This is a genomic window from Pseudarthrobacter naphthalenicus (genome assembly GCF_029076445.1).
Lineage (GTDB): Bacteria > Actinomycetota > Actinomycetes > Actinomycetales > Micrococcaceae > Arthrobacter > Arthrobacter naphthalenicus.
In genome coordinates this window covers 55069-108934 of the sequence record NZ_JARESG010000015.1, presented here as the reverse complement: position 1 = coordinate 108934, position 53866 = coordinate 55069, and the positions used below count along the sequence as shown (strand labels likewise).

Annotated in this window: 56 protein-coding genes and 1 pseudogene (1 of these 57 cut by a window edge); 32 read left to right on the top strand and 25 right to left on the bottom strand. The window is 66.4% G+C overall.

Features of this window, described 5'->3' with window-relative positions; all coding sequences use genetic code 11:
• Both PY310_RS21660 and PY310_RS15255 read right to left on the bottom strand, forming a co-directional pair.
• Positions 1-125, bottom strand: a 125-nt coding sequence (locus PY310_RS21660; RefSeq protein WP_419095499.1) for a transposase, incomplete at its 3' end; no start/stop codon positions are given.
• Between the two features lie 156 nt (positions 126-281).
• Positions 282-995 carry a GntR family transcriptional regulator gene (locus PY310_RS15255; protein WP_275215317.1) on the bottom strand — a complete coding sequence of 238 codons (714 nt, stop codon included), beginning with the start codon at positions 993-995 and terminating at the stop codon, positions 282-284.
• Between the two features lie 130 nt (positions 996-1125).
• Between PY310_RS15255 and PY310_RS15250 the strand changes: the two genes are divergently transcribed.
• Entirely contained in the window at positions 1126-3117 is a 1992-nt protein-coding gene (locus tag PY310_RS15250; protein ID WP_275215316.1) for a flavin-containing monooxygenase, read from the top strand.
• The gene (locus PY310_RS15245) at positions 3114-4598 is read left to right on the top strand and encodes a carboxylesterase family protein (RefSeq protein WP_275215315.1); all 1485 of its coding nucleotides are present in this window, start codon (positions 3114-3116) and stop codon (positions 4596-4598) included. Before PY310_RS15250 ends, PY310_RS15245 begins: the two co-directional genes overlap by 4 nt.
• A 98-nt stretch (positions 4599-4696) precedes the next feature.
• Here the strand turns inward: PY310_RS15245 and PY310_RS15240 are convergent, their stop codons facing one another.
• Positions 4697-5788 (bottom strand): Zn-dependent alcohol dehydrogenase, encoded by a 1092-nt coding sequence (locus tag PY310_RS15240; RefSeq protein ID WP_275215314.1) that lies wholly within the window; start codon positions 5786-5788, stop codon positions 4697-4699.
• 161 nt (positions 5789-5949) lie between these two features.
• Between PY310_RS15240 and PY310_RS15235 the strand changes: the two genes are divergently transcribed.
• From PY310_RS15235 to PY310_RS15220, 4 genes are all read left to right on the top strand, one after another.
• Positions 5950-7035, top strand: coding sequence for a Zn-dependent alcohol dehydrogenase (locus PY310_RS15235; RefSeq protein ID WP_275215313.1), 1086 nt, complete (start codon positions 5950-5952; stop codon positions 7033-7035).
• 147 nt (positions 7036-7182) lie between these two features.
• Positions 7183-8724 (top strand): 4-hydroxyphenylacetate 3-hydroxylase N-terminal domain-containing protein, encoded by a 1542-nt coding sequence (locus tag PY310_RS15230; protein ID WP_275215312.1) that lies wholly within the window; start codon positions 7183-7185, stop codon positions 8722-8724.
• Positions 8725-8731: 7 nt separating this feature from the next.
• Positions 8732-10165, top strand: a complete 1434-nt coding sequence (locus tag PY310_RS15225) for an MmgE/PrpD family protein (RefSeq protein WP_275215311.1) — start codon at positions 8732-8734, stop codon at positions 10163-10165.
• 16 nt (positions 10166-10181) lie between these two features.
• Positions 10182-11333 carry a flavin reductase gene (locus PY310_RS15220; RefSeq protein ID WP_275215310.1) on the top strand — a complete coding sequence of 384 codons (1152 nt, stop codon included), beginning with the start codon at positions 10182-10184 and terminating at the stop codon, positions 11331-11333.
• Positions 11334-11510: 177 nt separating this feature from the next.
• Here PY310_RS15220 and PY310_RS15215 read toward each other — a convergent pair whose 3' ends face one another.
• The 3 genes from PY310_RS15215 to PY310_RS15205 form a co-directional block, all read right to left on the bottom strand.
• Positions 11511-13082, bottom strand: a complete 1572-nt coding sequence (locus PY310_RS15215; RefSeq protein WP_275215309.1) for an FAD-dependent monooxygenase — start codon at positions 13080-13082, stop codon at positions 11511-11513.
• Between the two features lie 13 nt (positions 13083-13095).
• On the bottom strand, positions 13096-13947 hold the full coding sequence (locus PY310_RS15210) for a fumarylacetoacetate hydrolase family protein (RefSeq protein WP_275215308.1): 852 nt from the start codon (positions 13945-13947) through the stop codon (positions 13096-13098).
• 105 nt (positions 13948-14052) lie between these two features.
• The gene (locus tag PY310_RS15205; RefSeq protein ID WP_275215307.1) at positions 14053-15753 is read right to left on the bottom strand and encodes a RecQ family ATP-dependent DNA helicase; all 1701 of its coding nucleotides are present in this window, start codon (positions 15751-15753) and stop codon (positions 14053-14055) included.
• A gap of 221 nt (positions 15754-15974) precedes the next feature.
• Here PY310_RS15205 and PY310_RS15200 point away from each other — a divergent pair, with 221 nt between their 5' ends.
• A complete protein-coding gene (locus PY310_RS15200; protein WP_275215306.1) occupies positions 15975-18302 on the top strand; it encodes an FdhF/YdeP family oxidoreductase in 2328 nt (775 codons plus the stop codon).
• Between the two features lie 98 nt (positions 18303-18400).
• Here PY310_RS15200 and PY310_RS15195 read toward each other — a convergent pair whose 3' ends face one another.
• Entirely contained in the window at positions 18401-18748 is a 348-nt protein-coding gene (locus tag PY310_RS15195) for a DUF6457 domain-containing protein (protein WP_275215305.1), read from the bottom strand.
• A gap of 54 nt (positions 18749-18802) precedes the next feature.
• Positions 18803-19777, bottom strand: coding sequence for an aldo/keto reductase (locus tag PY310_RS15190; protein WP_275215304.1), 975 nt, complete (start codon positions 19775-19777; stop codon positions 18803-18805).
• Positions 19778-19935: 158 nt separating this feature from the next.
• Here PY310_RS15190 and PY310_RS15185 point away from each other — a divergent pair, with 158 nt between their 5' ends.
• The 3 genes from PY310_RS15185 to PY310_RS15175 all read left to right on the top strand — a co-directional run bounded on the left by PY310_RS15185 (position 19936) and on the right by PY310_RS15175 (position 22252).
• A complete protein-coding gene (locus tag PY310_RS15185; RefSeq protein WP_275215303.1) occupies positions 19936-20283 on the top strand; it encodes a GNAT family N-acetyltransferase in 348 nt (115 codons plus the stop codon).
• Positions 20284-20362: 79 nt separating this feature from the next.
• Positions 20363-21742: an MFS transporter gene (locus tag PY310_RS15180; RefSeq protein WP_275215302.1), complete on the top strand. Its 1380-nt coding sequence runs from the start codon at positions 20363-20365 to the stop codon at positions 21740-21742.
• A 42-nt stretch (positions 21743-21784) separates the two neighbouring features.
• Positions 21785-22252, top strand: a complete 468-nt coding sequence (locus PY310_RS15175) for an SRPBCC family protein (protein WP_275215301.1) — start codon at positions 21785-21787, stop codon at positions 22250-22252.
• Between the two features lie 94 nt (positions 22253-22346).
• Here PY310_RS15175 and PY310_RS15170 read toward each other — a convergent pair whose 3' ends face one another.
• Positions 22347-22844 carry a DinB family protein gene (locus PY310_RS15170; RefSeq protein ID WP_275215300.1) on the bottom strand — a complete coding sequence of 166 codons (498 nt, stop codon included), beginning with the start codon at positions 22842-22844 and terminating at the stop codon, positions 22347-22349.
• Positions 22845-22939: 95 nt separating this feature from the next.
• Here PY310_RS15170 and PY310_RS15165 point away from each other — a divergent pair, with 95 nt between their 5' ends.
• Complete coding sequence (locus tag PY310_RS15165) at positions 22940-23263, top strand: hypothetical protein (RefSeq protein ID WP_275215299.1); 324 nt, start codon at positions 22940-22942, stop codon at positions 23261-23263.
• Between the two features lie 19 nt (positions 23264-23282).
• Here PY310_RS15165 and PY310_RS15160 read toward each other — a convergent pair whose 3' ends face one another.
• Positions 23283-23594 carry a hypothetical protein gene (locus tag PY310_RS15160; protein ID WP_275215298.1) on the bottom strand — a complete coding sequence of 104 codons (312 nt, stop codon included), beginning with the start codon at positions 23592-23594 and terminating at the stop codon, positions 23283-23285.
• A gap of 152 nt (positions 23595-23746) precedes the next feature.
• A complete protein-coding gene (locus PY310_RS15155; RefSeq protein ID WP_275215322.1) occupies positions 23747-23899 on the bottom strand; it encodes a hypothetical protein in 153 nt (50 codons plus the stop codon).
• Between PY310_RS15155 and PY310_RS15150 the strand changes: the two genes are divergently transcribed.
• Positions 23877-24257, top strand: a complete 381-nt coding sequence (locus PY310_RS15150) for a VOC family protein (RefSeq protein WP_275215297.1) — start codon at positions 23877-23879, stop codon at positions 24255-24257. The genes PY310_RS15155 and PY310_RS15150 overlap by 23 nt on opposite strands.
• Before the next feature lie 111 nt (positions 24258-24368).
• Entirely contained in the window at positions 24369-24881 is a 513-nt protein-coding gene (locus tag PY310_RS15145; RefSeq protein ID WP_275215296.1) for a mycothiol transferase, read from the top strand.
• Here PY310_RS15145 and PY310_RS15140 read toward each other — a convergent pair.
• Together PY310_RS15140 and PY310_RS15135 are read right to left on the bottom strand one after the other, a co-directional pair.
• Positions 24878-26554 (bottom strand): FAD-binding dehydrogenase, encoded by a 1677-nt coding sequence (locus tag PY310_RS15140; RefSeq protein ID WP_275215295.1) that lies wholly within the window; start codon positions 26552-26554, stop codon positions 24878-24880. The two genes, PY310_RS15145 and PY310_RS15140, sit on opposite strands and share 4 nt — an antisense overlap.
• Before the next feature lie 62 nt (positions 26555-26616).
• The gene (locus tag PY310_RS15135; RefSeq protein WP_275215294.1) at positions 26617-28047 is read right to left on the bottom strand and encodes an alkaline phosphatase PhoX; all 1431 of its coding nucleotides are present in this window, start codon (positions 28045-28047) and stop codon (positions 26617-26619) included.
• A gap of 169 nt (positions 28048-28216) precedes the next feature.
• Between PY310_RS15135 and PY310_RS15130 the strand changes: the two genes are divergently transcribed.
• Entirely contained in the window at positions 28217-29164 is a 948-nt protein-coding gene (locus PY310_RS15130; RefSeq protein ID WP_275215293.1) for a 2-hydroxyacid dehydrogenase, read from the top strand.
• Here PY310_RS15130 and PY310_RS15125 read toward each other — a convergent pair.
• A complete protein-coding gene (locus PY310_RS15125; protein WP_275215292.1) occupies positions 29161-29859 on the bottom strand; it encodes a M15 family metallopeptidase in 699 nt (232 codons plus the stop codon). The two genes, PY310_RS15130 and PY310_RS15125, sit on opposite strands and share 4 nt — an antisense overlap.
• A gap of 277 nt (positions 29860-30136) precedes the next feature.
• Between PY310_RS15125 and fdhA the strand changes: the two genes are divergently transcribed.
• Positions 30137-31348, top strand: coding sequence for a formaldehyde dehydrogenase, glutathione-independent (gene fdhA / locus PY310_RS15120; protein ID WP_275215291.1), 1212 nt, complete (start codon positions 30137-30139; stop codon positions 31346-31348).
• 110 nt (positions 31349-31458) lie between these two features.
• Here fdhA and PY310_RS15115 read toward each other — a convergent pair whose 3' ends face one another.
• Entirely contained in the window at positions 31459-31857 is a 399-nt protein-coding gene (locus tag PY310_RS15115) for a DUF1304 family protein (RefSeq protein WP_275215290.1), read from the bottom strand.
• A gap of 120 nt (positions 31858-31977) precedes the next feature.
• On the opposite strand from PY310_RS15115, the gene PY310_RS15110 reads away from it, so the two are divergent.
• From PY310_RS15110 to PY310_RS15085, 6 genes are all read left to right on the top strand, one after another.
• Positions 31978-33015, top strand: a complete 1038-nt coding sequence (locus PY310_RS15110; RefSeq protein ID WP_275215289.1) for a helix-turn-helix transcriptional regulator — start codon at positions 31978-31980, stop codon at positions 33013-33015.
• A 114-nt stretch (positions 33016-33129) separates the two neighbouring features.
• Entirely contained in the window at positions 33130-33468 is a 339-nt protein-coding gene (locus PY310_RS15105; RefSeq protein WP_275215288.1) for a cupin domain-containing protein, read from the top strand.
• A 262-nt stretch (positions 33469-33730) separates the two neighbouring features.
• Positions 33731-34123: a GntR family transcriptional regulator gene (locus tag PY310_RS15100; protein WP_275215287.1), complete on the top strand. Its 393-nt coding sequence runs from the start codon at positions 33731-33733 to the stop codon at positions 34121-34123.
• Positions 34120-35202, top strand: coding sequence for a DUF1648 domain-containing protein (locus tag PY310_RS15095; protein ID WP_275215286.1), 1083 nt, complete (start codon positions 34120-34122; stop codon positions 35200-35202). The genes PY310_RS15100 and PY310_RS15095 overlap by 4 nt, the downstream gene beginning before the upstream one ends.
• Positions 35203-35262: 60 nt before the next feature.
• Positions 35263-35934, top strand: a complete 672-nt coding sequence (locus PY310_RS15090) for a DUF1345 domain-containing protein (RefSeq protein WP_275215285.1) — start codon at positions 35263-35265, stop codon at positions 35932-35934.
• Between the two features lie 100 nt (positions 35935-36034).
• Entirely contained in the window at positions 36035-36793 is a 759-nt protein-coding gene (locus tag PY310_RS15085) for an SGNH/GDSL hydrolase family protein (RefSeq protein WP_275215284.1), read from the top strand.
• A 45-nt stretch (positions 36794-36838) separates the two neighbouring features.
• Here PY310_RS15085 and PY310_RS15080 read toward each other — a convergent pair whose 3' ends face one another.
• Genes PY310_RS15080 through PY310_RS15070 form a run of 3 tightly spaced genes read right to left on the bottom strand, consistent with a single transcriptional unit; the run spans position 36839 to position 38642 of the window.
• A complete protein-coding gene (locus PY310_RS15080) occupies positions 36839-37297 on the bottom strand; it encodes a YkvA family protein (protein ID WP_275215283.1) in 459 nt (152 codons plus the stop codon).
• Positions 37294-38079: an SDR family NAD(P)-dependent oxidoreductase gene (locus PY310_RS15075; protein ID WP_275215321.1), complete on the bottom strand. Its 786-nt coding sequence runs from the start codon at positions 38077-38079 to the stop codon at positions 37294-37296. The genes PY310_RS15080 and PY310_RS15075 overlap by 4 nt, the downstream gene beginning before the upstream one ends.
• Positions 38079-38642, bottom strand: coding sequence for a GNAT family N-acetyltransferase (locus tag PY310_RS15070; protein ID WP_275215282.1), 564 nt, complete (start codon positions 38640-38642; stop codon positions 38079-38081). Before PY310_RS15070 ends, PY310_RS15075 begins: the two co-directional genes overlap by 1 nt.
• Positions 38643-38908: 266 nt before the next feature.
• Here PY310_RS15070 and PY310_RS15065 point away from each other — a divergent pair, with 266 nt between their 5' ends.
• Together PY310_RS15065 and PY310_RS15060 are read left to right on the top strand one after the other, a co-directional pair.
• A complete protein-coding gene (locus tag PY310_RS15065) occupies positions 38909-39733 on the top strand; it encodes a hypothetical protein (protein WP_275215281.1) in 825 nt (274 codons plus the stop codon).
• A gap of 65 nt (positions 39734-39798) precedes the next feature.
• Positions 39799-39942: a hypothetical protein gene (locus tag PY310_RS15060; RefSeq protein WP_275215280.1), complete on the top strand. Its 144-nt coding sequence runs from the start codon at positions 39799-39801 to the stop codon at positions 39940-39942.
• A 62-nt stretch (positions 39943-40004) separates the two neighbouring features.
• On the opposite strand, the gene PY310_RS15055 is transcribed toward PY310_RS15060, so the two are convergent.
• Positions 40005-40904, bottom strand: a complete 900-nt coding sequence (locus tag PY310_RS15055) for an SAM-dependent methyltransferase (RefSeq protein WP_275215279.1) — start codon at positions 40902-40904, stop codon at positions 40005-40007.
• 41 nt (positions 40905-40945) lie between these two features.
• A complete protein-coding gene (locus PY310_RS15050) occupies positions 40946-42181 on the bottom strand; it encodes an MFS transporter (RefSeq protein WP_275215278.1) in 1236 nt (411 codons plus the stop codon).
• A gap of 392 nt (positions 42182-42573) precedes the next feature.
• Between PY310_RS15050 and PY310_RS15045 the strand changes: the two genes are divergently transcribed.
• A complete protein-coding gene (locus PY310_RS15045) occupies positions 42574-42894 on the top strand; it encodes a GYD domain-containing protein (protein WP_275215277.1) in 321 nt (106 codons plus the stop codon).
• 57 nt (positions 42895-42951) lie between these two features.
• On the opposite strand, the gene PY310_RS15040 is transcribed toward PY310_RS15045, so the two are convergent.
• On the bottom strand, positions 42952-43845 hold the full coding sequence (locus PY310_RS15040; RefSeq protein WP_275215276.1) for a helix-turn-helix transcriptional regulator: 894 nt from the start codon (positions 43843-43845) through the stop codon (positions 42952-42954).
• 228 nt (positions 43846-44073) lie between these two features.
• On the opposite strand from PY310_RS15040, the gene PY310_RS15035 reads away from it, so the two are divergent.
• Genes PY310_RS15035 through PY310_RS15015 form a run of 5 tightly spaced genes read left to right on the top strand, consistent with a single transcriptional unit; the run spans position 44074 to position 47659 of the window.
• Positions 44074-45105 (top strand): zinc-dependent alcohol dehydrogenase family protein, encoded by a 1032-nt coding sequence (locus PY310_RS15035; protein ID WP_275215275.1) that lies wholly within the window; start codon positions 44074-44076, stop codon positions 45103-45105.
• Positions 45106-45140: 35 nt separating this feature from the next.
• Positions 45141-46022 (top strand): aldo/keto reductase, encoded by an 882-nt coding sequence (locus PY310_RS15030; protein WP_275215274.1) that lies wholly within the window; start codon positions 45141-45143, stop codon positions 46020-46022.
• 39 nt (positions 46023-46061) lie between these two features.
• On the top strand, positions 46062-47087 hold the full coding sequence (locus PY310_RS15025; protein WP_275215273.1) for an aldo/keto reductase: 1026 nt from the start codon (positions 46062-46064) through the stop codon (positions 47085-47087).
• A 48-nt stretch (positions 47088-47135) separates the two neighbouring features.
• A complete protein-coding gene (locus PY310_RS15020) occupies positions 47136-47249 on the top strand; it encodes a carboxymuconolactone decarboxylase family protein (RefSeq protein ID WP_275215272.1) in 114 nt (37 codons plus the stop codon).
• Between the two features lie 8 nt (positions 47250-47257).
• Positions 47258-47659, top strand: coding sequence for a (R)-mandelonitrile lyase (locus PY310_RS15015; RefSeq protein ID WP_275215271.1), 402 nt, complete (start codon positions 47258-47260; stop codon positions 47657-47659).
• 25 nt (positions 47660-47684) lie between these two features.
• Here the strand turns inward: PY310_RS15015 and PY310_RS15010 are convergent, their stop codons facing one another.
• Together PY310_RS15010 and PY310_RS15005 are read right to left on the bottom strand one after the other, a co-directional pair.
• Entirely contained in the window at positions 47685-48383 is a 699-nt protein-coding gene (locus PY310_RS15010) for a DUF6308 family protein (protein ID WP_275215270.1), read from the bottom strand.
• 121 nt (positions 48384-48504) lie between these two features.
• Positions 48505-49194 (bottom strand): DUF998 domain-containing protein, encoded by a 690-nt coding sequence (locus tag PY310_RS15005; protein WP_275215269.1) that lies wholly within the window; start codon positions 49192-49194, stop codon positions 48505-48507.
• 179 nt (positions 49195-49373) lie between these two features.
• On the opposite strand from PY310_RS15005, the gene PY310_RS15000 reads away from it, so the two are divergent.
• Entirely contained in the window at positions 49374-50258 is an 885-nt protein-coding gene (locus PY310_RS15000) for a pentapeptide repeat-containing protein (RefSeq protein WP_275215268.1), read from the top strand.
• A 90-nt stretch (positions 50259-50348) separates the two neighbouring features.
• Entirely contained in the window at positions 50349-52322 is a 1974-nt protein-coding gene (locus tag PY310_RS14995) for a serine hydrolase domain-containing protein (protein ID WP_275215267.1), read from the top strand.
• Here PY310_RS14995 and PY310_RS14990 read toward each other — a convergent pair.
• A complete protein-coding gene (locus PY310_RS14990; protein ID WP_275215266.1) occupies positions 52316-52771 on the bottom strand; it encodes an SRPBCC family protein in 456 nt (151 codons plus the stop codon). The genes PY310_RS14995 and PY310_RS14990 overlap by 7 nt on opposite strands.
• A 121-nt stretch (positions 52772-52892) precedes the next feature.
• Positions 52893-53471, bottom strand: a complete 579-nt coding sequence (locus PY310_RS14985) for a TetR/AcrR family transcriptional regulator (RefSeq protein WP_275215265.1) — start codon at positions 53469-53471, stop codon at positions 52893-52895.
• 168 nt (positions 53472-53639) lie between these two features.
• Here PY310_RS14985 and PY310_RS14980 point away from each other — a divergent pair.
• Positions 53640-53866 (top strand): annotated as a pseudogene (locus PY310_RS14980) (NADPH-dependent F420 reductase) (its annotated part continues 418 nt past the right edge of the window); the annotation flags it as partial.

The following is a 53866-nucleotide window of genomic DNA, read 5'->3' as shown; positions in this document are numbered from 1 at the left end:
TAAGCGATGCCCTCCACGACTTGGCGGTGGTTCCGGAACGGGCGACCGCGCTGGCCGTCGGAACTGGGCAGCAACGGCTCAACGCGGGCCCACTGATCATCGGTAAAGACTTGGAAACGAGACACGCACCCAAGTTTTCCAGCCGGCGGTCAGCCTATTTGGGAGACACGCCCTAGTCCTGGTGCGTCCCAGCGGATAAGGCAAAACCAAGAAAGCCCTCCGGGTTCCCCTGCTGGGATCCCGGAGGGCATTCCTCGTATTCAGGTGAAGGAGGCAGGTGCCTAGGCCTTGGCCTTCTCGCGGCCGCTTTCGGTTGCTTCCTTCTCGATCCCGGACTTCAGGATGGCGTGGAGCGTGGTCTCATAATGGGTCCGTAGCAGCCGCGAGGCGACTTCGGGGTTGCGGTCCAATGCGGCGGCCAGGATGTCCCGGTGTTCCTGGGCAATGTCGCGGTCCATGAAGCGTGTGGCACGGCCTGCCCAGCGGCCGTACAGCTGGGACAAGTCGGACAGGGTGGACGCGAGGTCGATCAGCACCGGGACCCCGCAGGCCTCGAGTAACTTGGCATGGAACGCCTGGTGGGCGCGGTCCCACGCCTCTGTCAACTCGCCCTCATCGCTCGCCTCGCGGTAGGGGGTCCGCTCCAGCGTGTGGTGGGCCGCGATGAGCTCGGATTCCCAGGCCAGGTCCCCGCGCTGGATTGCCAGTCCCACGCCAAACTCCTCCGAGACGCAGCGCAGCTCCGTGATGTCTTTGATCTCGGCCAGCGAAAGCGTTGGCACGAAGAACCCGCGGTTCGGTTTGAGCACCACCAGGCGGTCCCCGACCAGCCGCGTCAGTGCCTCGCGGATCACCGTACTGCTGGTCTTGTAGTGCTTGGTGAGCGACACCAGTTGCAGCTTGTCTCCGGCGGCCCAGCGGCCGGCCAGAATGTCATCCCGGAGCGAGTCCCGGATCTGCGTGCTGAGGGTCTCAGACTCGATACTTTTCGACATGTGCATTATTGTACCGGCTAGCCAATAATGTTTTCTTTATTGACTTATGCAAATTCTTTCCTAAGCTTGTATCAGCCGTACGGAGCGACCTGAATCACACCAGATCCCGTCATTACCTAGGAGAACCGCCGTGACCAACTCCACCACCGAAGCAGTCCAGACCCGCGAGGAGCGCATCGTCGATGACCTCTACTGGCGGGACCGGTACGAGCCCATCACGGAAGACGACGAGTTCCTGCGCAGGATTGTGGATACCTCGGACCTTCCGGCGCTGATGGTGGCCCTGGCTGCAGTAACCGGAGACTTTTCCATCCTGCGTGAGGACTTGCGTCCGCCGCAGCCGCCCGCAGAAATCGTGGGTATGCCGCATGGTGGCATGACGCCGGAGCAGCAGGGCAGGGCACGCGCGCTTGCCTTCGACGCACTCAAGCGGGTGCGCGAGGATCACCTGACCAGTGTCGGAACGCTGACCGAGGCCCAGGCCGATGACATCCTCACCTGGATCACCAACGCGGCCAACCCCGAATACCACCCCATGCTGATGCACGACATGGCACTGGTTGAAGGCAAGAGCGGCAAGCCGACGTGGGACTTCAAGGACATCGCCCTGGGCCGGGAGTTCAGCGTGGCCGTCATCGGGTCCGGGGTTTCCGGCATGGCGGCCGCCTTCCGGCTGAAACAGGCCGGCATTCCCTACACCGTGTTCGAAAAAGGCCACACCGTCGGCGGCACCTGGTGGAAGAACACTTACCCCGGCGTGCGCCTCGACACCCCCAACTACGCCTACAGCTTCTCCTTCGCCCAGCGTGACGACTGGCCCCAGCAGTTCTCGCAGGGGTCGGAGATTTTTGAATACACCCGGCAGGTGGCCGAGCGCGGCGGCATCCTGGGCGAGATCGAATTCAACACCGAGGTGACCTCGGCCAGCTACGACGAGGCGTCGGGGCTGTGGAACGTGGACATCATCGATGCCTCCGGACGGCCGGTCAGCCGCCGGTTCAACGCCGTCCTCTCCGCCGTAGGCCAGCTGGACCGGCCCAAGTACCCGGACGTTCCGGGACGCCTGGACTTCGCCGGGATCCAGATGCACTCCGCCGAATGGGACAACAGCGTTGATGTGACCGGAAAGCGCGTGGCCGTCATCGGCACCGGCGCCAGCGCCTACCAGATCGTCCCCGCGATCGTCGATCAGGTCTCTTCACTGACCGTCTTCCAGCGCAGCTCTCCTTGGATGCTGCCCACACAGGGCTACTATGCGGACATGCCGGACTCAGTCCAGTGGCTGGTCCGCAAGCTCCCGCACTACGGGCAGTGGCTGCGGTTCTGGCAGCACTGGCTCGGCGTCGAGGGCCGGCAGCACACCACCGTGGCGGAACCGGGCTGGGACCAGCCCGGGAGTGTGTCCGCCGTCAACGCGCAGTGGCGCCAGGGGCTCACCGACATCCTGGCCAAGCAGTACCAGGACCGCCCGGACCTGCTCGCCAAGGTCACCCCGGACTACATCGTGGGCGGCAAGCGCATGCTCAGGGACAACGGCGTCTGGGCCGAGTCGCTGAAGAAGCCCCAGTCCATGCTGGTCACTGAGGGCATCGAACGCATGACCGCCGAGGGTATCGTCACGAAGGACGGCGTGCTCCATGAGGTGGACATCATCGTCTACGCCACTGGCTTCCAGGCCTCGGAGTTCCTCGAACCCTTGAAAATCACCGGCCTCCACGGCACCGACCTGCACGAGTACTGGGGCGGAGATGCCAAGGCCTTCGCCGGACTCACCGTTCCGAACTTTCCCAACCTGTTCATCATCACCGGCCCCAACACTGGCCATGTGGTCAATGGAAGCCTCTACTCGATGATCGAATACGGCGTCGAGTACATCCTTGAGTCGCTCCGCATCATCATCGAAAACGACCTGAAGGCCCTGGACCTGAAGCAGGAAGTCCTCGACGTATTCGTCGCCGGACTGGACGCCGCCAATGCCACCAAAGCATGGGGGCACCCCACTGTGCACACCTGGTACAAAAACAAATTCGGCCGAGTGTCGCAGATCTGGCCGCACCCGGTGTTGGACTTCTGGAAGATTACCCGCACCGTGAACCTCGACGACTACAACCAACTGGCATGAGAACCGCCGCAACAGAACCGCGGGCGGGCATCCGGTCCGGGGAGGCTATATATCTCAGGGAAACGCACGACGGCGTCGTCAGCGTCCGCGGCGTCCGTTACGGTGAGTGGTTGGATCCTACGGACCCTTTCTCAGCACTCGGTGATCCTTCACCGGAGCGTCCGCAGGCCGCCGCGACCGTCTTCCCGCAAAGTCCCGGATCATTGGATTGGCTGCTCGGCCCCGGCCTGTCCCGGATGCCCCAGGACGAGGATTCCTTCCTGCTCGACATTTGGGCGCCGGAGGACGCTCGGGATCTCCCGGTGCTGGTCTTCCTGCCCGGGGGAGCCTTCATCAGCGGCGCCGGGAACGTGCGCTGGTACGACGGCGCCCGGCTCGCCCGGGAGGGTGGCGTTGTGGTGGTCACCGTGAACTACCGCCTGGGCGCGTTTGGACTGCTCGACGGCGTTGGTCGGAGCAACGGCACTGTGGAACCCCGTGCGTGCAACCTGGCCGCCGGGGACATCTTGCAGGCATTGTCCTGGATTCACCGGAACATCACCGCGTTCGGCGGCAATCCAGGGGCAACCACCCTGGCGGGCCACTCTGCCGGCGCGTGGTACGCGTACGTGCTGAGCTTTGCCGAGCAGGCTCGCGGGCTATTCAACCGGACCGCCTTATTCAGCCTGCCCTGGCAGCCTCCCTTGAACGCGACGGAGTTCGACGAACGGTCCAGGCTGTTTGGCGCTGCCCTGGCCGATGGCAGCGATGACCGGCACAGCACCCCGGAGATCCTGGCTGCCCAGGCCGAGGTGTCCAGGGCCTTTGCCGGCAGGGGACTGGGCTTGATGCCAGCAGCGGATGGGGAGCTGGTACCTTCATGGGCCATGGACTTTGAAGCTGCTGTGGATGCCATGCATGTGGACGCACTGCTGTTGAGCAGCACGGACGATGAAGCTGCCGCGTTCCTGCACACCCTTCCGGTCCAGGCGGTCGGACCGGATCAGCTAGCCGGCTTTGTCGGAGCACACTTCGGAGCCGCCGATGAGGCCTTGTCCTTCATTGGGGAACGGCATCCCGGAGCGACAGACCACGCGAAGCTGGTGGAGGCCATCAGCCTGCATCAGTTCAGGCTGGCCGCCACGGAACTTGCAGGGCGGGCGGACCAGGCCGGCATCCCGGCCACGCTGCTGCGGTTCTCCGTGCGCAGCAGGCTGGGGGGCGCCGGCAGCGCGCACTGCTTCGAACTGCCCTTCCTGTTCGGGAACCGCCCGGACTGGGATGATGCACCGATGATGCAGGGGTTCCCTGCCGAGGTCTTCGACGACGTGTCGGACCGGCTCCGGCCGCTTCTGCTCGGCTTTGTTGCGGACGGGGTGCCGCGGACGACCGAAGGCCGGCCCGTGCCCCGCTTCGATCCGCAGAGCCCGGCACTGTATGTGGTGGGCGAATCCGGAAGTGGCACCGCCGTCGTCGAGCCTGAACTGCGTCCGCGACGCTAGGTCCGCCGCTGCCACCGCGGGACACGATTTGAACGAAAGAAACCAGTGGAGCCGTCCAAGGGCCGGCTCCACTGGCGTTTAACGGACTTTGACCGACCTTAGAAGCTGGTGATCACCGAGCGGGCCACCGATCCGCCGCGCAGCAGGTCATAGCCTTCATTGATCTGGTCCAACGAGATGTGCCGGGAGACCAGCTCATCCAGCTTGAAGCGGCCCTGCAGGTACAGCTCCGCGTACATCGGGATGTCGATCTTCAGGTTGGTGGAACCCATGGCCACGCCCCGGATCCCCTTCTGCTTACCCATCAGGTCGCCGAACGGGGTCACCTCCAGACGGGTCTGCGGTTTTTGGACACCGATCAGGAACGCTGTGCCGCCAATCTCCAGCATGGCGACGGCGTCCATTGCGGTCTGCTTCAGGCCGATCACCTCGAAGGAACAGGTGACGCCACCGCCGGTGAGGTCCTTGACTGCCTGCACGGAATTCCCGTCCGCGGCGTTGACGATGTCTGTTGCGCCGAACACTTTGGCGAGGTCAAGCTTGTCCGGCTGAAGATCGATGGCGACGATTCTGCGCGCCCCGGCCAGGGCGGCGCCCTGGATGACGTTGAGTCCCACTCCACCGCAACCGATGACGGCAATAGTGTCTCCCGGGCGGATGCGTGCCGAGTTGATGGCTGCCCCGGCTCCTGTCACTACACCGCAGCCCAGGAGTGCGGCGCGGTCAAAGGGGATGTCCTTGCTGACGGAGACCACCGTGTTCTCGTGGACGAGTACCTGCTCGGCGAAACCACCGACACCGATGAACTGAGTCAGTGCCTCGCCGTTGCGGCTCAGCCGCGGGCGCTGGCCCGCTATCCGCTGGGTTTCCTGCGGGTGGCGGCACTGGTAGGGGCGGCCGGTCAGGCATCCGCGGCAGTGGCCGCAGCTGTGGATCGGCGATGACACCACATGATCGCCCACGCGGAACTCCGTCACGTCCGGGCCCACTTCGGCCACCACACCGGCGACCTCGTGGCCCAGCACGGCGGGCATGGGGAAGCCCACGTTGGTTTCAGCCACGTGCATGTCGCTGTGGCACAGGCCGCTGGCGCGGACGTCGATGAGCACCTCACGGTCGGTCGGATCGGCGATGCCGATGTCCTGGACCTGGAACGGCTGACCCACACCGTCGAGTACTGCTGCTTTCATTCCTGGTGGTTCCCCTCGCTGGGTGAGCCGGACTTGCCGGCATGGACGTGACGCGGCCCACAAATGTAAATATAGTGTTACGGGAAGTGCAAAATCTATAAATTATCGATTATTTTCGGCGCGGCCACTCACGCTCACCCGCCAGACAAGGGAGTCCCAGGATGAAAGCTGCAGTCATCAACGAAATCAATGGCCGTTTCAATGTGGAAGAGATCAGTATTGGTGAACCGGTGGGCCGCGAGGTCTTGGTGGAAGTCAAGGCTGCCGGGCTGTGCCACTCGGATCTGCTGGTTGCCTCGATAGACCGCGGGCGCCCGCTGCCCATGGTTGTCGGGCATGAAATGGCCGGTGTCGTGGCCGCCGTCGGACCTGATGTCCGGGACCTTGCTGTCGGGGACCATGTGGTCGGCTCCGAAGTGAAGTTCTGCGGGCACTGCGAGGAATGCCTGGCCGGCCACAGCTACCGTTGCGTCAGCCCTGGCGAAGTGTCCCGGCCGCGCGCCGCCGGGTCCAAGCTGAGCCGAAGCAGCGGTGATGTGCACGCCTTCGGGGTCGCGGCCTTTGCCGAGTACACCATCTGCCACGCCAATTCTCTGGTGCGGATCCCGAAGGAGCTCCCCTTCCCGCAGGCGGCCGTGCTCAGCTGCGCGGCCATCACTGGCGTGGGGGCGGCGCTCAACACGGCCAAGGTCCAGCCCGGCGACACTGTTGCCGTGATCGGGTTGGGCGGCATAGGCCTTAATATTCTGTCCGGGGCCCGGATTGCCGGGGCCACCACGATCATCGGCATCGACGTGCATCCAGCCAAGCTGGAACTGGCGGCCCGCTTCGGCGCCACCCATGTGGTGAACTCCGCCGAGGATGACGCGGTGATCAGGGTTCGGGAGATCAGCGGGCGCGGTGTGCATCACTCCTTCGAGGCCATCGGGCTCGGGATGACCCAAACCCAGGCCATCGAGATGACCAGGGTTGGCGGCGGCGCCTACCTCATCGGCATACCCCAGGGCGCGCCCCTGGAGGTGGATGTACTGCGCTCCCTCATTGCGTCGCAGCGCCGCATCCAAGGTGTCTATATGGGGTCGAGCAACATCCGCCGGGACATCCCTATGTACGCCGAGCTCTACCTGCAGGGCAGGCTGAACCTGGACGACCTGGTGGCGCAGGAAATCCCGCTCGAGGGCATCAACGACGCCTACCGGCTGCAGGAGTCGGGCGCGATCGCCCGCAGCGTCATTACGTCGTTCTGATGGTAGGGGCGGACGGTGGGTCATCATGGCCATTGCCAACCTCTGCATTTTTATATAAAATCTTTCAAAGAATGCATTTTCATCTCACAATGTTGTGAGAGTTTCCCGGGGGCACCAGGACCGGTGCCCGCCAAGAAGGAGTTCAAAGTGACTGCACGCACCGGAGCAGAGTACAAGCAGGGCCTCGATGATGGCCGCGAAGTCTGGCTGGGCTCGGAAAGGATCTCCGTTCTCGAGCACCCTGCCTTCAAGGGGTCGGTCGAAGGTATGGCGGGCTACTTCGACTACCAGCACAAGTACGCGGCGGACTGCCTGACCACCCACCCGGAGACGGGCGAGTCCATGAACGTCAGCCTCTCGCTGCCGCGCAATGCCGAGGACATTGCCCGGCGTCACCGCGCCTTCGACCGGCTGGCCCGCTACTCCAACGGCATGCTGGGCCGCACGCCGGACTACGTCAACGTGGTCCTGGCCGGCCATGTCTCCCGTCAGGACATTTTCGACCGCTCCGGAGATCCCGTGTACCACCAGCGACTGGCGGCTTACCACCGGGAAGTGGTCGAAAAGGACCTCGCGTTGACCCACACCATCGTGCACGCCGCAATCGACAAGAGCGTCGGCGAGTTGCAGGGCATGAACGAGGAACTCACCCTCCGGGTGGTCGAGCGGACGGAGCAGGGCCTGATCGTCAAGGGCGCCAAGATGCTGGCCACCCTCGGCCCCATCGCGGACGAGCTCTACGTCTACCCCGCGGTGCCCATCCAGAAGGGCTTCGAAGAATACGCCATATCCTTCGCCATTCCGGTGTCCACTCCCGGCGTCGTGGCCGTCTGCCGGGACCACTACGGTGTGGACGCCGACGTTGCGGACAAACCGTTTTCAGCGCGCTTTGACGAGCAGGACGCGGTCATTATTTTCGACGACGTGCTGGTGCCGTGGGACCGAGTGTTCATCGACGGCAACCTGGACGTCTACAACGCCATCAACGCCGGCACTGCCTCCGGCAACACCCAGCAGCAGACTGCCATCCGCGCGGCCGTGAAGCTGGAGTTCGCCTACGATCTCTGCACGCAGATCGCCAAGGTGACCGGCACTGAGAACAAGCCCGACGTCGGTGCGATGCTCGGCGAGATCTACACCTACCTGCGCCTCACCCGGGCTGCCATCCACTCCGCGGAAATGCGGGCCTCGGACTGGGGTGACGGGGCGTTTTTCTGCCACGACGACATCAGCGCACTGCGCGCCATCATGCCCGGCTGGATGATCCGCATCAACGAAATCATCAAGTCCATGGGCTCGCACAACCTGTTGGCCACCCCCACGGGCGGCGCCTTCAACGATCCGCGACTGGGCCCGTTGCTGAAGAAGTACCTGCCCGGCGCCAACGGCATCAGCGCCCAGGAACGCGCCCGCATTATGCGCACCGCCTGGGACTTTGCGGGCTCGGCATTGGGCAGCCGGATCGAGCTTTACGAACGCTTCTACCTCGGCAGCATCGGCCGCGCCCGCGCCCTGGACCACCGCAAAGCCCAGGCCGCCGGGGAGACCGGCGCCTACAAAGCGATGTTCGAGGAAATCGACGGGCCGCGCGTCGCGGCGCGGGCCGCTGCGTCCAACGGTGCAGCACAGCCGGACGGCGGATCTGCCACCTCCGCCAAAGACCGTGTCGCTGTTGAGGCAAGGGTTTAGTTCTGCCATGACGGCGCAGACAGCGGAGGCCGCCGCCCTCGAAGCCAGTGTGGAAAATATGACAGGCACCGTCTCCCGGCATGTCGCGGATACCGGCTTCGAGGCCTTCGACGCCGGCACGGTAGACCGCGCCAAAACCCGGATCATCGACTCGCTGGGCAACATCGCCGCAGGCCACCGCGCCCAGGGCAACCGCTCCGTCCTGGACCTTGCCCGCCGGTGGGGTGGTGCCCAGGAAGCGAGCGTGCTGGTCCACGGTGTCCGCCTGCCGGCCCACAACGCAGCCATGGTCAATGCGGTGATGATGCGGTCCTACGACTTCGAGCCGATCGGCGCGGAATATGAGGACCACACGCAGTCCGCCGCCCATATCAGCGGGACCACCGTTCCGGTGGCGCTCGCCGTCGCGGAGCAGCAGCGGTCTTCTGGCCGGGACCTGCTGACGGCACTGATTGTGGGGGACGACCTCACCTCGCGCCTGGCCGCGGCGTCGGGCTTCGACGTCTATAGCGGCCAGGACAATACGGGCACCGTCAACGGCCTCGGCGGCACCGCCGTGGCCGCCAAACTGATGGGGCTGGACGCTGGCCAGGTCCGGAATGCGCTGGGAATCGCAGTGAACCAGTTGTCCGGAACCGTGGCTAACATCTTCGATCAAACCCTCGCGTTTAAGCTGCCCATCGCCTTCGCCGCCCGCAACTCCGTTGTATCGGCGGAGCTGGCGTCCGCCGGGTTCACGGGTCCGGAGGATGCCATCTCGGGCCGCCACGGATTCCTGGACATGTACTGCTCCTCACCGGCGCCGGAGAAAGTGACCCGCCGGCTCGGCCAGGCCTTCTATGCAGACTGTGTCATCAAGCCGTGGGCTTCCTGCCGGGCCAGCCACCCCTCACTGGATGCTTGCGTGCGGCTGGCCACGGAGAACAGGCTGAACGAGGACGAGATCGAGGAGATCCTCATCCACGTGACACCGCGGACTCTGAAAGGTTTCGTGGGCCAGCCGTTCGTCATCGGGGAATGTCCGGAGGTGTCGGGCGCGTTCAGCATCCGGTTCACGGCCGCCACCGCCCTGATGTATAGGACGGTGCGGCCGGAACACCTTACGTTGGAGCACATGCAGGATCCGCGGCTGCAGCGGCTGCTGGACAAGATCCGGCTCGTTGATTCGCTACCGCCGACGGAATCGCTCACCGCGGAAGTGGAGCTGCGGCTCCGGGACGGTTCCGTGCTCAGGACCCGGACGGATGTGCCCAGGGGGGACATCTACGCCAGCCCCATGAGCGAGGCGGAGATCCTGGACAAGTACTTCGCCAACGCCGAGTTCGGCGGCAGGACCTCACGCAGGAACGCCGAGGAAGCGGTCCGGCTCATCCAGCGCTTAGAGGAGCTGGACAGCCTGACGCCCCTCATCAAACTCTTCACACCCAACCTTCAGCACTAAATCCCAGGAGGATGAAATGAACACAGAACAGGTTGTATCCACCGCGGAGATCACCGTCGATCCCGCTGCTTTCCGCCACGTCGTGGGCCACTTCGCCAGCGGCGTCACCGTGATCACTACGGTTGTTGACGGCGAACTCTACGGCACCACCGCATCTGCCGTGTCCTCGCTGTCCATGGAGCCGCCCATGATGCTCGCCTGCCTCAACCGCTCCAGCTCCACGCACGACGCCGTGCTGAAGGCCGGAGTGTTCGGCATCAACATCCTGGCCGAGGACCAGAGCGATCTTGCCATGAAGTTCGGCCGCAAGGGCGGAGACAAGTTCGACGGCGTCTCGGTCACCCTGTCCGCGGAGGGTGTTCCCATGCTGGACGGCGCGCTCGCCACCATCGTCTGCCGGGTCGCGGAAACGCCCACCGGCGGCACGCACACCGTGTTCCTCGGCGAGGTCACGGACGCCAAGGCCACTGCGGGGGAGCCATTGGCGTACTTCCGCGGCGCCTTCGGCCGGCTGGAACGGGTCAAGGAGCTCGCGGCCTACGACGCCGTGCGCGACTGGGTCCTGGGCCGCCGCACCCCGCTGAACCAGGCGCTGGATCCGGTGGAGATCGCGGCCCAGGCCAAGTCCGATCCCCAAAACGTCCACAATGCCCTCGTGAAGTTGACGGCCGAGTCACTGGTCACCCGGGGGGACCGGGGCGAATTCCTGCCGGCGCCCATCACCCGCCAGCTCACGGACAGTGTCTACGACGGCCGCCTCACCATTGAACTGGGCGTCCTGGCCAGCCATTTCGACAAGTTCTCGGACGAGGACATCGCGGAACTCAGTCACCTCACCGATGAGCTGGCACTGCTGCGCCAGGGCGGCAAGGAGGCGCTTGACACGTTCCTCAAAACCAACGCGAAGTACCACAACCGCCTGGTGAGCGTGGCGGGCTCGGCCCAGCTCACGGACGCTTTCCGACGCCTGGGAATCGGTACGGTGTGGCGCGAGGCCCTCAACAGCGAAGAGTGGGCCCGGAAGATGGACCACAGCCACATCGTGGAGCTCACGGCGGCGCTGAAGGACCATGACTACGCACGGGCAGCGGAAGCCCTGCGCCTGCACACAGAATTTGGCAAGGAACTCGCCAGCGACGTCATCGCCCGTCATGGAGGAATGGTGTAACCGGTTCGCGCCTGACATGAAGGCCCCAGTCCGGAGACATCCGGACTGGGGCCTTCTTCTGTCGCCGGAAAAAATCGGTTTGAGTCTCCAGTGAACGTACGGCCTTCAGGGAGATAAGCAAAAGGAGCATGGCAGCCGGTGTGGCCGCCATGCTCCTCCCTCTTCGGGAATTTTGGTTTAGTGCCGGGGAACCTGGACACCTGCACGGGCAGAAAGATCCGGTACATAGCGTTCCAGCGACTTCAGCACGGCCTCCACGCGGCCCGGCATTGCTGCTGCGGCCACGTAACGGTCCGGCCTTACCGCCAGGGTGATGCCCGAGCCCATCAGGGCGGTGAATGCCCCTGTGGCATCGTTGACCCGCACGGGCGCGTCCGAACCGGCTCCCAGCTGCTGTATCTCCATTCTGGAATTCCCCGCTTCGGCCGGGAAACTCAGCAGCGCCCAACCGGTGCCCAACACAGTGTCCAACGGCACGTTGCCGGTGGGCCCGGCATCGCCGGGGTTCACCTGCGGCTGGGACAGAGACCGGCCAATGAGGGCTGCTGCGGCTTTGGGTACGTCCGGTCCGGCAAGTACTACGCAGCCATCGGTAAAGTGCGGCTGTTTGAGGAACTTCATCCCCGCAAGCCACCCCTTGGCTGCCGGCACTACGCCCAGGGCGTTGATGGCGGCATCGCGGAGTGCGGTGAGCGCCGGATTGGTATTCATCACCACTTTGCCGATCCGGTGGGAGAGGCGGACCATGTCCACGGCGTGCGGGCGGCGTTCTGTCTGGTACGTGTCCACCAGGGATTTGGTTCCCGCGCCCTTTACGTGCGCCGCCACTTTCCACGCCAGGTTGGCGGCGTCGCGGATTCCGGCGTTCAAGGCCTGGCCTGCAAACGGCGGCATCATGTGCGCTGCATCGCCAGCAAGGAGCACATGACCCACACGGTAGCTCAGGGCAACCCGCTGGTGAGCCACATAGACTGCGGCCCGGCGGATGTCTTGGGGGACAATGCGCTGGAACGGCTGGATGAGCCTGATGATGCTCTCCGGTGCTGTGACCTGCGCGGCATCCTCGCCGGGCAAGAGCATGAACTCGTACCGGCGCCGGCCTTTAACGCCGGGGACCACCACAACGGGACGCTTCCCGTTGCAGTGGAATTCGGAGAAGTGCTCCGGTTCTCCCGGGCTGTTGACGATGTCCACCACGATCCACTTCTGCACCTGGGTTGAGCCTTCCATGGGCAGGCCCAGCTGGGAGCGGACAGGACTCCGGCCACCGTCGCAGGCCACCACCCATTTCGAGCGGACGGTGCGCCTGCCTCCGTCGTCGATCAATACGGTGTCCACATGTCCGGGAGCATCGGTGATCCGGAAGGCCTCTGTGTTGAAGCGGACATCGATGAGCGGACGGCTTTGTGCAGCGTCCAGCAGGAGTTTTTCCATGACCGGCTGGTCAAACTGGGATTTCCCCGGCTGGCCCAGACGGGGACTGGCGGGGTGGACCTCGGCGAGGAGCTGTTCCCTGCGGCCGAAATAGCGAGCCCCCGTGTCCATGAGCATTTCCGGCGCCAAATCGTCCATGACGCCGATCTGCTGCATGACACGCAGGGTTTCGTCGGTGACGCTGATGGCCCGGGGCTCGTCGCTGGTGCCGCCGTGGCGTTCCACCAGCATGACTTCCACGTCCTGGTCCGCCAGCAGGTTTGCCATAGCAAGGCCGATCGGCCCGGCGCCAATGACCAGCACATCTGTGTGCATGATGGCGTCCATGTCAGGCGACGAGCTCAACGGTGTTCCGCAGCGTGCCCAGGCCAGTGATCTCAACCTCCACCACGTCACCTTCGGACAGCAGGCCGGACGGCTGCATGAACAGGCCGACGCCGCCGGGCGTCCCGGTGACGATGACATCGCCGGGGGAGAGCCGGGTGAAGCCGGTGACGTACGCGATCAGCTGCGGGATCGTGAAGTAGAGGTCTGACACCGATGCCTTCTGGCGGGTCTCTCCGTTGACGCGGGTCTCGAGCGTGAGTTCGTTGACATCGCCCAGGTCCGCAGCCGGGACAAGGTACGGGCCGAAGCCGCCGGTGCCAGGGAAGTTCTTGCCGGGGATCCATTGGGACGCGGCGAGCTGCCAGTCCCTAACGCTGAGGTCGTTGTAGGCCGCGTACCCGGCGACGCAGCCAAATGCCTCGTCCTCGGAGACATGGAAGGCTTCCTTGCCGATGACGAGGGCCATTTCGCCCTCGTAGTCGAACTTAGTGGTGGTGGCCGGCATCTGTGCGGCCTGGAGGTGGCCCATCTGCGAGTCGGCGAAGCGGGTGAAGACCGTGGGCGCCTTTTGCTCCGTTTTGCCGGATTCTTCCTGGTGGCTGCGGTAGTTCACGCCGATGCAGATGATCTTGCCCGGGTCCGTGATCGCCGGAAGGAATTCAATGTCGGATTCCGCGTAGGTGGGGGCAGTGCGGAAGGATGCGGGCAGCTCGCCGAAAATGCCCTGCTCGACGGCGGAACGCAGTGTCCGTGCAAGGTTCAGGCCGGTGGGGCCGAGATCGAAGGCCTGGCCGTCGATGCTGACGCCCCAGGTGCTGGAACCGGTGGGTGTGAGAAAACTTGCGTATTTCATGAGGGTCCTTTCAGGGGCAACGCTGCCGTGCAGATCGCCTCCAGCCTAGGTCCCAAATCATGCATCCGTCAATCTAAAATGCATTATCCGCCTATTTGCGCATTATTATCCGGATGCCTTCAAAAGACCATGTTCCAAGACCGCTGTGCGCGACAACGTCTTGTAGCCTTCCCGCTCAAACAGCACCGTGATCACATCATCCTCAGAGCGCATCACCAGCCCGGGTCCCCACTTCTTGTGCGTCACCGGCGATTGGACCGGGAACGGAACATCCGCTGCCTTCGCTGCTGCGCCGCCGTCGTCCTTTCCAGCATGAGTCCGCGGCGTGCCAAGCTGCCGGGCTTCCTCGCAGGAATCACAGTTGCCGCACGGCTCCGGGAGGTCCTCGCCGAAATACCCCAGCAGGAACTGCCGCCGGCAACCGTCCGTTTCGGCATAGCCGCGCATCATCTGAAGGCGGGATTCGTCCACTCGTTGCCGCGCTTCGGCCAGCTCCACCGCGCGCTGGACCAGTGCGGACGGCTTGGCCCTGGAGCTGAGCCGGACGCCGCGCTTGCCTGAGCTCACCGCCCCGGCTTCCTGCAACTGGTTCAGCAGTCCAGTCAGGTGGCGCGGCTTGAAGCCGGTCAGCTCCGCCAGGGACGACGTATAGACGGGCCCGTCCGCTGAACGCAGGACCTTGAGCACGGCCAGCAGGGCCTCCGGGTCCGGGCGGTGGGTGCCGAAGAACTTCCGCAATCCCAGATCCTCGGCCCGGTAGTGGAGCACCGCCGACGCCGGCTGACCGTCCCGTCCGGCCCGGCCGACCTCCTGGTAATAGGCGTCCAGCGATGCGGGAATATCGGCGTGGATCACGAACCGGATGTTGGGCTTGTCGATGCCCATCCCGAATGCCGTGGTTGCCACCACCACATCCAGCTGGTCGTCCATGAAGAGTTCCAGGACGCGTTCGCGGTCGGCGGCCGAGCGGCCGGCGTGATAGGCCTCAGCGCGAAGCCGCCGGCCGGCGAGTTTGGCGGCGTACTTCTCCGTGTCCTTGCGGGTGGCCGCATAAAGGAGGCCGTGCTGGCGCGGGCCGGAGCCGTTTCCGTGAACGAAGCCAGCCACCTGCTCCACCACCGCCCGGCGCTTCTCCTTCGCCTCATGATGCCGGATCACGTCGAGCGTGATGTTGGGCCGGTCGAACCCGTGAACGATCACCAGCGGCTCCTTCATGCCCAGCCGGTCCGCAATCTCCTCCCGGACCGGAGGGGACGCCGTGGCGGTCAGCGCTGCCACGGGCGGGTTGCCCAGGCGCTCCCTGACGGTGCCCAGGGTGAGGTAATCGGGCCGGAAATCGTGTCCCCAGGAGGAGACGCAGTGAGCTTCATCCACCACAAAGAGAGCCGGGCGGACGGCGGCAATGCGCTCCACGGTTTTCTTCCTGGCCAGCTGCTCCGGCGCCAGGAACACAAACGACGCCGCTCCGGACTCCACCTTCTGCCAGGCGGCCTCCACTTCCGCGTCGCTGTGGGCCGAGTTGATGGCGACGGCGGCCCCCTCGCCCAGTGCCTCGTTAAGCCCGGCGATCTGGTCCTCCTGGAGGGCGATCAGGGGTGAAACCACGACGGCGGGGTGCCCCGTCTCCCGGTGCAGGTGAACGGCCGCGACCTGGTAGATCGCGGACTTGCCGTAGCCGGTGGGCATCACGGCGAGGACGTCACGCCCTTCCGCCAGGGCTGACATGCCGGCGAGCTGGCCGTCGCGCAGCGCCGGGAGGGCGAAAACGGAGGAGGCGAGGGCGCTCAGCGCAGGTTTCTCGGGCATTAAGGCAGCTCCGGGGGTGGTGGGTCCTGCGGCCGCCTGCTTCAGCCGTGGTGACCAGCCTACGCGAGGTGGCCTCCCGCCGTCGTCCGCTTATTGGCAGAACACGCCTGCACCGCGGGCGGTTTTCCTTGACTTCCTGGGCCCCCTGAACAAGTGTGGAAGAACCCGTACCATTCCGAATATTTCCGTGGTAACGGTGTCTGTGAGAAGGAGAGTGCAGCGTGGCGCGCAAAAATCCGAAGGTCGAAGAGGTCAACGAAGCTGATATCGAGGTCACCGGTCACCCCAAGACCTGGGCCGCCGGCGTGCCCGGCGTCTACCACTCCATGGAGCCGGCCATCACGCACATGGGCGCGGGCCGGGCCGGGAAAACCCTGCTGGCGATGAACCAAAAGGACGGCTTCGACTGCATGAGCTGCGCGTGGCCTGACCCGGACCACCGCAAGACCTTTGAGTTCTGCGAAAACGGTGCCAAGGCAGTGACGTGGGAGGCCACGCCCGTGCTGGTCGGCCCTGAATTCTGGACCGAACACCCGGTAAGCGAACTCCGGGAACGCTCCGAATATTGGCTCGGAATGCAGGGGCGCCTCACCACCCCCGTCCACAAGCCGGCGGGCGAGGACCACTACCGGCCGGTCAGCTGGGACCGGGCATTCACCATTCTCGCGGACAAGCTGAAGTCCCTGCCCAGCCCGGACCAGGCCACCTTCTACACCAGCGGCAGGACCTCCAACGAGGCCGCGTTCCTGTACCAGCTGTTCGTCCGCGCCTACGGCACCAACAACCTGCCGGACTGCTCCAACATGTGCCACGAGTCCTCGGGCTGGGCCATGGGCCAGACCATCGGCATCGGTAAAGCCACGGTCTCCTATGACGATTACGCCAAGGCGGACCTGATCATCATCATGGGCCAGAACCCGGGCACCAACCACCCGCGGATGCTGACCGCCCTGGAAGAGGCCAAGGAGGCCGGCGGCCAGATCGTGGCCATCAACCCGCTGCCGGAGGCCGGGCTGCGGCGCTACAAGAATCCGCAGAAGGTCAAGGGCATCGTCGGCCACGGAACCGAGATTGCGGACCAGTTCCTGCAGATCCGGCTCGGCGGGGACATGGCCCTCCTCCAGGCCGTCTCCAAACGCGTGCTCGACGCCGAAGCCAGGAATCCCGGCACGGTGCTGGACCACGCCTTCCTCGCCGAACACTGCCACGGGCTGGAGGAGCTGAAGGCGCACCTCGCCGAACTGGACGAGGCAGCCGTCCTGGAGGCCACCGGGCTGCGGACCGAGGAAATCGACGAACTGGCCGACCGCTACCTGAAGGCCGAGAAAGTGATCGTCACCTGGGCCATGGGGATTACCCAGCACAAAAAGGGCGTGGCCACCATCAAGGAGATCATCAATCTCCTGCTGCTGCGGGGCAACATCGGCAAGCCGGGCGCCGGCGCCTCACCCATCCGCGGGCACAGCAACGTGCAGGGAGACCGGACCATGGGCATCTGGGAGCAGATGCCGCCGTCGTTCCTGGAGGCCCTGGGCAAGGAATTCAGCTTTGACCCGCCGCGTGAACACGGCGCGGATTCCGTGGAAACCATCCGGCGGATGCGCGACGGCGGGATCAAGGTTTTCGTGGGAATGGGCGGCAACTTCGTGGGAGCCATTTCGGACACCCAGGCGGCCATCTCGGCAATGGAAAACACGGAAATGTCAGTCCAGATTTCCACCAAGCTCAACCGCTCGCACACCGTGACCGGGGCTGAAGCGCTGATCCTGCCCACCATGGGCCGCACCGAGATTGACCTGCAGGAATCCGGGCCGCAGTTTGTCTCCGTGGAGGACACGGTTTCCGCAGTCCACGCCTCGCACGGCGTGGTCCCGCCGGTGGCGCCCGGGCTGCTGTCCGAGATTGCCATCCTGAGCAGGCTCGCGCAGAAAGTGGTGGGTGACAGGGTCAACGCTGACTGGGCCGGGTTCGAGAAGAACTATGACCTTATCCGCGACCACATCTCCCGGGTGGTTCCGGGCTGTGAGGACTACAACGGAAAGATCCGGCACAAGGGCGGCTTTGTGCTGCCGAACGGCCCCCGGGACTCGCGCAAGTTCGACACCCCCACGGGGAAGGCGATGCTCACCGTCAACCAGCTCGAACACGTCGAACGGCCGGCGGGCACGCTGATCCTGCAAAGCATGCGTTCGCACGATCAGTTCAACACCACCATCTACGGAAACAACGACCGCTACCGAGGCATCAAGAAGGGCCGTGAAGTGGTGTTTGTCAGCCCCGAGGACCTGGCAGCCCTTGGCCTCAGCGACGGGCAGCACGTGGACATTCACGGCGTGTACCAGGACAACCTGGAACGTGTCCTGCGCAACTACCGGGTGGTTTCGTACCCCACCGCCGCGGGCTGTGCGGCCGCGTATTATCCGGAGGCCAACGTCCTGGTTCCGCTGGACAGTGTGGCTGAAGGCAGCCAGACACCGGTCTCCAAGGCCGTGATCGTCCGGCTGGAGCCGGCTAAGGCGCATGCTCCGGCGAACGTGGCCGCCGGCTGACAAAAGGGCGCTGCCTGAACGGCGCTGCCTAAACGGCACCCGCCGGCGCGCGGTGCCTGCTGCGCGCAGGCGGGAACCGCTGGCGGGTGCCGCGCGGGCTATTGGGCGCTGTGCGTCCAGCCTTTCGCGCCGGGCTCGGGGTGGGGATGCTCCTGCTGGAGGGCGTCCTCGCAGAGCCGGAACGCGACGTCGGCGGCTTTGGTGATGGACGCCGTCGAGGCTGCCTTGGAACCCGCGCTGCCGGTGCCGGCCTCGAGCGCTGCGGCGTAGCCCACCAGGAAGGCGGTAATCGGGGCTGCCGCGTGCGTCACGGAATCCGCGGATTTACGGGCAAGTTCCAGGACCAGTTCCTGGTCCAGCTTCAGGTCGAGTATTTGCAGTGCCTGGGTCAGTTTGTGGGTCCACTGATCCAGGATTTTGGCTTCGTCGGCGTCGTTCGGGGCCATGGTGTCTCCTTCGGGGCGGGGCGGATTAGTGGAACAGGCAGGACTTGGGGGCCCTCACGTGTCGATGGTGGACATGTTGGGATAGCGTTCACCTGCGGCAACCCCGGCGGGAGCCAGTTCGTCCAGGTGCTGCAGGTCGTCCGCGGTAAGCTCGACGTCCACTGCGCCCAGGTTCTCGGTGAGGCGTTCGCGCTTCTTGGTGCCGGGGATCGGCACAATGTGCGGGCCCTGAGCCAGGAGCCAGGCGAGGGCGAGCTGGGCGGGGGTGCATTTCTTCTGTTCGGCCATTTCCTTCACCCGGTCCACGATTTCCAGGTTGCGGGCAAGGTTCTCGCCTTGGAACCGGGGCGAGTGCTGCCGGAAGTCATCGGGGGCAAAGTCGTCAGCCGAGCGGATCTGGCCCGTCAGGAAGCCGCGGCCCAGCGGACTGTAGGGCACAAAACCGATCCCCAGTTCTTCAAGCACCGGAAAAACTTTTGTTTCGGGTTCGCGTTCCCACAGGGAGTACTCGGTCTGCAGTGCGGTGATCGGATGCACGGCGTGGGCCCGGCGGATGGTTTCCGCGGACGCCTCGGACAGGCCCAGATGGCGGACCTTCCCTGCCTCCACCAGCCCGGCCATGGCCCCCACGGTGTCCTCGATGGGCACGGTTTTATCCACCCGGTGCTGGTAGTACAGATCGATGTGGTCAACCCCGAGCCGTCGGAGGCTGGCGTCGCAGGCGGCGCGGACATAGTCGGGATGGCCGTTAATGCCCACCCAGGATCCGTCCTCGCGGCGTTCGTTGCCGAACTTGGTGGCCAGGACAACGTCGGTGCGCCGCCCGGCGATGGCACGGCCCACCAGTTCTTCATTCGTGAAGGGGCCGTACATGTCCGCGGTGTCCAGCAAGCTGCCCCCGGCGTCGAGGAACGCGTGGATGGTTGCGATCGATTCCTGCTCATCACCGGTCCCGTAGAACTCGCTCATGCCCATGCAGCCCAGGCCCAGGGCCGAAACGGTGAGTGGTCCAAGCGTGCGGTTTTCCATGCGGTTCTCCTTTGTGGCGGAACTGGCTCGACGGCCTGCCTTTTTCCGCAGGCCGGATGGTGCACCGTACGTCACTATAGGCACGTTGTGTCAGGTGTCACAACAGGTTTGTGCAGGCGCGTTAGGGTGGGGGAAACCCTTAACGAAGGAGGATTCCCTTGGGCGCCATCACCATCGGCAACAATCCGGACCGCGAGCGGTTCGAGGTTTTGGATGCTGGAAAAGTGGTCGGGAAAGCTTGGTATAAGGCGTACGACGCCGATGGCACGGCGGAGCGGATTTTCTATCACACGGTGATCAATGAAGGACATGCGGGGCAGGGATTGGCAGGCAGGCTGGCCAAAGTAGCACTCGACGAGACGGTTGCCGCTGGCCTGCGGATTGTCCCGGTCTGCCCGTTTATCAAGAGCTACGTCAGCAAACACCCGGAATATGAGGCAAGCACCGTGGCCGTTACGCCCGCGCACCTGCAGTTCCTGGACAAAGCGCTGGCGGCGCGGGCCTGACCTTCGTCCCGGCTCCGGCGCGGCTGAAGATCGTGTCATCAAATCGCGCTTGCAACGGCCGGTAGAGCAGACTGTTTCCGTGAGCAACCAACCCCGGAGCAGGCTGGCCGTCGCCGGCCTTAGCCTGGGCACGGCGCTGAACCCGCTGAATTCGTCCATGATCGCCGTGGCGCTGGTTGTGCTGCGCGCGGATTTTGGCCTCGACGTGGCCACGGTCACCTGGGTCATCACCTCGTTCTACCTCAGCTCCGCCGCCGGCCAGCCGCTGATGGGCAGGCTTGCGGACAGGTTCGGTCCACGCCGGATGTTTACGCTCGGCATGGCCCTGGTGGCCGTGACGTGCGCCCTGGCGCCCTTGTCGCCGAACTTCGCGCTGCTCTGTGTGGCCCGGGCGGTGATGGCATTGGGTACCGCCGCCGCCTACCCCAGTGCGGTGGTGATGGTGGGCGTCATGGTCCATCAAACCGGCGGTCCCCAGCAGGCCGGCCAAAGATCGTCCAGGCCCCTGGGGTACATCCAGATGGCCAATACGTCCGCAGCGGCTGTAGGCCCGGTCATTGGAGGCCTGCTGGTGGGCTTTGTCGGCTGGGAGGCGCTGTTCCTCATCAACGTTCCGCTGGCGTTGGCGGCCATGCTGATCGTCAGGCGGGCGGCCCCCGCTGATGCGGCGAGGGAGCGGGGAAGCTTTGCCGAGCTGGTGCGGGATTCGGATATCCCGGGCATTCTGGGGTTTGTCAGTTCCCTGCTGCTGGTGATGATGGCGCTGCTTGATGTAGCCCCGGGGTACAGGTGGCTGCTGCTGGGCGCCGGCACCGTGACGGCGGCGCTGTTTGCCTGGCGCGAACTGCGTTTCAGGCCGCCGTTCCTGGACCTGCGGCTCCTGGGCAGGAACCGGCCGCTGATGCTGGTGTACGTGGGCTTCGCCTTATTCAACAGCGTCTATTACTTCGCGTTTTTCGGGCTGCCCCAGCTGCTGCAGGAGTCCGGCGGCTACGAACCCGGCCTGGTGGGGCTGCTGATGCTGCCGCTCGCCGCCGCCTCCGTGGTGGCCACGCCGTGGGCAGTCCGGGCGATGGGAAAGTTCGGTGTGCGGCGGGTGCTGATTTCCGGCGTCGTGCTGCTCGCTGCGGTGGCCGCGCTGATGTGGCTCCTTACCCAGTCCCTGGCCATACCGCTGGTGCTGGCACTGACAGCCCTCATGGGCGTTCCCTTCGGAGCGGTGAGCATCGCCTCGAACCAGGGCATGTTCGTCTCCACCCGGCCGCAGGAACGCGGCGTCGCCGCCGGGATCTTCCAAACGTGCCGCTACCTGGGGGCCATCACCGCCACTGTCCTGATTGGCGTGTTTGCGGCGGACGGTGTGGACCAGGAGAGCTGGGGGCTGATGACACTGACCATGCTGATCGTCACGGCGGCGGCGTTCGGCGTGACGTTGCTGTGGCGGGAACGCAGAGACTGACTGGTCCGGGAATTCACCGCCTTTGCCGCTTATGATGGCCGCATGTCATCCTACGAAGTCAGCCGCAGCGCCTTCATTCCTGCCCCGCCGGAAGAAATCTTTCCCCTGGTCAACAGCTTTCTTGAGTGGACGAAATGGTCCCCATGGGAGGCCGTCGATCCGGAAATGGACCGTTCGTACTCCGGCAACGATGCCGGGGTCGGGGCCCGCTACGCCTGGAGCGGCAACCGGAAGGCCGGCAGCGGAAACATGGAGATCGTCGAGTCCGACTTTCCCGGAAGCATCAAGGTTCGGCTCGAATTCACCAAGCCGTTCAAGGCCGTGAACCCCACCTCGTTTACGTTCACACCTGCCGACGGCGGCACCCGGGTCACGTGGCGGATGACCGGCGAGAACAAGGGGCTGGCCAAGGTTTTCGCGCTGGTGGTGAACATGGACAAGATGGTGGGCGGCGACTTCGAGCGCGGGCTGGCCGCTCTGTCGGCTGCCGCCACCGCCAAGAAGGCCTGACCCCGGGACCCTGACCCCGGGACCCTGACACGGAGACCCTGACCCCGGGACCCTGACCCCGGGACCCTGACCCCGGGACGCGCGGTTCGCGGTCCTAGCCGGCGAGGATCTGCTCCCGCAGGATATCGGCATGCCCGCAGTGCTGGGCGAGTTCGCGCAGCACGTGCAGGTAGACCCAGTGCAGGGGGAGCGGGCCGCGGCGGTTCCCGTGGAGCATATCGTCGAGAGCCAACGAGGCCGTCGCGTCCCGTGCGGCCGCACACGCGTCGTGGTGTGCCTGCTGGACACTGGCAATGGTGTCCTGCTCTGTGAGGATGAACGACTCATCCGGGCCCGCCGGGATGCCGATCTCGGCGCGGGACCGGCAGGTGACGGCCTCGTCGAACCACACCTTTTCCACGAAGGCCGCGTGCTTGACCAGGCCGAGGAGCGTCGTGCGGGACGCCACCAGGGACCGGCGTGCCTGCTCCTCGGTCAGCCCGTTCAGGCAGTTCGTGAGCATATTGCGGTGGTCATCGAGGAATGCCTCAAACTGGGCACGCGGGGACTGGCGGATGGCGTTCTCGGCGAAAGCGGTGTGGGGCGCAGGCATCCACGCAGTATCGCAAGGCCAGGGCGCAGAGGCAACGGCCGACGTCGGGCGCTCGCCCCATGGCGGTCAGGGTGCCGCGCACCTATGGTGGAGCCATGTCTAATTCCTTTGCGTCCTTTGTGGACACCTTCAAGAATGTTGGCGTGACCAAGGCATACGGCGAGCCGGTCACCGTGGGCGGGGAAGAAATCGTCCCCGTGGCGCTGGTGTCCTTCGGATTCGGCGGCGGAGGCGAGGCGGGGGATGGCGCCTCCGGCGGAGGCGGCGGCGGGATGGTGCTGCCTCTGGGCGTCTACGGGAACGCCGGCGGCCGGGCAGAATTCCGGCCCAACACGGTTGTCACGTTGGTCTGCCTGGTTCCGCTGATCGCCGTTCTGGGCGCCGCGGTCCGCGGGGCGATCCGCGCCGCAAGGTCCTAGCCGCCTCGGTGACCGGCCGCTAGGAGCGCCGGTTGCGCGCCTGGCGGGCCAGCCGGACGAATCCGTAGACGAACACGGCCTCGATGAGCACCATCAGCGCCAGCAGCAGCCACTGGTGCTGGGCGATGAAGACGACGGCTCCGGTGATCACCAGCGTGGTTCCAAGCGCCAGGGCATAGACCGCGAAGCCGAGGGCGACCTTCGCACTGCGCACACCGGTGCTGAACCCAAAGCCCACAGGTTCACCACCCGGGCGGCCGGCCACGCGGTCCGGGCGGGCGGCCTTGACCTTGTCGAATTCCTCCCAGAGGTCCGGGTCCTGGTTGCTCATGGATCCATTATCCCGTGGCGCCCCCGCTCCGCTCCACATCTTCAAGCCAACGGGGGCTGGGTTCAAATAGGGTATGTCGGTCTGTCCCGGTTCGTCCGATAATGGCCACATAAGCTTCGGGGACCCTCGCGCCGAAGATGGCTGGCGGGGCGTCAGAGTCCCAGGTGGCCGTCCCGGAACCCGGCGCAACGGATGGCCACGCGGCCCCAGGCGAAGACGCTGCGGGACCCGCTACCGGGGGAGAGCACCGCCACCAACGCGAAGAGGCACAAAGGAATCATCATGCTCAAGGATTCGACGATCATGGCTGTCCTTCCGGCGAAGGACATCAGCAGAGCGAAGGAATTTTATCGCGACAAGCTGGGGCTCGAATCAACTGAGGCCGTCGAGGAGGACAGCGCGTTGTACAGGTGCGGCAACGGCACCAGCTTCCTCGTTTACCAGACGGATAACGCAGGGTCGGCCAAGAACACCCAGATGGGCTGGGAAACAGACAATCTGGAACGGGAGATGGAAGACCTGCGGGGCCGCGGGGTCGTCTTCGAGGACTACGACATGCCCGGGTTGAAGACGGAGAACGGCGTCGCCACCAACGACTGGGGCAAGTCCGCCTGGTTCCTGGACAGTGAAGGAAACATCCTCGTCCTCACCCAGCGCGGTTAGTCAACGCTAAGGACGAACGGGCCGCCCCTGCTGCGAAGGCAGGGCGCGGCCCGTTCGACGAACCCTTCGCTGCGCGGCGATCCTGAAGTAGGTTTACTCCGGGAGGACCTGATGAAATCCAGTGAACTGTTGCTTGATGCCTTTGGCCGGATCCGGGAGACCGTGGAGGCCACACTTGCGGGGCTCGACCGCGCGGCCCTGGCCCGCCGTCCTTCCGGGACCGGGAACTCGATCGCATGGCTGGTCTGGCACCTGAGCCGGGTGGAGGACGCCCAGGTCGCCTCGGCCGCAGGGCTGGACCAGGTGTGGACGTCACAGGGCTTTGCCGGCCGTTTCGGCCTCCCGCTGGCGGAGCGCGATACCGGTTACGGCCACTCCAGCAGTCAGGTGGACAGCGTGCAGGCCCCACCCGAACTGCTGCTGGAGTACTACGACGCCGTTCACCGGCAGACGGTGGCATTCGTGCAGACCCTCACAGACGATGCCCTCGACCGCGTGGTTGACAAGCGCTGGGACCCGCCCGTCACCATGGGGGTGCGGCTGGTCAGCACCATCGCCGACTGCCTCCAGCACGTGGGGCAGGCAGCCTATGCGAAGGGGCTCGGACCGCAGGGCAGCGACTAGAGCCGGGCCGCAAGGGCGCGACCCGCGGTCCGGCCGGTGAAGAGGCACCCGCCCAGGAACGTTCCTTCCAGCGCGTTGTAGCCGTGGGCGCCGCCGCCGCCGAACCCTGCCGCCTCGCCGGCCGCGTAGAGGCCCGGGATCCGGGGCCCGTTCTGCGCGAAGGCCTGCCCGGTGAGGTCTGTCTGGATGCCGCCCAGGGTTTTCCGGGTCACAACGTGAAGCCTGACAGCGATCAGCGGGCCCGCCGCCGGGTCAAGGATCCGGTGCGGCTTCACCGTCCGGAACACCCTGTCGCCCAGGAAACGGCGGCTGTTGTGGATGCCGCTCACCTGGACGTCCTTGGAGTAGGGGTTGCGGATCTCGGCGTCGCGTTCCTCAATCTGGCGCAGAAGGTGCTGGTGGTCCAACAGGGGCTCGTCCGTCAGCCGGTTCATCCCGGCCACCAGGTCGGCCAGGTTCTCCGCGACCACAAAGTCTTCTCCGTGCTCCTTGAACGCCTCGATCGGCGCCCCCGCGCCGCGCCCCAGCCGGGACCGGAGCAGCAGCTTGAGGTCCCTGTTGGTGATGTCCGGGTTCTGCTCAGAGCCGGAGAGGGCGAACTCCTTCTCGATGATCTTCTGGTTGAGGATGAACCACGAGTGGCTGTGCTGCCGGATGTCCGGGGTGGTGCGCAGCAGTTTCAGGGTGCCAAGGGTGTCGTAACCCGGCAGCCCGGGAGCGGGAAGCCGGCGCCCCAGGGCGTCGAACCACAGGGATGAGGGCCCGGGCAGGATCCGGATGGCGTGGTCCGGCCAGACGGGGTTCCAGTTTTGGATTCCTTCGGTGTAGTGCCACATCCGGTCGCGGTTGACCAGCCGGACGCCGGCGTGGTCTGCGATGTCCAGCATCCGCCCGTCGACATGCTGCGGAACTCCGGTGATCATCTTCTCCGGAGGGGTACCGAGCCGCTGCGGCCACCACGTGCGCACCTGGCCGTGGTTGCCGCCGATCCCTCCGCTGGCGATGATCACGGCCTGCGCGCGCAGTTCGAACTCGCCCACCTTGTTCCGGTTTGAGGCCACCCCGCGGGCTGAGGAATCCGGTGCCAAAAGGGTGCCGCGCACCCCGGTGACCGCACCGCCGTCGAACATCAACGCATCCACCTGATGGCGGAAATGGAACCGGACCTTGCCCGCCGCGGCCGCCGCCCGGGCCTTGTCCGCAAACGGTTCGGAGATTCCGGTGCCGGTTCCCCACGGGACGTGGAAGCGGGGTACAGAGTTGCCGTGGCCGCCGGCCCGGCCGTCGCCGCGTTCGGCCCAGCCCACCAGCGGGGTGAACCTGATGCCTTGCTCCCTCAGCCAGGCACGTTTCTCGCCGGCCGCGAACTCAACGTAGGCGCGTCCCCATTGCCGGGCCCATTCGTCTTCGGGGTGCTGGCCGTCGAACCTGTCCCATTGCGCGGAGCCCTGCCAGTCCTGCCACGCCAGGTCGAAGGAATCCTTCACCCGAAGCCGGCGCTGCATGGGCGTGTCCACCAGGAAGAGGCCGCCGAGGGACCAGAAGGCCTGTCCGCCCAGGTTCGCCGCATTCTCCTGGTCGAGGATGGCCACGCGCTTACCGGCCCTGACCAGTTCATTGCTGGCCGCCAGCCCGGCCAGGCCGCCGCCGATGGTGATGACGTCTGCGTCCATACCGCCCTGCCCGTGTAGTTGGGGTCTGACAAGTGGTTGTCAGACCCCAACTTACGGCCTATTTACCCGGCTGCAGTGGTGGAGGCGTTGGACGGGCGGGTCCACGGCCCGGTGATGGCCAGCGTGAAACCCGGGGACTGGATGTTGGCGAAGAGCCACTTGCCGTCCTTGCTGAACGCCGGGCCGCAGAATTCGGAGTCGTTGTACTCGTTCCGGGCCAGCGGGTAGGACATGCCTTGGTCGGTGACGCCCACAAGGTGGGAGACCCCGTTGCCGTCCTCAGCCAGGATCAGGCCGCCCTGGGGAGCCACCGTGATGTTGTCGGGGCCGTCGAAGGCGCCGTCGCGGTCCGGGTCCGTGTTGACGCCGAAAATGGTGCTCAGGGTGATGGTCTCCGTGGCGGGGTCGTAGTGCCACACCTGGCCGTCGTGTTCATTGACGGAACCGTCGGTGGTGCGGGCGAAGCTGGAGACGAAGTACGCCCCGCCGTCGCCCCACCACTGGCCCTCAAGCTTGCGGGAACGGGTGATCTCATCATTGGGGAACTGTTTGCGCACTGAGGTGGTGCGGGCGTCTCGGTCCGGGACATCCACCCATTCGACCTTGTAACGCGTGCCCACCGTGGTGGCCTCGGTCAGGTCCTTGACATGGGTGGATCCGCGGAAGGCCTTCATGGCCTGCAGCCGCCCGGCGACGTCGCCCCCGGCGGACTGTGCCAGGGCCACGAACTTGCCCTTGCCGGGGGTGAAACCGGCCGGCGGGGTCCAGCGGAGGTAGAGGCCGTTGGGGTTGCCCGCGTCCTCGGTGAGGTAGATCTGGGTGGTGGCGGGGTCCACGGCGACGGCCTCGTGCGAGTAGCGTCCCAGGAACTTCAGGGGGACGGCGGAGAAGCCGACGTTGGCCTCGCGGCTGGCGGGGTCGACCTCAAAGACGTAGCCGTGGTCCTTGGTGTTGGTGCCGGACCCTGCCCGGGCTTCGGTCTCCTCGCACGTCAGCCACGTGCCCCAGGGCGAGATACCGCCGGCGCAGTTGTTGTTGGTGCCCGCCACGGACGTGTACTGGCTTACCCGGTTACCGGCGGCGTCCACCACGATGGTGGAGGTGCCGCCCTTTGCACCCGGATCGTAGGTGATGCCCTCCACGACGGGAACCGGGAAGGGCTCCGAGCCGCTGTTCTCGTGGTTGACGATCAACACGGAGCCGCCGTTGGAGCCGTCGAAGACGCCGATGCCGTCCGGGTCCGACGGGTGGGCGCCGTCCGCGGTGGGAGTCTGCCCGGAGCGAGCCAGCAGCTTGTAGGAGAAGCCTTCGGGCAGCGCGAGGATTCCCTTCGGGTCCGGAACCAGCGTCCCGTAGCCGAGGGCGTTGCGGGTGGCCGCGTTGGCGGGGCGGGTGAAGGGGGCAAGGCTGCCGGCGCCGGCGAAGGCGAAGCCCAGGGCAGTGGCGCTTGCACCGGCGCCGAGGAAGCTGCGGCGGGATACGGGATTGGGCATGGCGTTCTCCTGGGGGTGAAGGGGCGTTGGGACTACGCCTAGACTGCCCCCCGCGTGTGAACAGAGGGAAACAGGAGAATGAAGGGGAGACCATCTTGTTTGGCGCCGGCGTCACTCACGGATAGGCAAAGCTGGTTAACTGTCAGGGACGTCGAGAGAGGGAGCACGGATGTCCGGTGTGGCCGCGGAACAGAATTTACGGGTGAGCCTGCCCAGCCAGGAGTTGGCTGATGCGGTGGAGCTGCCCGCCGGCGTTGAAGTTGTCCTGTGGGACCTGACTGGCGAGCCGCCGGCGCCGCACTTGGATCTGGTGGTGCCGCCATACATGGGCAAACCGGATGCCCTCGCGGCGCTCGCCGCCGTCAGCGTGGGGCTGGTGCAGAGCCAGTCGATCGGGTACGACGGCGTGGCCAAGGCGTTGCCCGCGGGGTGTCGTTTTGCCAACGCTGCCGGAGTTCATGAAACCTCGACGGCGGAACTTGCCGTGGGCATGATGATTGCCAGCCAGCGGGGGCTCGGGGACTTTGCCCGGAACCAGTCGACGGGCACCTGGGACAACGGGCTGCGCCCCAGCCTGGCCGACCGGCGCGTGCTGCTGGTGGGCTACGGGGGAGTTGGCAAGGCGATTGAGGCCAGGCTGCTGCCGTTCGAAACCGAAGTGACCCGGCTGGCCAGCCGCGCCCGGGACGATGCCACGGGCCGGATCTACGGGATTGAGTCCCTGCAAGAGCAGCTGCCGCTGCACGACATCGTGGTGGTCAGTGTTCCCTTGGGCGAGCAGACCCGTCACCTGGTTAACGGCGAATTCCTTGCCGCGATGCCGGACGGGGCGCTGCTGGTGAACGTGGCGCGGGGTCCGGTGGCCGACACCGACGCCCTGCTCCGCGAGACCTCCACCGGGCGGCTGCGGGCGGCCTTGGATGTAACGGACCCCGAACCGCTGCCCCAGGACCATCCGTTGTGGACCGTTCCCGGTGTGCTGATCACTCCGCACGTCGGCGGCGCGAGCACAGCCATGCTGCCCCGGATGGCCCGGCTGATCCGGAAGCAGATCGGGTTGCTGCAGGCCGGTGAAGAACCGGTGAACGTGGTGTTGGGCGGCGGCGACGGCCGCTAGCCCGCGAGCGCCGCGGCGGTCAGGTAATCCGGGGCCGGTTCCAGCTTGAAGTAGTCCTCAAGGGTCGGCGCGCCCCCCTGCGCGTGCATCTCGGATGCGATGGTCTTGCCCACATACCGCAGGTGCCAGGGCTCGTACGTGTAGCCGGTGGTGCCTTCGTACCCGGCCGGGTACCGGATGATGAACCCGAACCGCCAGGCGTCCGTGGCCGCGAACTTGCCTGCGGGAGTGCTTTCGAAGCAGGCCTGCAGGGCACAGGCCCCGCTGGCGTTGCCGATGTCCATCGCCAGGCCGGTCTGATGTTCGCTGTAGCCGGGCCGGGCCGAGAGGGTGTCTGCCGTGGCCTGTCCGTACTGGGCCACATAGCTGTCGTAGAGGCTGGCCTGCTGGCTGTAGGAACGGTAGCCGCTGACCGGCACAACATTGATGCCCTGGGACTTCCCGGCCTGGGCGAACTGCTTGTACGCGTCCGCCGCCTCGGCCCGGAGCCGCTCTCCCTGGACCCTGACCAGCTTCGACGGCACATATGTCACGGGGTCCAACTGCCGGTGCTTGTTCACCACCACCTGCAGGCTGCCGGCGGAATCGGTGTCGTAGCCAGTTGTCGCTAGTGCCTGCGCCGATGGTGCGATCATGCCGAGCGAGAGCAGCAGTCCCGCCACGGCCCCGGTCAACTTGCTGATTTTTTTGAGCACAGCCGCCTCCAAAAGTTCTCCGAACGGATGCGGGAACTTTACCTGTCTGCCGCGTCCCGAGTCGAGTGGAATCCGGCCCAGTGAGAGGGGAGCAGAAAGGGGGTGCAGGCTATGGCCCTTTCCGGTGAGGCATGCCTACACTGGCCAGACCTTCGACCGCAGGATGACATCCAGCTGCTCAAGCCACGGGCGGCCCCTGCACCTGGAGGTCCATCGCAACACTTTATGATCCGCCGCGCCCCTACCGGGGCAGCTGCGCTGACAAGAGGAGAGCATGATGACAGGGAACAAAGCCGTTGCCTACAAGGAACCCGGCAAGGTCGAGCTGATCGACATTGACTATCCAACTTTCGAGCTGAAAGACGGTCCGGGCGTCAACCCGGCGAACGTGGGGCGGAGCGTCAACCACGGAGTCATCCTGAAGACCGTGGCCACCAACATCTGCGGATCGGACCAGCACATGGTCCGCGGCCGCACCACGGCGCCGGCCAACCTGGTGCTGGGGCATGAGATCACGGGCGAGGTCGTGGAGGTGGGCCGCGACGTCGAGTTCATCAAAGTCGGTGACCTCTGTTCGGTCCCGTTCAACATCGCCTGCGGCCGGTGCCGGAACTGCAAGGAACGCAAGACCGGCATTTGCTTGAACGTGAACCCGGACCGCCCGGGCAGCGCCTACGGCTACGTTGACATGGGCGGCTGGGTGGGCGGCCAGGCCAACTACGTGCTGGTGCCCTACGCCGACTGGAACCTGCTGAAGTTCCCGGACAAGGACCGGGCCATGGAGAAAATCCTGGACCTGGCCATGCTGTCGGACATTTTCCCCACGGGGTTCCACGGCGCGGTGAGCGCAGGGGTGGGCGTCGGGTCCACGGTCTACATTGCCGGCGCAGGTCCTGTTGGCCTCGCAGCGGCGACCAGCGCGCACCTGCTCGGTGCCGCCGTCGTTATTGTGGGGGACCTCAACGAGGAGCGGCTCGCGAGGGCGCGCAGCTTCGGCTGCGAAACGGTGGACCTCACCAAGGGCGGCCCGGCGGAGCAGATCGAACAGATCCTGGGTGTGCCTGAGGTGGACTGCGGTGTGGACGCCGTGGGCTTCGAGGCGCGCGGGCACGGCCATGACGCCAAGGAGGCGCCCGCCACGGTGCTCAACTCGCTGATGGAGCTCACCGCGGCCGGCGGGGCCCTGGGCATTCCGGGACTGTACGTCACCGGCGATCCGGGCGGAATCGACGAGGCTGCCAAGAAGGGTTCCCTGAGCCTGAGCCTCGGTACCGGCTGGGCGAAGTCGCTCAGCTTCACGACCGGCCAGTGCCCGGTGATGAAGTACAACCGGCAGTTGATGATGGCCATCCTGAACGACAAGGTGAACATCGCCAAGAACGTCAATGCGAAGGCGATCAGCCTTGAAGACGCACCCAAGGGCTACGCCGAATTCGACGCCGGGGCAGCCACGAAGTACGTCCTGAACCCGAACGGCTACCTCAGCTAAGCCCGATGGGCCGCTGCGTCCGATCATAAAGGCGGCCGTGGGCACCTTCCCTTGCCGAAGGTGCCCACGGCCTGTTGGTCGTGGCCGGCGGGAATGGCCGTTGGTTCAGGTCAAAACGGCAACGTCACCAGAGCTATCAGGGCCGGGACGGTAGCGCCCAGGGTGCCAGGAATGCTGTCACCCTTCCTGGGGTAGTGGCCCAGCATGTCCGCCAGGAACATGGCCGGAGCGGTCAGCACCATGTTCACGCAGCAGTAGATCACCAGGGTGTAGCCCACCACCAGATAGCCCATATTCACGGCCACCACCCCGGCCAGCACTCCCAGTCCGATCGCCAGGTTGCGGAACCCGGTGGGAATGGCCCACATCATCACGGCCGGAACGTTTTGCGGCGGGGTGCTCAGGAACTTCTGCGCTCCCGGCCGGTGCATCAGAAAACTCTCGAGCGGGAACACAAGGATATAGATCACCGCGGCAAGGACCGCGAAAACCTGGGATACGGCGTTCATGGAGGAAGAGTACGACGACGGCGGCAGCCGCCTCCATCCCCTGGCGGAGGGCTCCGGGGTGCTTGAGGAACCCCCGGTTTGGGGGATTGCGGCGCCGCCCGCCGCGCGGATACTGGACATATGTGGGAGGAACGCGCTGAGCGCGCCCGGCGTGAGATCGCCGCCCTGGCCGCAGCCGGGACAGGCCTGGGCGAACTTTATGCCGCGGCGCTCGGCCTGGTGCAGCAGCAGGTTCCGTTCGAGCAGGGGTGCTGGGCCGGCGTCGACCCCGGCTCCCTGGTGATGACCTCCGTGGTGAACTGGCGTGATTGGGGCGTGACGGAGGAATACGCGGCCCGGTTCGCCGAGACGGAGTACGCGGGCCAGGAACCCAACCGGTTCGCGGAACTGTCCCGGCGTCCGCGGCCGGTCGCGAGGATTTCCGATGCACCGCACCGCGACGTGATGCGCAGTGTCCGGATCAACGACATCCTGAAACCGCTCGGCCTGGAACATGAACTGCGCACGGTGTTCCGGGTGGACGAGGCCTGCTGGGGAGTGGGAAGCATTTTCCGGGAACCGGGACGGGATTTTTCGGACCGTGAGGTGGAATTCTTGGCTGCCGTGGCGGCGACGCTCGCGGCGGCCAGCCGGATCGCGGTGCGGACGGCCCATGCCGGGCGGCCAACAGTGGGCGGACCGGTGATCGTGGTCGCCGGGCCGCGGGGCGACCTCCGGGCAGCCACGGCGGCCGCCGTCGCCTGGCTGGCCGAGGTGGAGGACTCCGCCCCGGGCCGTTTCACCATGACCCTGCATTCAGCGGTGGCACAGGCCCATGCTTCGGGCTCGGGCACGGCCAGGGCAAGGATGCGCGATGCCCGGAACAACTGGGTGGTGCTGCAGGCGAGCCGCCTCATCACCGGAGATGACCCGGAACAGATGGTGGTCACCGTTGAACCGGCCACCACCCACGACCTGGCCAGCCTGCTCCTGGCGGCATACGGTGTCACCCCGCGGGAGCAGGAGGTCTGCGTTGAGGTGCTGTCCGGAAAGCCGACCGCGGACATCGCCGCGCGGCTGTACATCTCGCCGCACACGGTCCATGACCACCTTAAATCCGTGTACGCGAAAGTGGGCGTCGGCAGCCGCGGGGAATTGGTGGCCAAGCTGGTGGTGTGAGGACGGGCCCAAGGCCGCGCGGGCCCAACGAGGTTTTCCCGGCCGGGGCTGAAGGGGAGCGTCCGATTCAATGCACCCGCGACGTGGCGGGTGCATTGTGGGTACGGTGTCCTCATGCAGAAGATATCGATTGATGCCCTGGCCCGCCAGCAGATCGCGGCCGCCGTGGCGGCCCCGAGCGGACGCGCCGCGGATACGGCCTTTGGCGGGCACGAAAAGCGGCTCCGGCAGACGGTGATGGCGTTTCGCGGCGGCACGCAGCTCAGCGAACACCAGAACCCCGGCGAGGCCACGGTTTACGTGGTCAAAGGATCGGTCACGCTGCGGGCCGGCGGCGAGTCGTGGCAGGGCAAAGCCGGTGACCTGCTGATCGTGCCGGACGGGCTGCACAGCCTGGAAGCGGACGAGGACTCGGCGGTGCTGTTCACCGTGGTCAAGACGGACCGTCCCTGATACCGGTCCACCGGGCATTTCCGTCGTAGACGAAGCCGCTCGGGCCTGCACCGGGCACGAACCCGGTGCAAGCCCGTCCGTTCCCACCACCGGTGTACCCTCATAGCCCGTGAGGTAGACGCCCGCCACTGCCCCGGACTACAACCTTCATACAAGTCCACGAGGTCTCCCCAACAGAATTGACCCGGAAGCCCACGGTCGAGGCATTGCACCCAGCCAACCTTTGTTCTATAACTGCTATAACAGAGGTGAGGGAGAGGCCATGATCCTCAGCATTGACCTGGCCAGTGAGGTGCCGATCTACCAGCAGCTCCGGGACCAGATTGTCGAGGCGATCGCCGAGGGCGTGCTAACAGCGGGCAGTTCCTTGCCGGCCACGAGGACCCTCGCAGCCGACTTCGGGATCAACTTTCACACCGTGAACAAGGCCTATGACCTTCTGCGGCAGCAGGGTTTGATCCGGCTCAACCGCAAATCAGGTGCGGTGGTGACCGCCGCGGTCACGGATCCGATGGTCCCCTCCGACTGGGCTGCGAAGGTCCGGACTCTGCTGGCCGAGGCTGTTGCCAGGGGAATCCCGCCCGACGAGGTCCTGAGGACCTGCAGTTCCATGCTCGATTCCTTTGGTGCCAAGCAACGGGAGGATACGCCATGATCGCTGCCGCAGTTCTGAGCTTTGTGCTGTTGGGGCTGGTGCTCCTGCTAGGTCTGGTCCTGCCCTCAGTCACCAGTCCAACGGTGCCCTTCGGGGTGCGGGTGCCGGCCCAGCGTGCCGAGGACCCGGCGGTGGTCCGGCAGGTCCGCATCTACAGGTGGAGAGTGCTCGTTTGCGGGCTCGTGGCCGCCTCGGTGGGTGTGGGCTTGTTTGTGGCGACCGGTGCAACGTTGCTGCTGCCGCTGTCGGTGCTGGTTCTGGTTGGTCTCTGGTACGGCTGTTTCTACCTGGCCCATCAGGAGATCCGGGCCGCGAAGGCCGCCGGTGCCTGGTTCGAGGGCCTGCACCAGGGCATTTCGGTGGACACCGGCCTGCGGACCGACCCGCCGCGGTTTCCTTGGCTCTGGCTGGCACCAGCGGTCATCATCACCGCGGCCACGGCCGTGACCGGGGTGCTCCTGTACCCGTCCATGCCGCACGTCCTCGCCGTGCACTATGGCGCGAAAGGCCTGCCGGACAGGGAGGTCGCCAAGTCCATCGGTGCGGCCTTCTCACTGGTGTTCGTGCAAGTTGGCCTGACGGCGCTCCTGGCGGGGATGGCGGCGGCAATTATCCGCAGCAGGCCCGACCTGGATCCGGCCCACCCGGCGGGCTCTGCGCGCTGGTCCAGGCACTACATCTCCGTGGGCGCCAAGGCCCTGCTCGGGTTGGTGGCCATGATCGATCTGGGCATGCTCGGATCCTCACTGCTGATGTGGACGGGAACCGTCACGCGGTGGGCGCCACTGGTGGTCGCGCTCCCGGTCCTGGCCGCCGTCGTAATTACTGTGGTGGTCCTGGCCAGGAACAACCGGGAGCGGGGAGCTAACGGGGAGGACACCGGCCTGACGCACCGTGACGATGACAAATATTGGCGCGGCGGCCTGTTCTACATCAACCGTGAGGACCATGCACTGGTTGTCCCGCGCCGGTTCGGTCTGGGGTGGACCCTGAACTGGGGCAACCCCAGGGCGGCCATGCTGATCGCCGGCGTGGTAGCGCTGATCGCCCTGGTGGTCATTTTCCGCTTGGGCGGGTGAGGTGTCAGGGTGCCCGCGCGGCCCCCGTGGCTGCGGCGCCCTGGATGGGATGATCGACCTATGAATGAATCTGACGCAGCCGGTCCGGATCAAGGATTCAACTCGCTGGTCCATCGTTCGCGCCTCCGTTTCCTGGTCATGGTGATTGTGGGCATAGGCACGGCTCTGGCAGTGGGAGCGCTGAAGTCCTGGGCGTACGCGCCGGCGATGGGCTGGGCGGCGGCGTCGCTGACTTATCTCATGTGGGTCTGGGCCGTCGTCGGGCCGCTGGAGGCGGAGGCCACGGCTGCCCACGCGCGGCGCGAAGATCCGGGCCGCGGCGTCTCCGATGCGCTGGTCCTGATCGCCACCGTGGCCAGCTTTGCCGGGGTTGCCCTGATTCTGCTGGACGCTTCCAACGCCCAGGGCGGCACGAAGGCAGCCATCATCTCGATGGCCCTGGGGAGTGTGGCGCTGTCCTGGTTCCTGGTCCACACGCTTTTCGCTCTGCGCTATGCCTCCATTTATTACCAGCACGGGGCAGGTGTGGACTTCAACGAAGGCAAACCCCCGCGCTATCTGGACTTTGCGTACCTGGCCTTCACGGTCGGCATGACCTTCCAGGTCTCGGACACCGATTTGAAGACCGAGGCGATTCGCACCACCGTGCTGCGCCAGGCGCTGCTGTCCTACCTGTTGGGGACCATTGTCCTGGCCACCACCATCAACCTTGTCGCCGGTTTGATCAACTGACATGAGCCTTGGTGGCGATGATCTTCGGGAGCGCGAGTTAAGATAGCCAGACACGGATTGCCTTCTTTTGTTCCTGGCCGCCGGGATGTTGGAGGAGTGGATGAACGGGTCGTCACCGCGGATCCTTGCTGTCGCGAAGGCATCCGCTGCCGCGATGCTCCTTCTTGCCACTGCTGCGTGCACTCCGGCTGGCACCGATGCGCAGCCAACGCCCGCTCAGCCCCCTTCGAGCCGACCGTCCCCGACCAGGCAGGCGCCCGTAGCAGACAGCAAGCGCGGTCCCACGGTCAGGGTGGTGGTGATCGGAGATTCGCTGAGCACCGGGCTGGGAACCTCACCGAAGCTGGCGTGGCCAAAGCTCCTACAATCAGCGCACCTTTCCAACAAGCGGCCGGTGCAGGTGACAAATGCTGCCGAGAACGGCAGCGGTTACCTGGTTCCCGGTGAGGACGGGGACACCTTCACCATGGAAGTGGAGTCAGCCGTCAGCCCGGACGCTGACGTCGTCGTTTTTTTCGGGTCCGACAATGACACAGGGGCGGACCCGGGGGAACTGCGGGATGCTGCAGCCTCAACATTCGCGGCCGCCTCGTCGCTGGCCCCCAACGCCGTTCTCGTGGCGGTCGGGCCACTTTCGGGCAGCGAGGAACCGGACCCGGTGTTGGCCGACGTCCGCGACACCCAGGCCGCGGTTGCCCAGGACATGGGCGTGAAGTTCATCGATCCCATCGCCGAGCAGTGGCTCAGCGGCCGCGCCGACGTCCTGCTGGGCCCGGACGGTGAGCACCCGAGCGCCCAGGGGCAGAAGTTCCTGCGGGACAAAATGAAGCGCATCCTGTCCGCCGCGGTGCAGGGCTGAACCGCCCGCACGGTGCGGCGCCTGCCCATCCAAAACGCTGATGCGTCACCCGGCTCCGGGGTTACGCTCCGGGTTACCGGGGCGTGGCGCCGGAAGGCCCGCGAGGCGTTCGACGACGGCCAGCCCGGCAGGGGTGCCCGGCCAATGCCGCCGCAGGGCGTCCGGGCCCGCGGAGCGGATCACGGAGCGGAGAACCAGTGCCATGATGATCACGTCATCGGCGTAGCCGATCAGCGGCAGGAAGTCGGGCACCAGGTCGATCGGGAACGCCAGGTAGCCCAGCAGGAGGAACAGCTTGATACGTACCCCGCGCGCTACGGACTTGTCGGCCGCCAGCCGCCTGAGCACGCGCAGCACGTCCGGCAGCAGCCGCAAGGCGTCCCTCATCCCCACAGTTTCCGGGTGACGCCGGGCGTACGCCCACAGGGCCAGGAGCAGGATGGCGTAGACCGCAACCAGCCCGGCCAGGACACCTGCGGCAATTTCCCACCACTGCGAACTCACGTCAGCCGCTCGCCCGTCAACTGCGCCAGATAATCCAGGAGCTCGTCCTGCAGGTGCGGGTCGAGGACGGCGGCGTTCGGTTGCTGCCGGTGCTGGTGGTGCCAGTAGCCGCCGCTGGTCAGGGCCCCGGGGTCAGTGCTGGCGGCGAGCCATTCCTGGGTGAGGTGCCCGAGCCGAAGATCGTCCGGCGCGCCGGGGCCGCCCATCTTCGTGGGCACCCAGCCGGGATCCACAGCGTTGCTCAGGACATCAGGCCACAACCGGGCGACGGCAGCGGAGAGCGCGGTGACATAGAGCTTGCTGTCCGAGTAGGACACCCGTGAGGGAGCCCCGGACCCGTCTCCGCCCCCGGACCCGCCTCTGCCCCGGGACCCGTCCCCGCCCCCGGGGCCGTCCGGGCCGGCGAGGCGGAAGCGGCCCCCGCGGTGCATGCCGCTGCTCAGGTAAATCAGGCGGTGCGGCCGATGAATAAGGGCCGTCAGCAGGTACGGGGCCACCACGTTGACCTGAAAAATGTGGGGTCCGCCCAGAACGCCGGCATTTTGGAGGACGGCGTCCACGGGCCCGCTCCGGTTCACTTGGTCCGCAAGGTCACGGGTTTGCGCCGTGTCCGACAGGTCGCCCACCACGCCCAGCGCGCCGCGGTCGATCAGCTCCTGCACCGCGCCGAGCCGACCGGTGGTGCGCGCGTGCACGATGACTTCGTGCCCGTCGTCGAGGAGCGACTGCGCCGAAGCGAGCCCCAGGCCGTCGGTGGAGCCGGTGATGAAAATGCGGGCCATCATTCCTCCGTTCTGTGCCGTGCGGCCTGCGTGGCCTGGGTCAGTGTGCCGCATTCAAGCCAGTAGCGGCGTTTGCCGTTCCGGGTGACCTCGTAGACGCCGCCGTTCCTTTCGATCGTCGCCCGGGAACCGGCGTTTGTTTCGTCGCAGGTGAGAAGTGCCCTGGTGATGCCCAGTTTCCGGGCGATGGGCAGGGCGGCGGCCAGCGCCTCGGCGGCGTGGCCACGCCGCCTGGCGGAGGGCCTGATGCTGTAGCCGATGTGGCCGCCTTCGTTGAGGAGGAAGTCGTTCAGCTCGTGCCGGATGGCCAGCGACCCCAAGAATGTCCTGCCGTCCACGACCCACAGGAACGTGCAGGGGACGTGTCCCGGCTTCCGGGGCGCCTCCGGGAGGGCAGCGTTGCGGAGCGAGTCGACAAATCCCCGGAACGATTCGGTCTCCGCAAGATCCGCCAAAGCCCAGTCCTCGGCACCGCCGCCATCGCGGCGGGCACCGTCAAATTCTGCGGCCGCCTCCAGCCAGGAGGAGTGGTAGCTGGCATCGGGAGCGATGAGGAGAGGCATCACAAGATCGTAGTCCAGGGGCGGCGCCGCGCAGAGGACGACGACGGCAGTGTCGCCGTCGTCGTCGGCACTCCTCCGAGCGTTCTCAGTGCATCACCCGGTAGTGCACGTGCGTCACGAGACTGGTGCCGCGCACTTCGGTCGGCTCCAGCGTCAGGTTCCCGACGCCGTCGAGCGGCCGTTCGCCCGCGACGGCACGTGACTCGGCTCATGCGCCCCATCCTGTCATGGCATCGCCTCGGTGGGGAGGCCCTAGACTCGGAGGCATGTCAGCTCTTGGGGGAATGCCGGCCGGGCGCGGAAGCGTCCTTTTGATGGCGGCCGGTCTTGGCCTGGCGCTCACAGGGTGCGAATACAACGGCCCTGCCGATACATCGGCTCACACGTCCGCGCCGGCACCAACGCCGCCACGGTCCTTTGCGGAAAACACCGCCGAGGTGGCCCGTCTGCTCGGGTTGCCGGCGTCGGATCCCGGCATGCCCTCCGAGGCGGAGCCCGTTGGGAAGTTGTTCCTGGTGCTGGCGCCGGGGGATTATCAGGTCACCGGCGCCTGTGCCGGAGTTTACGGGGCCAGGCTCACCATCGTGAAGGCTGACGGCATCCCCGAGGCGTCGGACTTTGAGTGCGACACCGTGCTGGACCGCTTCTTCAGGCACCCGGGCGGGCCGGTGACCATCAGTGCAGTCCCGCGTATAGGTGGGCCCTCCGCAACAGGCGTTAAGGTGCAGACCAACCCGGACCCCAGGGCGTCGGCGCTGGCGGACTTCTCAGAATGGTCAGCGAAGCATTTGCAACCGCAATTGCCCGGCGAATTCGTGGGCGCCAGTATGGCAGACACCACCACCGTGGGAACGCTCCTGGCCCCACCGGGCAAGTACGAATTCCGCCTGGTCTGCGATGGACCAGCCGGGGCCGAGGTGTCGGTGTCCACCGCAGCGGGTGCCGAGGTTGTTGTCCCCACACAGATCCCCTGCGAGGGGCAGGTATTCACGGCACCCGTGACGCTGCCCGACGAGGGAGTGGAGGTGAGTGTCAGTCCTGCTGGTGGCGTGGCCGGCCGCTTCGCCTACAAGCTCGTGCCAGTCGGCTAACAGTCTTCCTCGGGGATGCCGTGTCATGGGATTCGCGGCGGCTGCGGTTCACCTATTGTCGATGGGTGGGTACGAAACAGACGACTGAGCTGGAGGGGCAGACCTCCATCAACGAGCTGCTTGAGGAGCCGATCGGCGCCACCCATATCCAGCTGGTCCTGCCAATCCACGTCCAGCTTCCGTCAGGGGAATTCCGCCGCGTCTCGTGACGCCGTGCTCCGCGGACGGAGACGTACGACGGCGGCGCCCGGGCGGGGTGCCCGCGCTTGGCTCAGCGGAGGGCAGTGACGAAGCCGCCACGGGACTGGCCGGATGGCGCCTGGGGCGGTGGGGATTGAGTGGGTACGGCAAGGGACAGCGGGCGGTTGTAAGTGGCGCACAGCTCCTGGACCGTGTGGCCGGTGCACCGCCAGCCGGCCGCCGTGAGCAGTTCCAGCGGATCGGGCGGGTCGGCCCGCGCCAGCAGTTCAGTCATGGACAGGCCGGTCTGCAGGCTGAAGTCCCGCAGCTTGGCTTCTACATCGTCGGTCTTAGGCAGCGGCACGGCCCGCTCGATCACGGCCCGGGAGCCCGGTGCGGACAACGCTGCAACTTCCTTCAGCACCGACAGTTGAGCGGCGGCGTCGAGGTAGGGAAGCAGGCCCTCCAGGACCCAGGTGGTGGGCTGCAAGGGGTCAAAACCGGCCGCAACAAGCGGCTCGCGCCAGGGGAGGGCGAGGTCGGTGGCCACGGTGACCAGCTCGGGCGCCGGCCGGACGGCAAGCCGGCCCAGTACGCCGGCTTTGAACTCGAGGACGTTGGCGTGATCGATTTCGAAGACCCGTGAGCCCATGGGCCAGGGGAGGCGGTACGCGCGGGTATCCAGCCCGGCGCCCAGGATCACCGTCTGGGGGGTTGGCGGCTGTGAATCTGAACGCAGGAAATCGTCGATGAACCGGGTCCGCACCGCGATGTAGATCGATGCCAGCAGAAGCGGCTGCTGTAGCGGGGAGGCGGTGCTGGGAGCCGCCGGCCAGGCGGTGGGGAAATCCACGTGCGACCGGGCAGCTTCCACCAGCGCCAGGGCAAACGGGTCCGCCACGAGCCCGCCGGGCCGGGAGGTTTCCACCGCGCGCCCCGCAGCCACGGCCAGGGCGGTCAGCGGCAGCCCCTGGTCCTCAAATTCAGTCACGGTGGTTCCTCCCGCCGTCGTACTTCTTCTCACTGCGGAGCCTACTGCGCCGCCCGGCGGCGGCGAGCTAAGGCGAGTGCAGCGGCGGGAATCAGGGTCAACGCGGCAATGATGGTGCCCACCAGCCCCGGGCCCCTGGTCCCGAGCGGGGACACCAAGGCAGCGCCGGCAAAGGCGGTCCCCACGGCGGTGCCGGCGTTGAACGCGGAGACGCTGAGGGCTGAACCGAGGGTGGCGGCCTTCCCGGCGAAGCGCACCGCGAGGTGGATCAGCACGCTGTTGGCGCTGAGACCGAACAGGCCCAGCAGGACCATCAGGGCGCTGGTCAACCAGGGCGAACCGGACACCAGGCTGATGGCGAGCAGGAGGACGGTGGTCACGGCGGGGGTGACGATGGTGATCGGGCCCGGGTGGGCATCGCCGAAACGGCCAGCGAGGAGGGTGCCGATGACCGAACCGATGCCGAACCCGGTGAGCACCAGCGGCACATGGGCAACTGTCACTCCGGCCTGGTCGATGAGGATCGGGGCGATGTAGGAGTAGGCGGCGAGTACGCCGCCGCACGTCGTGGCACATGCGGCCAGCGCCAGCCACAGCCGGCCCGAGCGCAGGCCGGCCAGTTCAGCACGGAGGGACGTTGGGTGCGCGCCGGGGGAGTCGTGCGGAATAAGGCGGGCGACGAGTACAGTGGCCAGCGAGGCGGCCGCCGCCAGCGCCCAGAAGGTTCCGCGCCAGCCGACCACCTGCGCGACGAAGGCCCCCAGAGGCACGCCGAGGACGGTGGCCAAGGCCCCGCCGGCACCCACCACAGCTACCGCCCGGGCGCCGGAGGACGGCCCCGCCGCGCGGGTGGCCACCACAGCTGAGACTGCCCAGAACGCGCCGGTGGCAAGCGCGCTGACAAACCGTGCCGCCAGCAGCAGCGTGAAGTCCTGGCCCAGCGCCACCACAACATGGCCGGCAACGAAGACGATGAGCGCCAGGACCAGCGTCAGCTGCTTGGACAGGCGAATTGTCAGCATCGCCATCAGCGGCGCGCCCACCACCATGCCGATCGCGAAGACGGTGATCAGAGATCCGGCCTGCGCGACGCTCACCTGCATGTCACTTGCGATCAGCGGCAGGATACCGGCCACCACGAACTCGCTGGTGAGCATCAGGAGGGTGCCCAGCGCCAGAACGTAGACGGCCAGCGGGAGCCGGGGCCGCCGTCGGACCTTAACGTGCTTGGTACCGGCGGCCGTAACGCCGCCCTCGGTTGTTGTCTGCCCGCGCATGCGAACTCCTCATTGGTGCAGGGGAAATGGCCTGCATCCATTGCACCCGTTCGCTTGTTGCCGAGGAAGGTTGCGCTGATAGGGGTATTGCCAGGGCCCCCACAGTTGACGCTGAATGCGCGGCCGAATCGGGGCACATTGACACGGACACGCCGCGGATTGAGCCGGTTCCGGACCGGGTCGCCGTCAATGTGCCCCACGACAGCGCCCACGACGGCGCCGGGCGCCCCGGCGCACCGCCCCGGCACTTTGCGGAAGCCGTTGTCACTGCCCGGCGGCGGGCCTAGGCTATGGCCACGGCCCCACGCGGGGGACCGGCCAGGACCCTCCCTCACGGGGGCCAGGCACACGCTGGGATGCCGCGTCCTGGACACCACGGGACAGGAAAAACCATGACGAAGTATCTGTTTGAAGCCAATTACGTGGGCGACGGAATTACCGGGCTCATGCGTGAAGGGGGCACCAAACGGCGGGAAGCGCTGGCGGAGGCGCTCAGTTCGGTGGGCGGATCACTGGAGAGTTTTTACTACGCGTTCGGGGACATCGACGTCCTTGGTGTTTTTGATGTGCCGGACCAGGCGGCCGCGGCGGCCCTGTCACTGATGATCAATTCCACCGGCACCGTGGATGTCCGCCTGAAGCCGCTCATGACACCGGAGGACATTGACGAGGCTGCCAGGAAGACGCCTTCCTACCGGGCGCCGGGGCAGTAGCCGCGGGCGCAGTAGCCGCATGCGCAGAAGGCAGCTGGTCAGCGCCGCCGTCGGACATTACGACGGCGGCGCTTCCGTTGGGTGCCTGACAGGGATTTCGTCGGCGCGCTGGGTGGCGGCCCAGCTGGCCAGGACTTTCAGGGCATCCTCCGAGGGTGTGCCGGGATCTGCCGTGTACACGTTGATCCGCAGCCCGGGGTCTGTGGGGAGCTCCAGGGCTTCGAAGCTCAGGTCCAGGTCACCCACGATCGGGTGGTGGAGCCGCTTGCGGCCGGTGCGGTGGTACTTCACATCGTGCCTGGCCCACCTGGTGCGGAACTCCTCGCTGCGGGTGGACAGTTCACCAATCAGGTCCGTCAGGTCTTTGTCGTAAGGGTTCTTCCCGGCTGTGGAGCGCAGGACGGCCACGATGTCGTCCGCGCTGCGTTCCCAGTCGGCGAAGAAGTCCCTCGCTTTCGGGTTGAGGAAGGTGAAGCGCGCGCTGTTCGGCGGCGTGACCTGCTCTGCCATCATCTCCAGGTAAAGAGCCCGGCCCAGTTCGTTGGACGCCAGCACATCTCCGCGGTCATTGCGGACCCAGGCAGGGGCCGTGGTGATCGCGTCAACAACGCGCTGCACGCTGGGCCGCACCGCCTGCGGGCTCCGTTTGCGCCGCACGCGCGGAGAAGCGGTCGCTGCCCGCGCAAGGTCAAAAAGGTGGGCCGTTTCCGCGTCGTCAAGCTTCAGGGCCCGGGCTAGTGCTTCGATCACGCTGTCCGAGGCGCCGGAGAGGTTGCCGCGCTCAAGGCGGACGTAGTAGTCCACGCTCATCCCGGCGAGCATGGCCACTTCCTCACGGCGCAGCCCGGTGACCCGGCGGTTCCCGCCATAGAGAGGCAGGCCCGCCTCCTCGGGCGTGATCCTGGCCCGGCGGGAGGTCAGGAACTTCCGCACATCATCGCTGTGTGTCATGGCCTCCACGCTACGCGCCGTCCACCGGACGAGGGAGGGACTGGCATTACCCTGTCCGGCAGTGACTCCCGGCCGCCACGGAATCACGGTTGCATTGAATGCATAAAACCTGCACCCACCACAGCCGTGCGGTAATCCCCACCGTTTGAAAGGGGTACTAGCCTGCCCTCCCACGAGGTCCGTGACCGGTGTTGACTGGAAACCGGCCCCACTTAGTAAGGAATCACAATGCGAGCAACACTGATGTACGGCGCCGGCGACGTGCGCGTCGAGACCGTCCCCAACCCCACCATCCAGGAGCCCACCGACGCGGTCGTGCGGATCGTCGCCGGCTGCATTTGCGGCAGCGACCTGTGGCCCTACGCCTCCAGGCCCGAGTCCGCCGAAGGCGCCCGCATGGGCCATGAATTCGTCGGCGTCGTCGAAGAGATCGGCTCCGACGTGACCGGCGTGGCGGTCGGTGACTTTGTCATCGCACCGTTCGTCGCCTCCGACGGCACCTGCGATTTCTGCCGGGAAGGCCTGCAGACTTCCTGCCGCCACGGCGCCCATTGGGGTGGCCGTAACGACGGCGGGCAGGGCGAATTTGCGCGGGTCCCGCAGGCGTCGGGAACCCTGGTGGTGGTCCCCCCGGGGTTCGACGAGAAACTGATCCCGTCGCTGCTGAGCCTCTCCGATGTCATGTGCACCGGCTACCACGCGGCCAAGAAGGCAGGCATCAAACCCGGCCAAAGCGTCACCGTGATCGGCGACGGCGCCGTGGGCCTCTCGGCAGTCCTCTCGGCCAGGCTGATGGGCGCCTCGCGCATCATCCTCATGGGCCGCCACGAAGCCCGCACCGACCTCGGCCGCGAATTCGGTGCCACCGATGTGGTCGCCGAACGCGGCGCGGAAGGCATCGCCAAGGTCAGGGAACTCACCAACGGCGACGGAACGCACGCCGTGCTCGAAGCCGTCGGTCTCAAACCGGCGATCGAGATGGCGATTGGGGTGGTCCGTGACGGCGGCGTCATCAGCCGTGTGGGTGCGCCGCAGTTCTCCGACGTGCCGCTCGGATTCCCCGAGTTCCTGCGCAACATCACCCTCACCGGCGGCGTCGCACCCGCCCGCGCGTACATCGAGGAACTGCTGCCGCTCGTACTTGACGGAAGCATCGATCCGGGCAAGGTCTTCGACCGCACCATCGGCCTGGACGACGTTCCCGCCGGCTACCAGGCCATGGCCGGGCGTGAAGCACTCAAAGTACTCGTTCGTCCGTAACCGCACCCCCGTAACCACAGAATCAGGACAAAAACATGAACCTCACACTCAACAACGGCGTCACCATGCCGGCTCTCGGCCTGGGCGTCTTCCAAAGTCCGCCGGAGCAGACCACTGCGGCTGTCGAAGCAGCACTCGCCACCGGATACCGGCACATTGACACAGCCGCCGCCTACGGCAACGAGCGGGAGGTCGGTGACGGCATCCGCGGCTCGGGCCTGGACCGTTCGGAGGTGTTCATCGAGACCAAGGTCTGGGTCAGCGATTACGGCTACGACCAGACCCGCCACGCCTGGAAGAAGGCCGCCGGCAAACTCGGCGTCGACCAGATCGACCTGCTCATCCTGCACCAGCCCGCTCCTGACCGGTTCGAAAAGACCATCGCCGCCTACAGGGCACTCGAGGCTCTGCTGGCCGACGGGCGGGTGCGGGCGATCGGTGTCAGCAACTTCATGCCCCACCACCTGGACAAGCTGCTGGCCTCGACAGACATCATCCCGGCCGTGAACCAGATCGAACTGCACCCCTACTTCACCCAGCAGGATGTCCAGGCAGTCGACGCCCGGCACGGCATCCTCACCCAGGCCTGGTCACCGATCGGCGGGATCACCTTCTACCCCGGCTGGGGCGAGGACCGGCGGAACGTCATGGAGGACCCGGCCATCGGCGCCATCGCGGGGACCTACGGAAAGAGCCCGGCCCAGGTCATGCTGCGCTGGCACCTGCAGCAGGGCCGCTCGGCCATCCCGAAATCGACCAACCCGGCCCGCATCGCCGAGAACTTCGACATCTTTGATTTCGAACTCACGCCCGACGAACTCGCCGCCATCGACGCCCTCGATACCGGCGTGCGGAACGGACCCGACCCCGACGTGGCCCGTGAGGAGCGCTTCGCCATGGTCATCCCCGAAGCCTGAACCCCGAAGCCTGAATCCCACGACAGAGAGAACCACTCCATGGAATACCGCCCACTCGGCCGCACCGGCGTGCAGGTCAGCCCCCTCTGCCTCGGCGCGATGATGTTCGGCCCCTGGGGCAACGACGACCGCGCCGATTCGGCCCGCATCATCCACCGCGCCCTCGACGCCGGCATCAACTTCATCGACACCGCCGACGTTTACTCCGGCGGGGCGTCGGAGGAGATCGTCGGCGAGGCGCTGGCCGGGCGCCGCGACGATGTCTTCCTGGCCACGAAGTTCTTTATGCCCATGAGCGAGGATCCCAACCACCGCGGCGGATCCCGCCGCTGGATCATCCGCGAGGTTGAAGACTCCCTGCGCCGCCTGAACACCGACTACCTGGACCTGTACCAGGTCCACCGGTCCAGCCCGGACACGGACGTGGCGGAAACCCTCGGCGCACTCACCGACCTCGTCCGCCAGGGCAAGGTCCGCTACATCGGCTCCTCGTCCTACTCCGGATCGCACATCGTTGAAGCCCAGTGGGCGTCACGCGAACGCCGTCTGGAGCGGTTCGTCACCGAACAGCCGCCCTACTCCATCCTTGTCCGCGGCATCGAAGAGGACGTCCTCCCGACCGTGCAGCGGTACGGCATGGGAACGCTCACGTACAGCCCGCTCAGCGGCGGGTGGCTGTCCGGACGTTGGCGCAAAGACTCGGCGTCCGCACCCACCTCATCCGCGCGGCCGAACGCCCGGTTCGACATGACAAGCCCTGCCAACCAGCGCAAACTCGACATCGTCGAGGACCTCGCCCAACTGGCCGAAGAAGCCGGACTCAGCCTGATCGAGCTGGCCATCGCCTTCGTGATCAACCACCCCGGGGTGACGTCCGCCATCGTGGGTCCGCGCACCATGGAGCAGCTGGAGTCCTACCTGCCCGCCGCGGACATCACGCTCTCAGCCGACGTGCTGGACCGCATCGACAAGATCGTCGCACCCGGCGTCACCGTCAACCCGGATGACAACAGCTACGGCGCGCACGAACTCACAGCGCAGGCGCGGCGGCGGACACGGCCGTGACCGCCCGGGCGGTCCCCACTCACTCCGGACCTAAAGAAGGAACACGGCGTGACCCGGGATGAACTGATCGAAGCCATCACCCATGTGACGCTCTACGCCGGCTGGCCCAGGGGCATGTCCGCGATGGGCGTCGCCAAGCAGCTCGTCACAGACAACACGTAAGGACAACCATGAACATCGAACCCACCGTGCCCACCACCAAGAACCCGCCGGCGCAGTTCGTCGGGGACGTGTGGCTGGACCCCATCGCGCTTCCCCACGAGAGCGACCAGACGATGGTGGTAGCCACTGTCCGGTTTGCGCCCGGAGCGCGGACCGCCTGGCATTCCCATCAGCACGGCCAGTATTTGCGCGTCACCCAGGGCGTAGGCCGTTTCGGGACGAGGGACGGAAAGATCATCGAAGTCCATCCCGGCCAGACGCTTTATACCCCGCCCGGTGAGGAGCACTGGCACGCGGCCGCCCCCGGCTGCTTTATGGAACACCTTGCCATGCTTCAAAACGGCGAAGACCCGGCCAAGACCACCACGTGGGCGGAGCACATCACGGACGAGGAATTCAACGGCCGCTGACCTGCCGCCAAAAACGCGCCGGCGGTCAGAACCGGCTGCCCGGGACGTCCCGCCAGAGCTGTTCGCCGGCTGTTGTGCCTGTCCCGTACATCCAGAGCACGATGTCCATGACGCGAATTTCGGAGATCGGGTCCGTGATCCGTGAGAGCCGGCGGATTTCCCGGAGCCGCTGCGGCAGCCCGGTGCCGTCCGTCAGGGCGGTGTGCCACCTCTGCCACTGACCGGCCGGGCCGCGGTTGAGGTTCATCAGATGCCCGACGGCGGAATCGTAGACAGGGAGCAGCAGCGGGCGTTTGCGGGCCATCACTTTGCTGGTGCGCGTCTCGCCCATGCCCCAGCCCGTGTCGCGTCCGCTGAGAACGTGCCGGAGCTGAAACGCGGGGCTGGCGTCGCCGAGGATTTTGTCGAACTCGTCGGCTTGCACGTCGGCCATGTCCAGGCTGGCCGGAATCTGTGCCAGCAGGTCCGAAACCAGGGCTGCCTGGGTGTCCAGGATGCCAAACGCGGCCCTGTCCAGGACGTCCGCGCAGAGAAAGGAGACGGCGATCAGGTCGTCGGGCGTAATCCGGTTCACGTCATGGGGCGCATCCCCGCCGCCGCCCCAGCAGTTGTACATGCTGCCCTTATAGGCGGGAAGCCCGGCACCGGTCCGGCGGTAGTAGGTGCCGAGCAGCTTGGCAGCAGTGTCTATGTGGTCGTCATCCAGAATGGCAGGAATTGCCATGCGTCCCCCCATTGTTGTGCCCGGCGCCGATCCAGCCATGCAGACGTCAGGTCGACAGCGGACCCGGAAATCACCGGAAGTCTATCCGCACAACGTGAACGCGGCAGCCGCCGTCGGGAATTTACGACGGCGGCCCTTCAGCTGCCTGCCGGGACAAGGTCCGCTTCCACAGCGCCACTGCCAGGACCGCCACCCAGAGCAGGAACGCCCCGATGCTGATTCTTTCGCCGATGCCCAGCACGAGGTTCGGTCCCGGCGCGGCCATGAACGCGATCATGCCCATGACCGCGGAAAGTACAAGCGAAATGATCGAGTACCAGCGCATGCGGCCGTGGAACCCTGCGGCCACGAAGCACATCGCGGCGACCATGAGGGCGAGCTGGACGTTGGTGGCCAGGATGTGCAGGGGAACGGACGTTTCATCGCCGAGCCTCAGCGGAAAGAAGCCTCCCGCGATGTTCCACAGCCCGTAGCCGATCAGCAGGCCGCCGCCGGTGCGCAGGGCGCGGTTGCCGTGCGTGGAGCTCCATACCCCTACCCCAAAGGCGATGAACAGCACCGTGTAAATCCACAGGAGCGGGACGATGGCGTCGCGGCCGGGGGAGCCGACGGCGAGGAGTTCACTGACCATCTGCTCGGTGCGGCGGTAACCCTCCCACTTTGCCGCCGCGACGCCGTCGGTCGCCACCACGTAGAGCAGCGAGGAGAGTGGTCCTGAGGCGAGGAGGGCCTGGCGGATCGGGTCACCACGTTGGCCTTCCAGCGGTGCGGCCAGCCAGTGCCGCGGCAGCCGGTGCTTCTCGATTGGCACGTCAGGATTTCCTAAGGGCCCGCGGTCCGGCATCGGCTCGGCGCAGGGCCCGCGAGCATCCGCTCCGACGCCTACCGCCTTAAGCTTCGGCCGGGCCGCCCGCTGCGGGTAGGGTCAAACGGCCTTGGCCTGACAGGGAGCGCCGAGAGTAATCTGGGATCAGTGATCGGGAAGACCACATGCAAACGAATTCAGCCCACCCCGCCGCACACTCGGCGCCTGCCCTTGACCGGCAGTCCCTGCTCCCGGACTGCGGAAACTGCTTTGCCCTCTGCTGTACCGCCTTCGGATTCTCGCGCTCGGCAGAATTTGCGCTCGACAAACCTGCGGGAACACCCTGCCCGAACCTCGCCGCCGATTTCTCCTGCACCATCCACAGCAGCCTCCGCCCCAGGGGGTTTCGCGGCTGCACGGTCTTTGACTGCTTCGGCGCCGGCCAAAAAGTGTCCCAGGGGCTCTTCGGCGGAACGAGCTGGCGCGAGAACCCCGAGTCCACCGGTCCGATGTTTGCCGCGTTCAAAGCCGTGCGGCAGCTGCACGAGATGCTCTGGTACCTGGCCGAGGCCCGGTGCCGAACTTTCGATCCCGACCTCGCCCAACAGGCCGCGGAACTTGGCACCATCATCGGGCAGGCCGTCGACGGCGGTCTGCAGCCCCTGCTCGCACTGGACATCCAGGAGCTTCATGCCCGGGTGAGATCAATGCTGATGGAGGTCAGCACGGAAGTCCGGTCCGCCTACTTTGCCGCGGGCGGTGACCACCTGGATGCCGGGCTCCGGCCCGGAGCCGACCTGATGGGCATCAATCTCAGGGGACGCCGGTTGTGCGGTGCAGACCTGCGAGGGGCTTACCTGATTGCGGCTGATCTGCGAGACAGCGACTTATCGGGGGTGGATCTGCTCGGTGCGGACCTCCGGGATGCGCGGCTTGAGGGCGCCGACCTCTCGGCGGCCCTGTATCTGACCCAGCCGCAGCTCAACGCGGCGCGCGGCAGCCGCGCAACCCGGCTGCCGGCGGACCTGGTGCAGCCACCGCACTGGTGGCCAGGTTCGGGTCAGGGATGAATCAATCACGACGGCGGCGCCCGCCTTGATCGGGCTGCTGCCGGGTTGCTGCGGCTCCGCCTGTTAGCCGGCCGCTGTTAGGCTCCGCCTGTGACCAGCCACCGGAAGTCCCTCGCCCGCGTCCTAGCCGTCGGCCTCGCCATACTCTCCACCGGGCTGCTTGTTGCGGCACAGCCGGGTTGGGCCGCCCCAGCGATTCCGGCCGCCCAGCCTGTGGCCGTGTCCGCGGAGCTCACTACGGCCGACGCCGATGCGTGGCTCGACGGAGTGCTCCCGGCGCTGCTGGAGCGGGAGGAGATTCCGGGCGCCGCGGTCTCGATCGTCCGGGACGGGAGGGTGCTGACCCGGCGCGGTTTTGGCCTGGCGGATACGGGCATCAGCGGGAACCAGCCCCGCCCGGTGGATCCTGAGAGGACTATTTTCCGGGTGGGTTCGGTCTCCAAGACCGTGGTGGCCACGGCGGTGATGCAGCTGGTGCAGCGTGGGCAGGTCGATCTGGACCGTCCGGTCACCGATTACGTGAACATTGAGCTTCCCACCCGCTTCAGAACGCCCATCACGCTGCGGCACCTGCTCACCCACACTGCCGGTTTCGAGGAGGTCTACGCCAACATGATCCTGCCCGCCGGCACCCCCGTGCCGGCGTTGCGCGAGACCGTCACCGCGGCTCCGCCGGATCAGATCTACGAGCCGGGGACCACACCGGCGTATTCCAACTACTCCTACGCGCTCGCCGCCTACGTGGTGGAGTCCGTCACCGGGCGTGAGGCTGCCGAGTACCTTCAGGACGAGGTGCTCCGGGCCGCCGGCATGGCGACGGCCAGCTTCGCCCAGCCATTGCCGGAGCGCCTGAACGCGGACCTCGCCCAGGTCTATCCGTCCCGGCACCAGCAGCCCATCCCGTTTGAGCTGGTGGGCCCTTGGCCGCCCGGATCCCTGTCAGCGTCCGCCGCGGACATGGCCGCCTTCCTGCTCGCGCAGCTTAACACCGGCGGGTCCGCCCTGCTCAACCAGCAGACGCTCGCCCTGATGCACAGCCCGGCGCTGGGGGAGGACCGGCTGGGCGGCCTCGCCGCAGGGCACCGGATGGCACTCGGACTCTTCGAGGAGGACCGCAACGGGCGCCGGATCCTCGGGCACAGCGGGGACCTGATCCATTCGCACGCCGCCCTGCAGCTCTACCCGGACGACGCCACCGGCATCTTCATCGCGGTCAACGGTTCCGGCGCCCGGGCTGACTCCGCAACCGTCCTGCGCCGCGCGGTCCTGGATGGCTTCGCGGACCGCTACTTCCCGGCCGCCGGACCGGGTCCGTCACCGGTGGGCACCGCCGCGGACCATGCTCAGGCCGTCGCGGGAATTTACGGCCTGTCACGGACGCCGCAAAGCACCTTTATGCGGGCCTACTCGATGCTGGCATCGGTGCAGATCAGCGCCGACGACGCCGGGACACTCACCATCCCGCTGCTTACCGACGCCGGCGGCACCCCGGTCAGGCTGGCCGAGGTTGAACCGTGGGTGTGGCAGGACAGCGAGGGGCACCACCGCGTGGCCGTGCGGGTCGATGAGGCCGGTGCGGTCGGGGCCATCGGAGTCAGCCCGGCCCTCGTGCTCCTCCCCAAGCCGGCCTGGCAGGTCATGGCCGCACCGGTGGTGGCAGGGTCCCTCGGCGTTCTCCTGTTCGCTCTGCTCGCCTGGCCCGTGCGGGCAATCATCGGCTGGCGGCTCAAGGCTCCGCTGGACCTTCCGCGGCGCGACATGCGGCTGCGACGGATCACGCTGACCGCGGCCGCCGTGATCGCCGTCGGCGTCACCCTGTGGGCTGGTGCCGTGATGCAGATGTCGGGCGGATTTTCCGCGCAACCCGGGCTGATCCGTGGTGCACAGGCTGCAACCGCGCTCGGCGCACTCGGACTGGTGCCGGCGGTGTGGCGTGCCATGCGTGCCTCGCGGCAGGCACACAAGTCCCGGGCGGTGCTGGCTACGCTGGTGGCGCTGGCCTTCCTGGGTTTCGGGGCGGTGGCGCTGGCCGGCGGACTGCTGCTGCCGGACATCACTTACTGATCGGCAGCCACCGCGGCGGTCCGGAGTTTTTCGAAGGACTCGGTCCAGCCATCGCGGTGCAGGGCCAGCCGCTCCTTGGTCAGGAAAGGGCCCTGCGAGAGTGCCAGCCGCGTGCCCCCGCCGTCGGCAGCGAGCACGAGGTCGGCCACGGTCTCCCGGTCGTCCGGCGTCGGTTCCTCCCAGTTGAAGGTGTAGACGAGGTGCCAGGGCGGGTCGATTTCGAGGAACTCGCCGGAGAGGTGGAAAGGCTCGCCGTCCGGCGGGGCCATGCGGAAGCGGTAGCGGCCGCCCGGCGCCAGATTGATTTCGGCCGAGGGGAGAGTGAAGCCGGCGGGGCCCCACCACTTCGCCAGCTCGGCTGCTTCCGTCAGCAGCCTGAAGACCTTTTCCGGCGGCGCCTCCAGCCTGCATTCCAGGTTCAGGACATGGCCGCCGGGCTGCTCATTCATGGCTCCACTCTGCCATCCACCGGGCCAACGCGGAAAGACGCCGCCGGCCCCGGAGGACCATCTTTCGGACGCCAGCGTCAGGAGCGGTCTGAAACGGCCGTGCTTGAAAGACTGTGACGTCCTAAAGGCGGGGGCAGGCGTCGTCGATGAGGCGCCGGGCGAGGCTCCGGGCGCGCTTCCCATAGGTTTCTCCGCTGAGGATATCAGCCGTGACGTAGGCACCATTGAGGACGATGAGGAGTTCCTCTGCGAGCTCGTCCGGGTCTTCAGCCCGCGCGTCGGCTGCCAGGGAGCGGAACCAGTCACGCACCTGCTTTTTGTGGTCCACGGCCGCCAGATGGGCCGGATGCGCCCCCTCGGGGAACTCGGTGCTGGTGTTCAGTATCGGGCAACCCCGGTAGGTGCTGCCGGCAGTGTCACCGGCGACAACGTCGAAGACAGCCACCAGCTTGTCCCGGGGCTCCGGATGTTCGCCTGCAGCCAGCTCCATCCGCTCGAACCAGGCATCCGCGCGGCCCTGGACGTAGGCGGTGGCGAGGGCATCCTTCGTCGGAAACTGGCGGTAGACGGTCGCGTTGCCCACCCCGCATTCCTTCACCACGGTGTCCATTCCCACGGCCCGGATGCCACGCTCGTAGAACAGCCGTGTGGCCACCTCGAGGACGTTGCGCCGGTTCTCCTCACCCGTCCTGCGGACCACCGAACCACTCTCCTTCTCTGAAACCCTTCACGTTGACAAACACCAGTTTGACAGACGGAACGTTCCGTCACAAGCTATGAGAACGATCCGTCACATCGGAGTCGTCGCCACCAAACCGCAGCAACAAGGAGCTTCATGAAAACCGCAGTCCTCTGAACCGGCAGCGTAGGCCGGACCATCGCAGAACGCCTGGCCGGCCTCGGCCACGCCGTCACCGTCGGCACCCGTGACCCTCAAGCCACCCTCGCGCGCACCGGCGCCGATGCCATGGGCAATGCTCCTTTCGCCGCCTGGTCCGCAGCGAATGCCGGCATTGACGTTGCGCGTTTTGCCGACGCCGCCGCCGGAGCTGAACTCATTGTCAATGCCACCAATGGCGGCGCATCCCTGGATGT

Coding starts and splice junctions, on each gene's coding strand:
- PY310_RS15240 (WP_275215314.1), bottom strand. CDS start 5,788: ATGAAAGCAGCAGTACTCGACGGTGTGGGTCAGCCGTTCCAGGTCCAG.
- PY310_RS15225 (WP_275215311.1), top strand. CDS start 8,732: ATGACGGCGCAGACAGCGGAGGCCGCCGCCCTCGAAGCCAGTGTGGAA.
- PY310_RS15090 (WP_275215285.1), top strand. CDS start 35,263: ATGAATGAATCTGACGCAGCCGGTCCGGATCAAGGATTCAACTCGCTG.
- PY310_RS15170 (WP_275215300.1), bottom strand. CDS start 22,844: ATGCCTGCGCCCCACACCGCTTTCGCCGAGAACGCCATCCGCCAGTCC.
- PY310_RS15195 (WP_275215305.1), bottom strand. CDS start 18,748: ATGGCCCCGAACGACGCCGACGAAGCCAAAATCCTGGATCAGTGGACC.
- PY310_RS15160 (WP_275215298.1), bottom strand. CDS start 23,594: ATGAGCAACCAGGACCCGGACCTCTGGGAGGAATTCGACAAGGTCAAG.
- PY310_RS15050 (WP_275215278.1), bottom strand. CDS start 42,181: ATGCGCGGGCAGACAACAACCGAGGGCGGCGTTACGGCCGCCGGTACC.
- PY310_RS15165 (WP_275215299.1), top strand. CDS start 22,940: ATGTCTAATTCCTTTGCGTCCTTTGTGGACACCTTCAAGAATGTTGGC.
- PY310_RS15150 (WP_275215297.1), top strand. CDS start 23,877: ATGCTCAAGGATTCGACGATCATGGCTGTCCTTCCGGCGAAGGACATC.
- PY310_RS14990 (WP_275215266.1), bottom strand. CDS start 52,771: ATGAATGAGCAGCCCGGCGGCCATGTCCTGAACCTGGAATGCAGGCTG.
- PY310_RS15215 (WP_275215309.1), bottom strand. CDS start 13,082: ATGCACACAGATGTGCTGGTCATTGGCGCCGGGCCGATCGGCCTTGCT.
- PY310_RS15045 (WP_275215277.1), top strand. CDS start 42,574: ATGACGAAGTATCTGTTTGAAGCCAATTACGTGGGCGACGGAATTACC.
- PY310_RS15085 (WP_275215284.1), top strand. CDS start 36,035: ATGAACGGGTCGTCACCGCGGATCCTTGCTGTCGCGAAGGCATCCGCT.
- PY310_RS15105 (WP_275215288.1), top strand. CDS start 33,130: ATGCAGAAGATATCGATTGATGCCCTGGCCCGCCAGCAGATCGCGGCC.
- PY310_RS15145 (WP_275215296.1), top strand. CDS start 24,369: ATGAAATCCAGTGAACTGTTGCTTGATGCCTTTGGCCGGATCCGGGAG.
- PY310_RS15190 (WP_275215304.1), bottom strand. CDS start 19,777: ATGGAAAACCGCACGCTTGGACCACTCACCGTTTCGGCCCTGGGCCTG.
- PY310_RS15025 (WP_275215273.1), top strand. CDS start 46,062: ATGGAATACCGCCCACTCGGCCGCACCGGCGTGCAGGTCAGCCCCCTC.
- PY310_RS15255 (WP_275215317.1), bottom strand. CDS start 995: ATGTCGAAAAGTATCGAGTCTGAGACCCTCAGCACGCAGATCCGGGAC.
- PY310_RS15000 (WP_275215268.1), top strand. CDS start 49,374: ATGCAAACGAATTCAGCCCACCCCGCCGCACACTCGGCGCCTGCCCTT.
- PY310_RS15110 (WP_275215289.1), top strand. CDS start 31,978: ATGTGGGAGGAACGCGCTGAGCGCGCCCGGCGTGAGATCGCCGCCCTG.
- PY310_RS15010 (WP_275215270.1), bottom strand. CDS start 48,383: ATGGCAATTCCTGCCATTCTGGATGACGACCACATAGACACTGCTGCC.
- PY310_RS15040 (WP_275215276.1), bottom strand. CDS start 43,845: ATGACACACAGCGATGATGTGCGGAAGTTCCTGACCTCCCGCCGGGCC.
- PY310_RS15245 (WP_275215315.1), top strand. CDS start 3,114: ATGAGAACCGCCGCAACAGAACCGCGGGCGGGCATCCGGTCCGGGGAG.
- PY310_RS15155 (WP_275215322.1), bottom strand. CDS start 23,899: ATGATCGTCGAATCCTTGAGCATGATGATTCCTTTGTGCCTCTTCGCG.
- PY310_RS15140 (WP_275215295.1), bottom strand. CDS start 26,554: ATGGACGCAGACGTCATCACCATCGGCGGCGGCCTGGCCGGGCTGGCG.
- PY310_RS15235 (WP_275215313.1), top strand. CDS start 5,950: ATGAAAGCTGCAGTCATCAACGAAATCAATGGCCGTTTCAATGTGGAA.
- fdhA (WP_275215291.1), top strand. CDS start 30,137: ATGACAGGGAACAAAGCCGTTGCCTACAAGGAACCCGGCAAGGTCGAG.
- PY310_RS15030 (WP_275215274.1), top strand. CDS start 45,141: ATGAACCTCACACTCAACAACGGCGTCACCATGCCGGCTCTCGGCCTG.
- PY310_RS15075 (WP_275215321.1), bottom strand. CDS start 38,079: ATGGCCCGCATTTTCATCACCGGCTCCACCGACGGCCTGGGGCTCGCT.
- PY310_RS15070 (WP_275215282.1), bottom strand. CDS start 38,642: ATGCCTCTCCTCATCGCTCCCGATGCCAGCTACCACTCCTCCTGGCTG.
- PY310_RS15175 (WP_275215301.1), top strand. CDS start 21,785: ATGTCATCCTACGAAGTCAGCCGCAGCGCCTTCATTCCTGCCCCGCCG.
- PY310_RS15135 (WP_275215294.1), bottom strand. CDS start 28,047: ATGCCCAATCCCGTATCCCGCCGCAGCTTCCTCGGCGCCGGTGCAAGC.
- PY310_RS15065 (WP_275215281.1), top strand. CDS start 38,909: ATGTCAGCTCTTGGGGGAATGCCGGCCGGGCGCGGAAGCGTCCTTTTG.
- PY310_RS15115 (WP_275215290.1), bottom strand. CDS start 31,857: ATGAACGCCGTATCCCAGGTTTTCGCGGTCCTTGCCGCGGTGATCTAT.
- PY310_RS15205 (WP_275215307.1), bottom strand. CDS start 15,753: ATGCCCGAGAAACCTGCGCTGAGCGCCCTCGCCTCCTCCGTTTTCGCC.
- PY310_RS15035 (WP_275215275.1), top strand. CDS start 44,074: ATGCGAGCAACACTGATGTACGGCGCCGGCGACGTGCGCGTCGAGACC.
- PY310_RS15095 (WP_275215286.1), top strand. CDS start 34,120: ATGATCGCTGCCGCAGTTCTGAGCTTTGTGCTGTTGGGGCTGGTGCTC.
- PY310_RS15220 (WP_275215310.1), top strand. CDS start 10,182: ATGAACACAGAACAGGTTGTATCCACCGCGGAGATCACCGTCGATCCC.
- PY310_RS15100 (WP_275215287.1), top strand. CDS start 33,731: ATGATCCTCAGCATTGACCTGGCCAGTGAGGTGCCGATCTACCAGCAG.
- PY310_RS15015 (WP_275215271.1), top strand. CDS start 47,258: ATGAACATCGAACCCACCGTGCCCACCACCAAGAACCCGCCGGCGCAG.
- PY310_RS15210 (WP_275215308.1), bottom strand. CDS start 13,947: ATGAAATACGCAAGTTTTCTCACACCCACCGGTTCCAGCACCTGGGGC.
- PY310_RS15130 (WP_275215293.1), top strand. CDS start 28,217: ATGTCCGGTGTGGCCGCGGAACAGAATTTACGGGTGAGCCTGCCCAGC.